Below are 57671 nucleotides of genomic sequence, written 5' to 3' on the forward strand. Positions count from 1 at the left end.
CGGCATTGATCGGCCAGTTGAGGTCGTACGGGCTGTAGTTGTGGGTGGTCATGTCGTAGATGCGCTTGCTGGCGCCCACCACCAGTTCATGGGTACGGCCGAACGCCTCGAATGGGCCGCTGGCAAAGGCGTCGAGCCCGGCCTGGTTTTCATCGTAGCTGGCCTGGTACACCGTGCGGGCCAGGGTGCTTTTGGTCCAGCGCGATTGGTAGGAACCGGAGAACAAGGCGTTCTGTTCGGCATAGTTGGCGTTGACCTGCAGGCTCCAGTCGTTGGCCAGGCGCTGGCGCAGCTCAGCGAACAGGGTGTTGATTTCCTGGTCCTTGTTCTCCCAATCGGTGCCTGGGTTATAGGAGCGCGACAGGTCCAGGTGGCGGCCATCCAGGCCGACCATCGAAGCGCCCCAGAAGTAGTTGGTCTTGTCCTTCTGGTTCGAGTAACCGAGGGTCAGGGTGGTGTCTTCGCTCAGGTCGGCTTCGGTGACGGCATAGAAAAGGCCATGATCCTGCTCGGCCTTGTCGATAAAACTGTTGGCATCGCGGTAAGAGGTGACGACACGGCCACGCCAGGTGCCACGGAGGTTGCTAGAGCGATAGTGATTGCCATCAGACTGGGTGTAAAAACGTTGCCGCCGCGTTGTTGCACAGACATGAAAGTAGGGCTCCCCAAGTGCCGTCCGTGGCGAATAGTAAATCTGTTGATAATTATTCGCATCAGTTTGGCAGATTGAGTCTGTCGGTAAAAGCCCCAACGCTGTAGGAGCGAGCTCGCTCGCGAAAGACTCACAGGCGCCGCGTTTATTCAGGAAGCCCACTTATCGTTGAGGTTTTTCGCGAGCAAGCTCGCTCCTACAGGGTTGCTTTCAGGTGAACAGGATTTCGTAGGGCTCGCGCATGCGTTCCAGCAATATTTGCGCGAGCATCGGTGGTAAGCCGATCTGCGGGTCGCCCACCAATTGGCTGGCGTAGGCATGGGCGGCGTGCAGTTTGCGCGCGACGGTCCAGGTGTCCAGGCGGACCTTGCGCGCACGTTGCCAGGGCATTACCGCGCTTTCCCGTGCGGGCCAGTGCCAGGCCCAGACCGGCAGTTCATACAGTTGCGCACCCACCAAACTACATGCCTTGGCACTCGCGCGGCCGACGGCATCGTGGTCGTCATTGCCGTCGTTGCGCCAGGTGGTAAACACCACGTCGCCGGGTTGCAGGTAGCGCGCGATGAACTGGCTCATCGGCTGTTCACGGGCGGCCAGGGCGTCATCACAAAACCCGCCACGAATCCATTTCAGGCTGTGCAAGGGCATGCCCAATCGGCGCAGGGCTTCGGCGCTTTCCTGGGGGCGCACCACGCTCAAGCGGCTGGCCGGCCATACCTGAGAGCCGGGATGGCTGGCGCTGCCGTCGGTGATGGAGATCAGTTGCAGGGGATGCTCCTGGGTGCTGAGCAGTTGCAGCAAACCGCCGCACGCCAGCACTTCATCGCCCGGGTGCGGGGCGATCACCACCACGCGAGCGCCGCGCGGTACCAGGGTGTTCAGGGAGATGATGGGGATTTGCGCCAACTGCGGCGCACTGTTCCAGATTTGCGCGGGGCCGCGGCGGCCTTCGCTTAAGGAGGCAGGCTTCATGGGTGTCACATCCTTGTCGGTTGATACCGGGTCGTACCCCGTTGACGGGACGACGCTCTTGTCTTCACCCCAGGCTCCGCTGGGGTGAGTGCTGTGCGAGGCGTTAGGAGCATAGACAGGCATGGGTGTCCGCACAACTTTGGATGCGATGCCGCATAACCGTCGACGATTAGCCTGCCGCCCCACGATCCAACTATGGGAGCGGGCTTGCTCGCGAAAGCGGTCGGTCAGTCACCATCAATGTTGGCTGGGCCGACATCTTCGCAGGCAAGCCAGCTCCCACATAGGTCATGGGTTGCCCAAAAAATTAGCGCCTGGCACACAACCCTGTGGGAGCTGGCTTGCCTGCGATGACGGCGCTCCAGCCCCCTGCTGTTAAACGCTTTTTCGTTTTCACCCAGCCTGCATCAAGCTCTTCAAATAGTCCCCAAACCCACCCTCAGCCCGGCAATCCAGGCGCGCACTGGTCACCACTTGCGGTGCATGGCTCCAGGCGATGGAGGCGCCGCAACGCTCCAGATCACGCACCAGCTGTACATCTTCGTGGCATTCCAGCGGTTCAAACCCTCCGGCCTCTACATAGGCGCGGGCACTCACGCCCAGGTTGGCACCGTGGATATGCCGATGCCCGTCGCGGGCCTGGTAGGCCTGGTGATAGCGGATCTGCGCAGCCGGGTCGAAGCCTTCGCTCCAGGCGTCTACGGTGACTGTGCCGCACACCGCGTCACAGTCTTGGGCCAGTTGGGCCACCAGCCAGTCAGGGGCGACGCGGCTGTCGGCGTCGGTACAGGAAATCCACCGCGCGCCTTGCTCCAGCAAGTACCGCGCACCCACGCCACGGGCATGCCCCACATTGCGGGCCTGCACGTGCAGGCAGTGCACTTGGTGGGCCTGAGCTATCGCCGCGCTGGCATCGCTGCAGCTGTCGAGCACCACCAGGATGTGTACCGCTTCACCCAGCAAGCCCGGGTGGTCGGCGGCGATCCGCGCAGCCCTCAGGCAATCATCCAACCAGGCTTCTTCGTTATGTGCCGGGATCAGAATACCGATCATCGTAAGCCCTCGTGACGAGCGACTGAGGTGCCGTCGAGGCTCCACAGGTCGAGTAGGAAATCCGCGTCCTGATACTGCACCAACGGTGCTACACCCAGACGCTGTTGGAGCACGGCGTGCGCCTGTTCGGCGGTTTGCGGGCAACCGTCAATGGGTGGTCGCCAATGGCAGGCCAGCAGTTGACCGTCAGCGGTCAAGGCGGCGAGGGCGTAATCGATCAGACGTTTCAAATCATCTGCATCCAGGTAGTAACAAAGCTCACTCAATACGATCAGTTCGAACTGCCCGCTGGGCCATTGCTCCGGCAGGCGGCGCTGCTCCACGCGGGCATGAGCAAAACGCTCCAGCCGCGCCTGTGCCAGTCGCACCGCAGCGCTGGCGGTGTCGCAGCACAGCAGGCGGTCGCAACGTGGCGCCAGCTCGGCACTCAGTTCGCCATTGGCACAGCCCGGCTCGAATATCGACGCATAGCGCGGCCGCGTCAGCATGGCCAAGGTCAGGGCGCGCTTGCGTTGTTCATACCAGCGCTGGCGAAAAGCCCAAGGGTCGTCATTGCCGGCAAACAATTGGTCGAAGTAGGGGGTTGCCACACTCATACGAATACCATTTCAAAAGGTTGCAGCAAGCGTTCCACCACATAGGGCGCCAGCACCGGAGGCAGGCCGATTTGCGGGTCGCCCTCCAACTGGCTGGCAAAGGCATGGATCGCATGGCGTTTGCGTGCCACTTGCTCGGCGGTCAGCGGGATCTTGCGCGCCCGATGCCAGGGCACCTTGTGGTCTTCGGCAGTGGCCCAGTGCCAGGTCCATACCGGCAGTTCACACAACGCTGCGCCGACGGCCTTGGCTGCGTTGGCGCTGGCGCGGCCCACGGCTTCATGGTCGCAATGCCCATCCTCGCACCACGTGGCAAACACCACGTCGTTGGGCTTGAGGTGGCGCTGGATAAACTCGCACAGCTGGGTTTCGCGCTCGGCCACATGGCTGTCGGCGAACCCGCCGCGCAGCCATTTCAAACTGTGCAGCGGCAAGCCAAGGCGGTGCAGGGCCTGGGCTGATTCCTGCGGGCGCACCACGCTCAGGCGCTCCACCGGCCAGCGCCTGGAGCCAGGGTGGCTGGCGCTGCCATCGGTGACGGAGATCAACTGGATGGGGCGATCCAGCGCCGCCAACCCTTGCAGCAAGCCGCCGCTGCCCAGCACTTCATCATCCGGGTGCGGGGCGACGATTACCGCTCGATGCCCTGGCGGCACCAACTGCGCCACGCTGATGTGTGGCAACTCGGCCAGCCGTTCAGAGTTTTGCCAGTGGCTCAACGGCGTGCCCTGGCCAACAATCGGGTTGGGCTTCATAGCACCCATCTCCCTGAGGGCTCACCAGCGACGTGTTCGCCCAAAGCGGCCAAGTCGCGTTCGGCATGGCTTTGCCGCACATACACCGGCAAATCCGCCATCAACTGGGCAAAGTGCGGATCCTTGCAATACGGCCCGGCGCCGACTGCACGGCCCACATGGTGGATCACTTGCTCGACCGTCTCCTCGATACACGCGCGCGTCTGTTGCGCCAGCTGCCGCGCATCGGCACGTGGCTGGCGGTCGATCTGCGCGGCGCTGGCGCGTAACACGCAGGCGGCGCTGTTCAGGGCACTGTCGACCGCGCCGAGGTGGGCCAGTGCATGGGGCTCCGCACGCGTGGCACATTGGGCGCGCAGCACTTCACCCAGGCGTTGCGCCGCGCCGTACCAGCACGCGGCGATGCCGATGCCGCCGTGCCAGAAGCCCGGGCGGGACAGATAGTCGCCCGGGCCACCCACGGCAATCCCCCTGGCGGCACTGAACAGGATGTCGACACTACCGGTCGCCGCCATGCCCACCGCCTTCCACCCTTCATCTGTCACCGTGATGCCGGGCTGATCCATCGCCACCGCCACCAGTTGCTGGCGGTCCTCTTCGTCCCAGGCCGTCAGCAAGCCATGGCTGACCACCGCCGCACCGGAACACCAGGCTTTGCGCCCCTCGACCAGCAATCGCTGGCCGTCGTGGCGCACGCGCACCTTGGCGGCCGGCGGCTCGGCCGCCCACATGCCCCAGGTGCTGCCCAGCGGCGGCAAGGGGCTGTCGAGTTCGGCAATGATCGCCAGCGCATCGGTATGGCCTTCGAACAACTTGCACAGGCGCAGGTCATGCCCGGCCACCTGAGCCAATTGGCTCAAGCGGGCCAGGGTATCGCCGCTGCCCGGCAACGGCAGTTGGTCAAGGCCTTCCTCTTGAAGGGCCCTCAGCGCATTGCCCAGGGCTTGCGTGTCGGCATAGCCCCGGTAGCCCTGAAGGAAACCGTGCAACGCCATTTCACACCTCGCCTTCGTGCTGCAGTTCAAACAGCAGCAGCGAGCGGCCGGTGACCGCGTACTCATGCTCGAAATCAAAGCGTTCCTGGCCACGCACAGCCGGGTCGTTGGTGTCGAGCAGGCAGGTCCAGAACTCACCCTCCGGCACCGGCGGCAGGCGGAAATTGACCATGTCGTGATGGGCGTTGACCACCAGCAGCAGCGTGGCATCGGCCCCGGCGCGGCGAATCCCGGTTTCCTGGGCGCGGCCATCCATTAACATGCCCAGGCAGCGGCCCTGGCTGTCTTCCCATTGCTCGGTGGTCATCTCGTTGCCATCCGGCGCCAGCCAAGTGACGTCCTTCACGCCGATGTCTTCGTTGTAGTCGCCCACCAGGAAACGCCCGCGCCGCAGGATCGGGTAAGCCAGGCGCAACTTGATCAGACGCTTGACGAACTTGAGCAGGGCCTTGCCGTCATCGTCCAGGTCCCAGTTGACCCAGCCGATCTCGCTGTCCTGGCAATAGGCGTTGTTGTTGCCGTGCTGAGTGCGAGCGAACTCGTCCCCGGCGACGATCATTGGCGTGCCCTGGGCCAGCAGCAAAGTGGCGAAGAAGTTGCGCATCTGGCGCAGGCGCAGCGCGTTGATCTCCGGGTCGTCGGTAGGGCCTTCGACACCGTGGTTCCAGGACAGGTTGTTATTGCTGCCGTCCTGGTTGTTCTCGTCGTTGGCCTCGTTGTGTTTGTCGTTGTACGACACCAGGTCGTGCAGGGTGAAGCCGTCGTGGGCGGTGATGAAGTTCACCGAGCTGTACGGCCTGCGCCCACGGTGGTTGAACATCTCGCCCGAGGCGGTCATGCGCCCGGCGAAGTCTGCGAGTTGGCCGTCGTCGCCTTTCCAGAACGCACGCACGGTGTCGCGGAAGCGGTCGTTCCATTCCACCCAGCCCGGCGGGAAGTTGCCCACCTGGTAGCCACCGGGGCCGCAGTCCCAGGGTTCGGCGATGAGTTTCAACTGGCGCAGGATCGGGTCCTGGCGGCACGCCACGAGGAAACTGTGGCGCTCATCGAAGCCGTCGCGGTAGCGCCCGAGGATGGTCGCCAGGTCGAAGCGGAAGCCGTCCACATGCATCTCGGTGGCCCAGTAACGCAGGGAGTCGGTGACCATCTGCAGCACGCACGGGTGGCTCAAATCCAGGGTGTTGCCGGTGCCGGAATCGTTGATGTAGAAACGTTTGTCGTCGGGCATCAGCCGGTAGTAAGAGGCATTGTCGATGCCACGCATGGACAGGGTCGGGCCGCGCTCGTTGCCTTCGGCGGTGTGGTTGTAGACCACGTCCAGAATCACTTCCAGCTTCTGCTCATGCAGGTGCGCGACCATCTCCTTGAACTCGGCGATCTTGCCGCTGGCCAGGTAGCGCGGGTCGGGGGCGAAGAACGCAATGCTGTTATAGCCCCAGTAGTTGGTCATGCCTTTTTCCAGCAGATGCTGGTCGTTGACGAAGGCGTGCACCGGCAGCAACTCGACCGAGGAGATACCCAACTGACGGATATGCTTGAGCACGTCATCTTCCATCAAGCCGGCGCAGGTGCCCCGCACCGACTCGCCCACCGAAGGGTGACGCATGCTGATGCCACGCAGGTGGGTTTCATAGATGATCGTACGGTCCCACGGCACCCGTACCGGTTGGTCGTTGCCCCAGGTGTGCGCCGGGTCGATGACCTTGCACTTGGGCACGAAGGGCGCACTGTCGCGTTCATCGAAACTGAGGTCGTCGTCCGGGTGGCCGATGGTGTAGCCAAACAGCGCTTCGGACCATTTGAGTTCGCCCACCAGTTGCTTGGCGTAGGGGTCGATCAGCAGCTTGTTGTGGTTGAAACGGTGACCATTGGCCGGGTCATAGGGGCCGTATACGCGATAACCGTAAATCAGCCCGGGGTGAGCATCGGGCAGGTAGCCATGAAAGATTTCGTCGGTGTATTCGGGCAGTTCGATGCGTTCCAGCTCAACCTCGCCGGTATCGTCGAACAGGCACAGCTCCACCTTGGTGGCGTTGGCGGAAAACAGCGCAAAGTTCACACCCAGGCCATCCCAGGTGGCGCCGAGGGGGAAGGGCAAACCTTCACGGATCCGCGACGGCTCATGATCCGGCGTCGCTGTGGTGTTGTCGGGTTTGCTCATCGAGTTGCTCCTGCAAGGGGTCTTTTTTCGGGCCGAACGCCGCCGTACTGACGGTGCTTCAGCGCATGGCATGGACGGAAAAGGGCCTGCAACGCGCATTGCGTGCTGCAGGCCCGAGAAATCATGGGGCGGGCGGTTTGGGCTTCTTCGGGGCGGCGGGTTTCTTTGCCGCGGGCTTGGCGGCGGCAGGCGCAGCCGGCTTGGGCTTGGCCGCAGCCTTGGGCGCGGTTTTTGGCTTGGCGGCCGGTTTAGGCTTGCTTGGCGTCAGCGCCTCGGCTTCGGCCAGCTTGCGCGCCATCTCCCAGTGGCGATCATGGGCGCCATCGGGCTTGCCTTCAGACTCCCAGATCTGATGCGCCAGTTCGCGAATGCGTTTGTCTTCTTTACTCATCACAAACTCCTCACAGAAAATTTTCAGCTTTCTTGATTATCAGGATTGATAAAGACATTGACCGGGAGATCCCCCAGGGCAGCGCTGATCAACAGCTCCTTGTTGGGTGTGACTACGCCCGTTTGAAAAAGTCCCTTCCAGTTTTGTGCAGGGGCGGCGAACGGTAATTTCACCCGCGTATCGCCCCAAACCTGCGCATTGATCTGGGGAAACATCCCGTTTTCAAGCAGAGGATAAGACCAGCGCGGCACCACCACCAGCAACTGCCTGCCCTGATGTTCACGGTAGAACGCAACGACGCGTTCCGCGTGCTGGCCCAGCACTTCCAGCGGTGTGTAGCTGCCATGGCGCAGCAGTTCGGGGCAGGCTTTACGCAGGCCCAGCACCTGGGCGATCACTGCCTGTTTGATACGCCCGTCGCGCCAGTTGAACAACAGTTCGCCGATGTCCGGTGGTGCCTGCAATGCACGTTGCCGCGCAGCGAAGTCCACCGGGCGACGGTTGTCCGGGTCGACCAGGCTGAAGTCCCAGAACTCATCGCCCTGGTAAATATCCGGCACACCCGGCACGGTCAGATGAAGCAAGGTTTGCGCCAGCCCATTCAGGGCGCCGGCGGGGGCGATGGCCTGGGCCGCGCTGTCCAGGGCACTGCGCAGCGGCGCACCGGCCTCACTGAGCAGCAGGCGCTTGAGGAACCCGTCCACCGCCTGTTCATACGCGTCGTTGGGCGCGCTCCAACTGCTCTGCAACTTGGCCTCGCGCAGGGCTTTTTGCTGCCACTGCCAGAGGCGTTGTTGGTACGCCTCCAGATCGGGGTTGGGTTCCAGCGGCCAACTGCCCAGCAGCACCTGATAAAGAATCAGCTCATCACCCGCCGAGGGGCTCTCTGCGCTCTCGCGCAAAGGCTCGGCCAGGCGGCGCCAGTGCTCGACCTGTTCGGCATACCAGGGTGCGCACTCGCTGAGCACCGCCAGGCGCGCACGGGTGTCTTCGCCGCGTTTGTGGTCATGGGTGGCAGTGGCCAGCAGGTTACCGGGGAAGGTCTTCAGGCGTTGTTGGTTAGCCGCATGGAAATCTGCCAACGGCGCACTGAATTGCTCGGCGCTGAAACCCACATCGTTACGCGACAACAACACCGCCGAGCGGTAGAACGCGGTGTCTTCCACGGCCTTGGCGGCGGCGGGCGAGGTCAGTTGCTGGAAGCGCACGCAGGCATGCTTGAGCATCTTGCGCGCGCGGCCCACCGGACGATTGCGCCAGGGCTGGCCACCGAGCCATTGCTCCAGGTGGTCGAGCACCGGCCAGTCGCCTTCGTTGAGGGTGCTGCGCGCACCCTCCATGGCCTGCTGGAACACCTTGTCGTCGGCCGCGCTGCGGCCCATGGCGCTGATGTAGGTGCGGTACACCGGGAAGTGCACGATCAGTTCCTGCAAGGCACGGCGAATGGCGCCCAGGGTCAGGTCGCGGGTCATCACATCATCGCGGGCCACTTGCAGCAGCGCCTGGGCCACGCTTTCGAAGTCGCCGCCCAACGAACCATTGAGGATCTGCTGGCGCGCCAGCCGCGCTTCTTCGCCGAAGGCTGAAGGCCGTTCGCTGTAACGCGTCCACATCTCGGCCAGCGGCGCGAAACCTTCGGGTTGGTGTTGCAGCAATGACAACTGGTTCATGAACTCGTAGCCAGTGGTGCCATCCACCTGCCAGTCTTCGCGCAGGGTTTCGCCTTCGCCAAGGATCTTTTCGACAAAGATCGGCAAGTGGCGCTGGGGTGACAGCGCATCCACCCGCCGACGCAATTTGCGGCAATAGCCACGCGGGTCGGCGAGGCCGTCGATATGGTCGATGCGCAGCCCGTCGACCAGCCCCGCGCTGATCAGCTCGAAAATCTTGCCATGGGTGGCTTCGAACACCGCTGCACGCTCGACCCGCAGGCCGCCCAATTCATTGACGTCGAAGAAGCGCCGCCAGTTGATGTCGTCCGCGGCGGTGCGCCAACTGGCCAGGCGATAAGTCTGTTGTTCCAGCAGGTGATGCAGGCGCTCGAAGCCCTCGGGCTGGCGACTGTCGAATGCAGCCAGGCGTTGTTCGATGGCTGGCAGCAGCTCGCTGGCGCGTTCGGCCAGGGCTTGTTTGAGCGTGGCGGCTTCGGCGTAGGCGTCGTGCTGGTAGGCGAGGGCGGCGAAACGTTCGGCCAGCGGTTTGAGTAACTCATCGTTGCCCAGGATCAGGCCGTAGTCCCTGGGGCAAATCGGAAAACGGTGTTCGTAATGCTCGACGTAGAAACTCCCCTGTTCGGCATCGAACTTGAGCGGCAAGGTGCCATTCTGCAAGGCTTCGCCGTAATCGCTGCCGAGAAAGGGCATCAGCAACTGGCCCTTGAGCAACGGGTCGGGGGAATGCCACTGGATGTCGAAGAACTCGCTGTAGGGGCTCAGGCGGCCCCACTCCAGCAGGTCCAGCCACCAAGGGTTGTCCGCGCCGCCCACGGCCATATGGTTGGAGACGATATCGAGGATCAAGCCCATGTTGTGCTCACGCAGCGCGGCGACCAGGCGACGCAACGCCGCTTCGCCCCCCAGCTCCGGGTTGACGCGGGTCGGGTCGACCACATCGTAGCCGTGCATGGAGCCGGCGCGGGCGCTTAACAGCGGTGAGGCATACAGATGGCTGATGCCCAGTTGGGCGAAATACGGCACCAGCGGCACCGCGTCATCGAGGGTAAAGCCTTTATGAAATTGCAGGCGCTGGGTGGCGCGCAGGGGCAGTGCGTTCATCGGTCACGCTCATAGGCTTGGTTGCGCGCTACGGCCAGCAGTTCGAGGCGACGCGCGGCGCTGTCATTGTCGAGCAGGCTGGCGGCTTCGCCGGGCAAGCGGCGGCGCCAATTGGGGTGGGTGTCGAGGGTGCCCGGCAGGTTGGCTTGCTCCTGGATGCCCAAAGCATCTTCCAGGGGCAACAACACGAGGGGCGCGCGGGTATGGCCCAGGTAGCGCACGCTGGCGTCGATCATATGGTCGGTGTCGTTGCGGATTTCATCGATGAAGTTCTGCGGGTCCTGGCTCAAGGCTTGGCGCAGTGCCTGGCGTTCGCGCAGGCGGTGTTCGCTCCATTGGTCCACAGTAGGCGCGTCGATCAGGCCCAGCTGGATGTTCCATTCGATATCGCGGCTGTGCCACCAGCCATTAAGGGTGGGCAAGTCGTGGGTACTGGTGGTGGCCAAGGCGTTGTCGGGCCAATCGAGTATGGGCTTGAACTGGCCGTCATGGTGCTGTTCGAACAGCAGCACACGCATGCCCAGGATCGAGCGGGCACTGAGCTTTTCGCGCAGGCCGTCGGGCACGGTGCCCAGGTCTTCACCGAGGACGATGGCCTGGTGGCGGTGCGATTCCAGGGCGAGCAAACGCAGCAGGTCGTCCACCGGGTAATACAAGTAGGCCCCTTCGCGGGGTGATGCGCCCAGGGGGATCACCCACAGGCGTTGCAAGCCCATCACGTGGTCGATGCGCAAGCCGCCGGCATGGGCGAAGTTGGCCCGCAGCATTTCGATAAAGGCGCGAAAGCCATTGCGCCTGAGGCCCTCTGGGGAAAAGGCAGAGATCCCCCAACCTTGGCCTGCGCGGTTGAGAATGTCCGGTGGCGCGCCCACGGTCAGGTCGGCCAGCAGTTCGTCTTGACGGCTCCAGGCCTGGCTACCGCCGCCATCGGCACCCACCGCCAGGTCGGCGATCAGGCCGATGCCCATGCCGCTGCCACGGGCGGCTTGTTGCGCGCGCTCAAGGCTACGGGCGATCAGCCATTGGGTGAAGGCGAAATAGCCGATTTCGTCGCGGTTTTCCTCGGCGAACTGCGCCAGGGCCGGGCTTTGCGGCGTGCGCCAGGCTTCGGGCCATTGGCGCCAGTCCAGGTCCTCACCGGCGGCAGCACGCTGGGCCTGTATGGCTTCGAAGCGGCAGTGGTTTTCCAGGGCTTCGCCGCCGGTCTGGCGGAAGCTTTGGAAGTCGGCATGCTGGGGATGCGCGCCGTGGCGGAAGTCTTCATACAGTGTGCGCAGCAGGCGTTGCTTGGCCTTGGCGGCGGCCGGCCAGTCGATCAGCGGGAGCTGTTCCAGGGCATGCAACTCGTCAGCCAACCCGGCAGCTTCGATGGCGTTGCGCACCTCACGTTCACCGAGGATGCACGCCGGCGAAGCATACAGGCTGTTGAGAAACAGGCGGCTGGAGGGTGAATAAGGGCTGAAACGCTCGGTGTCGGCGCTGAACATCGCGTGCATCGGGCTGATCGCCACAGCGTCGGCGCCGCGCTCGGCGGCGGAACGCACCAGGTGCTCCAGAGCCAGGGTGTCGCCAAAACCGCCATCGCCGAGGCGGCGCAAGGCATAGAGTTGGGCGCTGAGGCCCCAGGCACGAGCGGGTTGGCTGTCGACCGCGTCGGCCACGCTGTAGCAGTGGCTGGGAGCGACGGCCAGGGTGAAGGTTTGCCCGTCGATATGCACCTGGTGGTAGCCCAGGGCGATCACGCCGGGCAGCACAGCCTCGCCGTCCAGGCGCAGTTCCAGGGTTTCGCCGCCTTCCAGGCTGACGCGACACGGGGTATCGGGGGCGAAATAACGCGCCAGGTCCAGGCCCGCGCCACTGTCGGTGGTCATCAACGGCGGCAGGTGGGTGTCTTGCTGCGCCTGCTCAAGTTGCTGCAGGCTGGCGTCGATCTCGGCATCGCTGTCGGCCGGGTGCCCAAGGCCTTTGAGCACGGCGCGCAGGGCGTCAGGCTTTACATGCTGCGGGCGACCGTTGGCATCGATCCAATCGACGGCCAGGCCTGCGCGGCTGGCGAGAATTTCCAGGTTCGCTTCGCTCAAAGAATGTCTCCAACAGGGGATAAGCAAACGCGTGCGCTCAAGGGCGGTAAGTGCGCACCTTGCTGGGCAGGCGTTTGGAAAATAATCGGGTGGGGTGCCGGATGATCCAGGGGCTGTTCACTCAGGTTCAGGTCGATCTGCAGCACACGGCCGTTGCCCAGACGCCAGCGCGCGGTGACGGCATGGTCAGCCAGCACCTGCGCGCCGAGGGCGACCGTGCCGGGCAAGTGCGGCACCACGTGTGTGTGACGCAGGCTCAGCAGGTGGCGGTAGAGCTGGGTGTGGTCGTTCTCGACGAAGGAGGGCGTCGACTGTAAAAAGGTTTGCAGCGCGTTGGGGTCGGGGATGCGCTGGCGTTGCTCGGGGTCGTGAAACGCCGCGAAGTCGGCAAACTCATTGCGCCGGCCTTCACGCACGGCCTCGGCCAGCTCGCCATGATGGTCGGTGAAAAACAGGAAGGGCTCGGCGGCACTTACCTCGTCGCCCATGAACAGCATCGGGATCATGGGGCACAGCAACAGCAGGGCCGTCGCCGCTTTCAGCGCCTCGGGCGAACACAGCTGGTGCAGGCGTTCGCCCAGGGCGCGGTTGCCGACCTGGTCGTGGTTTTGCAGGAACGCCACGAAGGCGCTGGGGGGCAAATCCGCACTGGGCTCGCCGCGGGCATGCCCATGGCGTGTGGTCTCGCCCTGGTAGATGAACCCCTCGGCCAGGCAGCGCGCCAGCTTGGCGGTGGGCTGTTCGGCAAAGTCGCTGTAGTAGGCGTCGGTTTCACCGGTGAGCAGCACGTGTAGCACATTATGAAAGTCGTCATTCCATTGCGCGTCGAAATCGTGCTGCAACAGGCTGGCCTGGTTCAGTTCGTTTTCCAGCATCAGCCACACGTGGCGCCCGCCGTCCACCTGCTGGCGTACCCGTTGTGCCAGTTCCTGCAGAAACCCAGGGTTGTCGATGGCGTGCACGGCATCCAGGCGAAGGCCGTCGAAGCGGTATTCGAGCAGCCACATCAAGGCGTTATCGAGGAAGAAATCCCGCACCTCGCGGCGCTCGAAATCAATGCCGGCGCCCCAGGGCGTGTGCACGTCTTCCTGGAAGAAACCCTGGGCGTACTGGCCCAGGTAATTGCCATCGGGGCCGAAGTGGTTGTAGACCACATCGAGGATCACCGCCAAGCCGTGACCATGGGCACTGTCGATCAGTTGCTTGAGTTGCTCGGGCGTGCCGTAGGTGGCGTGGGGCGCGTAGGGCAGTACGCCGTCATAGCCCCAATTGCGTTCGCCGGGAAATTGCGCCAGAGGCATTAACTCAATGGCGGTGACGCCCAGTTCGGCCAGGCGTGGCAGGTGTTTCTCGACGCCAGCGTAGCCGCCCATGGCGCCAACGTGAAGCTCGTAGATCACCGCCGTGTGCCAGGGGCGGCCTTGCCACTGGCTGTGGCGCCATTCATAGGCGAGGGGGTCGACTACTCGGCTCCAGCCATGCACATCCAGCGCCTGGGCCCTGGCGGCGGGGTCAGGCACCGTGTTTTCGCCATCGATATTAAAGCGGTAAAGCGTGCCGGCAGGGCACGCGACTTCGACTTCGAACCAACCACCGGCCTGGGGCAGCATGACGATGGTTTTACCCTGTTCCAATTCAACGCTGACATAAAATGCGTCTGGCGCCCATAACGCAAAGCGCGTGCGGTGCGCGTCCAGCATGATTGCGCCGTGGGGCCAGGTTTCCAGAGTCCGTAACGGCATCTATGAAGACCTCCCTTGTTGTTCCAATCGCTATTTGTTCGATTTCCCCAGGGCCTTGGCCACCAGTTGTTCGTAGAGTTCGGCGTAGGGTTCCACCGCCTGGCACCAGTTGAACGGCTGGGTCATGGCACGGCTGCGCATGGCATTGAGCAGACCGGGGAAGGCGAACACCTTGAAGGCGCGGCGCAGCGCCTCTTCGTAGCTTTGCACCGTTGACTCATTGAACAGGAACCCGGTGACGCCATCCTCAATGGTGTCCGCCAGCCCGCCGGTGTTACGCGCCACCGGCAACGAGCCGAAGCGTTGCGCATACATCTGGCTCAGACCGCAGGGCTCATAGCGTGACGGCATCAGCAGAAAATCGCTGCCGGCGAACATGCGGCGTGCATCGGTCTCGTTGAAGCCGATGCGCACGCCCACCTGGCCAGGGAAGCGCAGTGCCAATTCGCGCATGGCCTGTTCTTCTTCAGGCTCGCCACGGCCGATGATCGCAATCTGGCCGCCGTTCTCGACGATGAAACTGGCGACGGCTTCGGTGAGGTCCAGGCCTTTCTGGTAGACCAGGCGCGAGACCACCGCGAACAGCGGGCCACTGGATGGCTGCAGCTCAAACAGCTCGCGCACATGGGCGGCGTTGATGGCCTTGCCTTCCCAGTCGCCGATATTGAAGTTGTGGATCAGGTGCGTGTCGGTAGAGGTTTCCCAGCTTTCGTCGATACCGTTGGGAATGCCGCTGAGCAGACCTTGCTGGGTCTTGCTGGCGAGGAAGCCATCCAGGCCACACCCGAATTCCGGTGTGGTGATCTCCTGGGCGTAGGTGGCGCTCACGGTGGTGATATGGCTGGAATACGCCATCCCCGCCTTGAGAAACGACATCTTGCCGTAGAACTCCATGCCTTCTTGCTGCAAGGCGTGGGGCGGAATGCCCAGCTCAGGCGTCGAGGCCAGGCTGACCACGCCCTGGTAGGCCAAGTTATGAATGGTGAACAGGGTGGGCGTACGTGACCCACGCCAGTGCATATACGCCGGAGCCAGGCCCGCAGGCCAGTCATGGGCGTGCACCAGGTCTGGGCACCAGTGGATTTGCGCGAGGTTGGCGGCCATGTCGGCGGCGGCAAGGCCCAGGCGGGCGAAGCGAATATGGTTGTCCGGCCAGTCGCGGCCGTTGTTGGCGCCGTAGGGCGTGCCTTCGCGCTCATACAGTTCGGGGCAGATCAGCACGTAGATGACCAGGCCGTCCTTGAGGTCCATGCGCCCGATCTTGCACGGCGGCAACGCGGCATGGCCGCCCAGTTCACCGACGATATGAATCGGGTTGTCGCTTTCCATCACCTGCGGGTAACCCGGAATCAGCACCCGTACATCATGCAGGTGGGCCATGGCGCGGGGCAGGGCAGCGGAGACGTCGCCCAGGCCACCGGTTTTCACCAGGTCCGCGAACTCGGAGGTGACAAACAAAACTTTCTTTCGATTCGGATTCTGACTCACGACCGGCCGCACAGTGTTGGGCAGGTCGGCCAAAGACTTTGGCCCTCCTGCCGGCTGACTAAAACGCTCTCCCTGAGTATCTACTGCGGCACTGATCATAATGCACTCCCATCTGTTGGTTGGCTAATGGCCCGCTGCCATCAGCTCCGAGTGACCGCATCCTGCGGCCAGACACACAAGCGCTATACAAGCTGGCAAGGCGTATGCCAGTTGTAACGTCGGCTTAAAAAGATTGGATGAGCGGGCATTCGGCCTGAAGCGCGCGTGCTCGCCCTTACCTAAAACTTGACCAGCGGCAGGTTTCGAAAGTTTAGATTTTTTGCGGGGTTTTTGTTTTGGAACGGACCCATCGGTCATGAGTCTAGGACAGATCCCAGCGCCTGCTGGGTTTTCATGCAGATTTTGTAGGACAAAAAACTTTTAACGATATACCGCCCTGCCTCTGTAGGAGCGAGCTTGCTCGCGAAAAACCAAAGGCCGCCGAGTAAAACCAGAATGACCGCGTTATCGTTGGCGTTTTTCGCGAGCAAGCTCGCTCCTACCTGAATACAGGGTGAAATAACGCACTAAAGTGGTGCGTCAGGCGAGCCCGCGAATGGGCACACCCTCGGCCCAGGCTTGGATATCTTCGATCATCTGCTGATAGAACTGCCGGTAATTCTGCTCGCTCACATACCCCACGTGTGGCGTAGCCAGCACATTGGGCAGGCTGCGAAACGGATGGTCAGCCGGCAGCGGTTCCTCGGCATACACGTCCAGCGCCGCCCCGGCCAGGCGACCGCGGCTCAAGGCTTGCACCAGTGCCTGCTCATCCACAATCGGCCCGCGTGCGGTGTTCACCAGCCGCGCGCTGGGTTTCATCCAACCCAAGGCTTGCGCATCCACCAGGCCACGGCTGCGCTCGCTGAGCACCAGATGGATGGTCAGGATATCCGCCTGCTCAAACAGCTCGCGCTTGCTGACCCAGGTCACCCCTGATTCCGCCGCACGCTCGGGTGTGAGGTTTTCACTCCAGGCAATCACCCGCATGCCAAACACCTGGGCGAACCTTGCGACTTTCTGGCCAATGCTGCCCAGCCCCAGGATGCCCAAGGTCTTGCCATGCAGATCGCCGCCCAGGCCAACCTGCCATCCACCTGCGCGCAGCGAGTTGGCTTCGGCGAGCAGGTTGCGCGTAGAGGCCATGATCAAGGCCCAGGTGAGTTCCGGTGCGGCGTGTTTATAGCTGTCGGTGCCGCACACCTGGATGCCCAGGGCCTTGGCGGCGGGAATGTCGATGGCGGCATTGCGCATGCCGCCGGTCACCAGCAATTTGAGCTGGGGCAGCCCTTGCAGCAGGGCTTTGTCAAAGGTTGAGCGTTCGCGCATCAGGCAAATCACCTCGAACCCTTTCAAGCGCTCGACCATGGTGGCGGTATCGGCGGGGTAGTCGTGGAGAAAATGCACCTTGCCTACGCTGTCCAGCGTCGACCAATCCACCACCTCGCTGGCCACGTTTTGCCAATCATCCAACACTGCGATCTGTATCGACATGCACGCGGGCCTCGAAAAGTTGGAATTAAAGGGCCTTCAACCCCTGCAACAGGGCTTTATGAAACTGTTCAGGTTCTTCCATTTGGGGCGCATGCCCCAGGCCTGGAAACTCCACTAGCGTAGCGCGGGGAATCAGCTTGGCCACCTGCTTGCCCAGTACCTCGTAATGACCGATTTTGGCCTTGACCGCCGGCGGCGCCACATCTTTGCCGATAGCGGTGGTGTCGCTGGTGCCGATCAGCAGCAGGGTAGGTACCTGCAAGTCCTTGAACTCGTAGTACACCGGCTGGGTGAAGATCATGTCGTAAATCAACGCCGAGTTCCAGGCAACCTGCAGATGCCCCGGGCCTTTGTTCAGGCCGGCGAGCATGTCTACCCAGCGCTCGTACTCGGGTTTCCAGCGCCCAACGTAATAGGTGTTTCGCTCATAGTTGCGTACACCTTCGGCGCTCAGCTTCAGCTCGCGCTGGTACCACTGGTCGACGCTCTGGTAAGGCACGCCGAGGGCTTTCCAGTCTTCCAGGCCGATGGGGTTCACGAGGCCAAGCTGTTCGGTTTGCTGGGGGTACATCAGCGCATAGCGCGTGGCGAGCATGCCGCCGGTGGAATGGCCGATCACCGTGGCCTTTTGAATGCCGAGCTTTTCCAGCAGTTGGTGGGTGTTGGTCGCCAGTTGCTGGAAGCTGTACTGGTAATGGTCGGGCTTGCTGGAGGTGCAAAAACCTATCTGGTCCGGGGCGATGACGCGGTAACCGGCGTCACTCAGCGCCTTGATCGAGCCTTCCCAGGTGGCGCCGCAGAAGTTCTTGCCGTGCATCAGCACCACGCTGCGACCGTTGGGGGTGCCTGTTGCGGGGACGTCCATGTAGCCCATTTGCAGGGATTTGCCTTGGGATTGGAAGGCGAAATGATTCAAGGGGTAGGGGTACTCAAAGCCCTGCAATTCAGGGCCATAGTTAGCAGCTAACACGGGCGCGGCGCTGGCCGACAACAGGCCGGCTACGCACAATGTACGGATGAAAGGCATGGGTTTTGGCTCCGAGACAGATGCCCGGATGCTCTTTGCCAGAGATTAACGGGGGATTAAAGCCATTGCAGCGTCAGCGCGGCGAGTACGCCATAACGCAGGCTTTTTGCCAGGGTCACCAGCAGCAAAAACCGCCACCACGGCTCACGCATCACCCCAGCCACCAATGTCAGCGGATCACCGATGATCGGCACCCAACTGAGCAGCAACGTCCAATGCCCCCAACGCGCGTAATGGCCGCGAGCCTTGTCCAATTGCCGGGCGCTGACCGGGAACCAGCGTCGCTCTTTGAAGCGCTCGACCGAGCGCCCCAGCAGCCAATTGACCACCGAGCCCAGCACGTTACCCAGGGTAGCGATGGCCAGCAGCAGCCATAGGTTGTAATGCCCGCTGAGCAGCAGGCCGACCAACACGGCTTCCGATTGCAGGGGCAATAACGTCGCGGCGCCAAATGCCGCGGCGAACAGCCCCAGATAACCCATCAACACCGGTCAGTGAGCCGGGTAGTCCGCTACCACCACGTCTTTGCCCTCTCGGGTCAGGCCAATGATTTGATAGGCCTCGCTGCGTCCGTCCATTTCCATGCCTGGCGAACCCAAGGGCATACCCGGTGCGGCAAGGCCCAGCAGGTCGTTGCGCTTGCGCAGAGCCAGGACCTGCTCGGCGGGCACGTGGCCCTCGACGAATTTGCCGTCGATGACGGCGGTGTGGCAGGAGCCAAGGCGTGGCGCGACGCCCAGGCGTTGTTTCACCGCGCTCATGTCGGCTTCAACGTGGTCGCTGACCTTGAATCCGTTGCTTTCCAAATGGCTGATCCACTTTTTACAGCAGCCACAGTTGGCGTCGCGGTGTACGTCGATGGGGATCAGTTCGGCGGCCTGGGCCAGGGTGGTGGTGAACAGGGCACTGAGCAGGGCCAGTCGCAATGGGGTTTTCATCGTGTGTCTCACTGAAGGCGCGGCAATAAGCCGGGCATTCTCCCTGCTTTTGCAGGCATGTTTGCAATGTGACGTCGTTGTAATGTTTCTAAATTATACGAAGCCCTGGTTTTCCAGCCGCTGTTTGAGCCGGTCCAGCGCAATTGACGACAACGCGACCATGCGTTCATGCAAAGACGCCAGTTGCAGTTCAGTCTCATAAGTCAGCACCCGCGTGAACAGCGTGCCGCCCTGATGAGCGCGCAAGTAGTAATGAATCGAGCCATCAACCGCCAGGGAGGTGAAGACGGTCTTGAACTCGCTGGAGCGGCGGGCGATTTGTACGCGGTAACTCATGGGGACGCGTATGCCCAGCAGGTCGATGATTTCGGTAAAACGCGTGCCGACCGGTAATGAGCCGGTGGTGCCGGTGTCGGCGCTGAGGGAGGTGGGGTGCCACTCGTGCCAGCGGTCGGGTTGGGTGACATAGTCGTAAACCGCGTCGATCGGCGCCTGGATGAAGCGCTCCTGACTGATCTGCTCCAAGCGGACCGAATGCTCAGTCGCGTGCATGACACACCTCCTGTGTGGCGGTTTTTACACTAGGAGCTGTGAGCGTAGCCGGACTCCCGCGCTTTGCACGGGAGTCGGCAGGCCGTTCATCAATCCCTCTGAGAACGGCCCGGACGAGGGGGGCCAGCCGGAGCTAGATATCTAGCATGGCCAGCACTTCCTTGGGGTAGCGCAGGCCTGCGGCTGCATCGGCCGGGAAGATCGCATCCAGCCCAGCTAGTTCGTCCTTGCTGAGAGTGATCGATACCGCCGCGACATTCTCTTGCAGATACGCACGCCGCTTGGTCCCGGGGATAGGAATGATGTAGTCACCCTGGGCCAATACCCAGGCCAGTGCCAGTTGCCCGGCCGTCACACCTTTTTCTGCCGCCAGGGCCTGCACCTGTTCTACCAGCCGCAGGTTTTTTGCAAAGTTTTCACCCTGAAAGCGCGGGCTGTGGCGCCTGTAGTCGTCTGCGCCGAAATCATCCGGGCTTTTCAAGGCACCGGTGAGAAAACCTCGGCCCAACGGGCTGTACGGCACAAACGCGATGCCCAGGCGCTGGCAGGCAGCGAGGCAGCCGTTGTCTTGCTGGTCACGGCTCCACAGCGAATATTCACTTTGCAGGGCGCTGATGGGATGGACCTTATGCGCACGCTCCAGGGTAGCGGCGGATGCCTCGCTCAGGCCCAGATAGCGCACCTTGCCCTGTTTCACCAGGTCGGCCATGGCGCCGACGGTTTCTTCGATGGCCACGTCGGGGTCGATGCGGTGCTGGTAGTACAGGTCCAGCGTATCCACCCCCAGGCGTTGCAAGGTGCCGTCGATGGCATTGCGGATATAGTCGGGCCGGCCATTCACCCCGCGCACTACGGGGTTGGCAGGGTCGCGCACGATCCCGAATTTGCTGGCCAGGAACACCTGGTCGCGCTTGCCGGCAATGGCCTTGCCGATCAGTTGCTCATTGGTGTGCGGGCCGTACATGTCAGCGGTATCGAGAAAGTTGACGCCCAGCTCCAGGGCGCGGTGCAAGGTTGCGGTGGCTTCGGTGGTATCGGCGACGGGCGTGTAGAAATCGGTCATGCCCATGCAGCCAAGGCCAATGGCAGACACATGCGGGCCGTTTTTACCGAGTTGTCGAGTGTGCATAGGGAAGCTCCTTGTGATGAGGGGCCCATTGTTACCCTTGAAAAAATGCGGATAAACCCGCTAAAAGTGCTATCACTGTTCGTAATATCTTAACAATCTCCCATAGGAGCATTCTCTTGGACCGTTTTAACGCCATGCGCGTGTTCACTCGGATTGTTGAATTGGGCGGGTTTGCCAAGGCCGCCGACAGCCTGCAATTGCCACGCGCCTCCGTGACAATTCTGATCAAGCAACTGGAGGCCCATCTCGGCGTGCAACTGCTGCAGCGCACCACGCGCCACGTCAGCCCGACCCTGGATGGCGCGGCGTACTACCAACGTTGCGTGCAATTGCTGACTGATCTTGAGGAAACCGAGGCGGTGTTCTCCACGCGGCGCCAGAACCCCCGTGGCACATTGAGCATCGATATGCCCTCAGGCATTGGGAGCTTGATTGTGATTCCGGCTTTGCCAACGTTCACCGCGTTGTACCCACAGATCGAGTTGGAGATCGGCCTCAATGATCGGCCAGTGGATTTGATTCGCGAAGGCGTCGATTGTGTGTTGCGCGGTGGTCCGGCCTTGGATGAATCGCTGGTGGCACGACCCTTGGCAATGATGGAACAACTGACGCTGGCCAGCCCCGCGTACCTTGAACGCATGGGCACGCCCAGCAGCCTGGAACAGCTGGCTGGTCACCAAATGGTCGAGTACATTTCCAGTGCCAGCGGCAAACGGTTTGGCCTGGAATTTGTGCTGGGCAGCGAGTTGCGCCCGGTCAACCTGTCGAAGGTGGTTGCCGTGAACAGTTCCGCCGGTTACTTCGCTGCGTGCGAAGCCGGATATGGGCTGATCCAGGCGCCTCGATATCACGCCCTGCGTCAACTGGCCGAGGGCACGCTAGTGCAGGTACTGGCCGATGTGGCAGTGCCGGAAATGGCGCTGACCGCGTTATACCCACCCCATCGGCAGTTGTCGCAGCGGGTGCGGGTGTTCGTCGATTGGCTGGTGCAATTATGCGCGCGGCCCGGCACGGGTTTACAACGCTAGGCTTGCGCCCTGCGATAGGCCCCTGGCTGTTGGCCGGTGACCTTGTGGAAGGCTCGGGTAAACGCCGCCACCGATTGATACCCGGCTGCGAGGGACACCTCGGCCACGGTCTGGTCCGCCTTGAGCAGTTCACAGGCGTGACGCATACGGATCATCAGCAGCACTTGCCCAGGTGACTGCCCGCACAATTCACTGAACCGTTTAAAAAATGCCGAGCGCGACAGCCCGGTACGGGCCGCCATGCTTTCCAGGCTCCAGGGCTCGGCCGGGTGTGCGATCAATTGCTCCAGCAAAGGCGCGAACGCCGGTGCCCGACCCAATGCGGCCAGGCCGCCAAGCTCGGTATTGTCGATCACTTGCTGGCGCAACACGTATAGGAACAACAGGTGGCAAAGGCGTTCAAGCAGCGCGGAAGAGGGCGCTGGCGTACGTGCGCATTCTTGCAGGATCAACTCGAAAAGATTGCGTGCAGCCGCAAGCGACGGGTCGCCAGCGCGCAGGATGATCCAGCTGGGCAGGGTGTCGACAATCAGCGTCGACAAGCCGGATTGGAAGTGAAAGAAACCGCAGACTAATCCCACACCGTCCGTGGCCGTGCTGTCGAGGGACAGCATCTGCCGGCGTGGGCACTCTTGGGCGCCTGCCGCCGTGGCGTGCCCGGACAGCCGAAAGGCAAAATCACGCAGCAGAAACACCGCGTCACCATTATTCAGGTGTTGGGGCGTTGGATCGCCGTCGATATGCAGCCAGCATTCGCCCTGCACGATCAAGTGGAAGCTCGCCTGTGCCAGGCCATGGGTGCTCGCGTGCCAGTCACCGCAATAGCGGCCGACGTGAAACAAACTGGTGTTGAGTTCGAGGCTATCTAATAACCAATCGACAAGAACATCGGACGAATTCATCTAATGGAAAGACTCAAGAGCAAGTAATCGCTACTTTAGCCTATTGAGCGCTTTTTTTAGAACCAACAGACTGGGGCATTCAAACCCAACAGGAGACCACTCCATGTCCCGTGTACCGTTGCTCACGCCTGAAACCGCCCCGCAAGCGGCCAAACCCTTCCTGGAAAACGCGCTCAAAGGCTCGGGTTTTATTCCTAACCTGCTGGGGGTACTGGCCAACGCACCCGCCGCGCTGGAAACCTACATCACCGTCTCCGGCTTGAATGCCAAGGCAGAACTGAGCCTGGCCGACCGTGAAGTGGTGCAATTGATTGCCGCCACCAGCCACGGGTGTGATTTCTGCGTCGCCGGCCACACGGCGGTTGCCCGCAATAAAGCCAAGTTGCCAGAGGAGGTGATCGAGGCCTTGCGCCGCCGCGGTGAGTTGCCCGACGCGCGCTATGAGACACTCGCTGCCTTTACCCGTGAAGTGATTGCCACCCGTGGGGATGTGAGTGACGCGGGCTTTGAGGCATTCCGCGCTGCCGGCTACACCGACGGCCACGCGCTGGAAGTCATCCTGGGTGTCAGCCTGGCAACCCTGTGCAACTTCGCTAACGTGTTTGCCCGCACCCCGCTGAACCCGGAACTGGCGCAATACCGTTGGGAAAAACCGGTCAACTGATTCGGCGTTGGCCCACCTGCTGTAAAAGGAGAGACATGAATGCTTGACCCAATCTTGAGCCGTTGGCTCGATGTTCAAGCGCAGGCCCTGGACGTGGGCAGTTGCGATCCACAGGAAGTGCTGCCGCGGCTGGCAGAAGCCAATATTCTGAAAATCGGTGTGCCCACTCAATTGGGCGGCCTGGGCGGTGATGTGGCGGGGGCGGTCGAGGCCATCGCCAATGTGGCCAGCCATTCCCTGGCGGCGGCGTTTGTGTGCTGGGGCCAGCGCTCGTTTATCGAGTACTTGCTGCAGAGCCCCAATCAGCGCCTGCGCGAGCAACTGATGCCAGACCTGCTCAGCGGCAAGTTGGCCGGCGCCACCGGGCTGTCGAATGCGATGAAGTTTCTGTCGGGTATCGAGACGTTGCAGATCAGCGCCGAGCCCAACGACCACGGTTGGACACTTAACGGTCGCCTGCATTGGGTGACCAACTTGCGCAAGAATGGCTTTGTCGCTGCAGCGGCCATCGAGCATGCGGGCGGCGGCGCGCCGTTTATCCTGGCGATTCCGGATTCGGTGGCCGGGTTACAGCGTTCACGCGACCTGGAGCTGCTCGGGCTGCAATCGAGCAACACCGCAGCGCTTGGCCTGGAAGGCGTGGAGCTGAGTCGCGAGTGGTTGCTGCACGAGGATGCGCGCAAGTTTTTACCGGCGGTACGCCCGGCGTTCCTGGGCTTGCAGTGCGGCATGTCGATTGGCTTGGCCCGGCGTTCGCTAGCCGAAGTGGCTCACCATTTGGGTGCCAGTCGCACTGTGCTGCGCGAAGAGTTGGAAGCCCTGCGCGTGACCCTGGATCATCTGGTCAGCGAGCTTAAAAACGGGCTGTTGGCCGGGCGTTTTACCGCCGAGCCCATACCGCTGTTCAAGCTGCGCATCGCCTTGGCTGAAACCGCCGCCAGCGCCGTGCAGCTTGAACTGCAAGCCAGCGGTGGCAAGGCCTATTTGACCGCCCATGGCAGCGGCTTTGCCCGGCGCTGGCGCGAGTCGGCCTTTGTGCCGATCGTAACACCCAGCCTGGTGCAACTGCGTACCGAGCTGCATCGCCAGGCCAATCTATGAGCCAGCCGGTATTGACGGCCCAGGGTATTTGCCTGGGGTATGGCAGCGGGCCGGTGCTGCAAGGCTTCGACTTGCACTTGCAACCGGGTGAAGTGGTGTCGATCCTGGGCCCCAGCGGCGTGGGCAAATCCAGCCTGCTGCGGGTGCTGGCCGGCTTGCAGGCACCTCAGGCTGGCCGCGTGCAGGTGTTGGGCGAACCATTGAGCGGCCCGCATCCGCGCGTGGTGGTGGCCTTTCAAGACCCGAGCCTGCTGCCTTGGCTGACCCTGGAAAAGAACGTTGCCTTCGGCCTGGATTTCGCCCGCCAACCGCACTTGAGTGTTGAAGAGCGCCGCCGGCGTGTCGACCACGCCATTGCGGCGGTAGGGCTGGAACCTGCGCGCCAGCAGTTCCCGGCGCAATTGTCCGGTGGTATGGCCCAGCGCACGGCATTGGCTCGCTGCCTGGCGCGTCAGCCGCAAGTGTTGCTGCTCGACGAACCCTTCGGCGCGCTGGATGAAGTGACTCGCGCCGATATGCAGCACCTGTTGCTCAAGGTCAATCGTGAGCAAGGCTCGGCGGCCGTATTGATCACCCACGACATCGACGAAGCACTGCTGCTGTCGGATCGCATCCTGCTACTGGGTAACCGCCCGGCGCGGACGTTGGGTGAGTGGGTTATCGACTTGCCACACCCTCGGGAAGAACAGGTCGAGGCCATCGGCGCACTGCGTATCGATATTCTGAAAACCTTACGGCAGGCGAGCCGCCCTCAACCCAACCCCCTTGAACAACAGGAGATTAACTATGTGTCTGGATGACTTGACCCACTCGCGCCGTGATTTTCTCAAGCTGTCGGCGGTGCTCAGTGCCGCCGGCGCCTTGCCGTTGTTGAGCAGCCTGCAAGCCCGTGCCGCCAACGAGCCCGATGCGCCGGTACGCATCGGCTATTTGCCTATCACTGACGCCACGCCACTGCTGGTGGCCCACAACAACGGCCTGTTCGAAGCCGAAGGCATCAAGGCCGAGCGCCCGGTGTTGTTGCGCAGCTGGGCCCAGGTGATCGAGGCGTTTATCTCCGGCCAGGTCAACGTGATACACCTGCTGTCACCCATGACCGTATGGGCGCGCTACGGCAGTAAGGTGCCGGCTAAAGTCGTGGCGTGGAACCATGTGGGCGGTTCGGGCTTGACCGTATCCCCAGGCATTACCGACGTGAAGCAACTGGGCGGCAAGTCAGTGGCGATTCCGTTCTGGTACTCGATCCATAACGTGGTGGTGCAGCAACTGTTTCGTGACAACGGCCTCACGCCTGTCACCCGTGCCACCGGCAGTTCGATTGCCGCCAATGAGGTCAACCTGATCGTGTTGCCGCCCTCGGACATGCCTCCGGCCCTGGCCAGCAAACGCATCGACGGCTACATCGTCGCCGAACCGTTCAACGCCTTGGCAGAAAACCTCAAGGTCGGTCGCGTGCAGCGCTTTACCGGCGACGTGTGGCGCAACCATGCCTGCTGCGTGGTGTTCATGCACGAACACGACCTGACCAACCGTCCGCAGTGGTCGCAAAAGGTAGTGAACGCCATCGTCAAGGCCCAGGTGTGGACCCGCGACAACCGCGAAGAGGCGGTAAAGCTGCTGTCCAAGGATGGCCCGAACCGCTACACGCCCCATGCCGAGCCGGTGTTGAGCAAAGTCCTGGCGCCTGCGGCCAGCGACCGCGCCGGCTATGTTGCCGACGGCGCAATCCAGCACGCCAACTGGGACGAGCATCGCATCGACTTCCAACCGTACCCGTTCCCCAGCTACACCGAAGAACTGGTGCGGCGCTTGAAGGACACCTTGATCGAAGGCGATAAAAAGTTTCTCGCAGACCTGGACCCAGCCTTCGTCGCCAAGGACCTGGTGGACGACCGTTTCGTGCGCAAGGCGATCGAAGCCGTGGGCGGCATGCAGACCTTCGGTTTGCCGGACGGCTATGAGCGGCACGAGGAGATCGGCGTTTGAACAACAGCAGAATCCCCGGCTGGTGGCTGGGGCTGAGTGGCTTGGCGGGGTTGTTGGTGCTGTGGTGGCTGGGCGTGAAAGTCTTTGGCGAGGCCGATGGCCTGTCGGCGCGCTTTTCCCTGGCGGCCACCGCGAGCAGCCTGTGGGAATTGCTCGGACGCAGTGAGTTGTACCTGCACATCGCCGTCAGCTTGAAGCGTATTTTTGTCGGGTTGTTTCTCGCGTTGTTAGTGGGAGTACCCCTCGGGTTGCTGGTGGGCAGTTCGCGTAACCTGGAGGCGGCGACAACGCCGGCGTTCCAGTTTCTGCGGATGATTTCGCCACTGTCGTGGATGCCTATCGTGGTGATGCTCATGGGCGTGGGCGACCAGCCTATCTACTTCCTGCTGGCCTTCGCGGCTGTCTGGCCGATCATGCTCAACACCGCAGCCGGCGTGCGTCAGCTCGACCCGCGCTGGTTGCAACTGAGCAAGAGCTTGAGCGCCACGCGTTGGGAAACATTGCGTCGGGTGGTCATTCCTGGCGTGGTGGGGCATGTGCTGACCGGCGTGCGCCTGGCCATCGGTATTCTGTGGATCGTGCTGGTGCCCTGCGAAATGCTCGGGGTCAGCGCGGGCCTGGGGTATTACATCCTTGATACCCGCGATCGTCTGGCGTACTCGGAGTTGATGGCGATGGTAGTGGTCATCGGGTTGCTGGGGTTTGCACTGGATGCGTTTGCGCGTTGGGTGCACCAGCGGTGGGTGCATGGCGGCTGATGATTTTGATCGTTGCCTGCGTGCTGCGCAGGCAACTATTTAACGTGTTGTCAGGTTGCTGGCGAATAGATTTGCAGGTCTCCCGCCAGATCGTTGTCAGCGTTCAGGGTGCCCATCGGCCCCGGTTTAATATCCTTGGAGTTCGTGCCGTAGCCCACCTTCATGCCTGTTCGTTCGTAAACACCGATACCGATCCCTCCGGTCGCCTCAGCCAGGCCGGTGACGCCTTGAGTGGTGTTGATGTGCTGGCGTCCTACCAGGGCGACCACTTTGCCTTTGTGTTTGTGTTGTTCAATGACGCGTGCCGCGTAGTAGTTAAACTCCTTGAGTCTTTTCAGGTTTCGTTGGGTTGTGCTTAGCTTCGTGTAAGCATTCCGGTCATGTCGGTGACGCGTCAGATAAAAGTGATCGAGTGGTACGACTTCTATTCCGGCGTCTTGGAATTTTTTGATCAGCGTTTGCAGATTGTATTGAGGGTGAGCCGGTCTCAGGTTGGGGCCTGTATGGCCCATGCCATCGTCCTTGAGTAATCCACGGTTGTCATAGACGACACCCTCAATGCCGACCACCTTCACATTTTTGCGTTTGAACAGCTCTATGCTCGCGTCAATTTCGCGGAACATGGCCAGATGCTGGTGGCTCTCCCCAAATATCACCACATCCGAATTGTCCAAGGCTTTTTCAATCAGGTCGGGCACTTTCTCGTAGGGTTTCGTTTCCGGAATCGTGGGGCGGTTCGGTGGGTCTAAAGGGTCCAGTTTTTGATGGAAGTCATTCATTTCTGCTTCGAATCGTTGTTCTGTCGGTTTCCTCCGGCTCGGTGTGAAATGGCCTTCGTTGGGACGGCCTTTAATGTGTACGACGTATTCTTCTTTGATGGAGTCCAGATGATCGGTTTTGTTTACGATCACTGGTGTTGTTGGCGTTCTTGCATCGATGTTCGGCGTTTTTTCGATGGGTTTTTTGTAGGGGTGAAATCGGCTGTTTTGACGAGCGCTCACTTGCCCACGGGGGGAGAAGTCCGCGCGGGGTGAGGGTGGCATCAGTGTATGCACCGGATCGAAATCCTGAGGTGCACCGAAAGCTTTCTGTTTATGCGCATCGTATGCATACCAACGCCCATCCCGCTTGACCGCCATGCCCTCGACACTGTTCCCGCTGACTTTAAAAGTGCCCGTTGCGGCCGCCTCATAGCGGCTTGCGGCGCTGATCAGCGCTTCGCGGTTTGCGGTACCCTTGAGGGAGCCCACCAGGCCGGCTATCGCTTCTGTGCCTTCGTAAATGGTTTTGCCCGCGCCTTTTAGCAGATCGCCCACGCCGTTTAACGGGTTCAGCTCCTTGAGCAGAGACGGCACCATGATTTTCGTGACCTTGAGCGCCTTGCTGACCGCAGATCCAGCAGTACCCAGCACTTTGCCAATCTTGGCCGCCATGCCTACGCCAGCAGTGACAAAACCGAAAACGTCAAAGGCGACGTCCGTGATGCCTTCCCCATAGTTGCCCTCCATGAAGTTGACGATTGCAGAACGGAAGGGAATAAGGTTGAGGAAAAACTCTGTGACGTGGGTCAGTATTTCTTGGTTGCTCTCAAAGGTCGTGGTTCCCGCGGCGGCTTTCTTGATGGCTGGGTTATCCAGTTCCAATGCCTTGATCACCGAGTCGGCAATATGATGACTGCGCGGGTTGATGAGCATATAAGGCTGCTCAGCGGTGGAGGGCTGTTCGCGATCAAGTTCACTTTCCTTGAAATCACTGAGGTCGATTCGCGAAACCGGCACGGGTTTGTTCGGGAGAAAATCGAGCAGTGTTTGCCAGCCGTCAACGCGTTTGGCATTGGCTCTGTCTGGATAGAATGGCTCCTCCCTGATCAACTCATTGGCAAACGCTTCGGGGGCTTTCGGTGTTTTTCTCTTGCCCAGACTTCGGACAACGCCGTTTACGGTGTCGAACTCATAGGTGGTTGTTTGCCCGTTGTGTTGCGCGGTCACCAGTATGGTCGGGCTGGTATGAAACAAGGTTTCCCCTTTGAAGGGCATCCAGCTGACCCTGTAGCTTTTTTCTTGAAAGTAATTGAGTTTGCCTTGGGTGAGGTTTTTTCTATCTTCGGGCGGCAGATTGCTGAGTGCGTTGAGGATGGACGTTTTCTTGACGGTCTTATGGTTGTCCAAGGCGGTTGAAAAGGCATCCTCAAACGCGCGCTGAATATTGAATGACGCACCTTTGGTGAAGGCAATTATCGCATTGAGATCCACACCGGTATTTTCTTTGGTGAGTTCCCAGCGACCGTCCATGACCCGTTCTTCCATGACGATTTCCAGCAGTGATCGCGGATTGGAGGGTGTATCGCCATTGTATTTGGAAAAAATCTTGAGCTCGAAGTCCATGCCGGGGCCGAATGTCTTCAGCAGCAGGTCCAGCGCCATCTGTTTACGGCTTGGGAAACTCCCGCCGATTAGCGACGAGGCTTCCATCAGTTTATCGAGTTGAGCTTTGAACAACGTCTGGGCTTTATCCAGGTCGGCTGGCTGGTACAGCGCATCGTCCTTGGCCGGGAGAATGTCATTGGCCACTGCCCAGTCCAACATCGTTGCGGCTTGCGCAGAGGCGGGGGCGGCGCCTGCTGTGTCGGCGGTGATCATCACTTCGGCAAACGACATAGTGGCCACCCGGCCTGGGGTTTTGGCTTCAATGGCTGCCGTCGCCATGCACAGGTTTGCCCACGCGGTGCTGCCGTACACCACGGAGTCAGGGATGTTCTTGACCAGCAAATGCGGGGCTGCGCGGCTGAGTAACAGGTGTGCAGCCGCCCCTGCCAATTCCGGTGATTCGCGCCCTGTATCAATCAGGTGTTGGCGCAGGCTGTAGACGATAGTCGACAGCCGTTGGCCCCAATGTTTTTTGTCTGCCAGGTCGAAACCCGCCACATGGTTTCGTTGGGGCGCTGTCAAGGATTCGGGGTCTAGCAGCAATTGAATTGCCGCCAGTGCGTAGTCGTTTGCGCTGGAGTCCGTGGCAATGCCATTCATTTTGGTTTGCATGGCCTGGCCCAGCGCCTGGCCATCCTTGGAGCTGATCAGGGTTTCGAGCACCTTGACCGGGTCCTCCAGTGTCTGCTCGGAGAGATGCAGGTTTCTGCCCAGATGTTCCAGTACGCCGCGCTTGGGGATCTCCTGTGGTAACTCAGGATCGCTGTGCACATGCTCGACGGCGGCCATGCGCAGCGTCTGTTGTTGGCCGGCGTCCAGCGGGATCGGCCAGGACAAGCCTCCACTGAAATTGCCCAAGGGGTGTTGCTGTGCTCGCGCTTTTGCGGTTTGCGCCAATGCCAGCAGTTCATCCCTGGTCTTGGGCAATGGCAAGCCATGTTCAGTGATGAAGGCTTCAAGGCTTACGGACAGGCCAGGTACCCTTATATAGGCTTGGTAATGGGCGGAGTCTGGCGCGATATTCATCGGTGTTTTTTTCAGAATGGCCGACACGTCGCGCTCTGTGGGGGTTTCTGACAAGGCCTGGGCGGACTCGTTGAGTTTTTGCGCCAGGTAGCGCCAGTTTTTTTGATTCCCCAGGTTTTGATCCAGCGCCTGGCGTGCGTCAATGCTGCGTGATGGGCTGTCCAGCCATTGCTCACGAGCCTCCAGAGCGCTGCTGCCGTCGAAATGCGGCCCCAGGTCAGCGGCGTGATGCACGTCCGCCTCAGTCAATAGGTGTCGCCAGGGGTCGACCAGTTCCGGTTCGACGCTTTGCCGGTCATACAGCGCTTGCAGTGCGTTGACCACCTGTTGGCGCTGGCGCGCCAGCAACTGCGGCACGCCTGCGGCGATAACGTCGGCCTCTACCGGGGAGAGGTTCTGGCTCAATTGATTTTTCCAGTCACCCCTCAGGCCTTGTTGAACCTCTATTGGCAGGCTCAGTAACAATTGCTCTGCGGCATCGGGATCGTCGTTGATACGTTGACGCAGCGCCGCAAGTGCCTTGGCCGGGCTTTCGAATGTTTCATAGCCATCGCGGGGGGTGTAGAGCACTGTCAGCCCGTGCTGTTGGCCAGGTGACAAGGTGCGGTCGGTTTGCGCACTATCGAATGGGCGTGCCGCTGACGCCCCGTCGCTGCTGGTGATCAGGAAGGCGCCCGCCAGCAGGCTGCCGGCGGGGCTTGGTACCTCGAGCTTGAGCGGGTACACACCAGGCCGTTCTCCATCTCTCATCGCGCTTTCCCGAGCCTCCAGGGTCGGATACTCGAGCGTCTTGTCGATCAACGATTTGGCGGCAGGCGTCAAAGCGCCGTCCTCCACTCCCAAGGCTGCCAGGGTGGAAAGCATCTCGCGGTGGATACCCAACAACTCGTTTTGGGGTGACTCAGGGTTGGGTTCGCCCGTGCGTGGCTCGGTCCAGAATCGGGCGAGGCTCAGGGGCAGTTCTTTTTCGATGGCTTGTGCAATTGAAAGCAGGGTGTCGCGAGTCTGCAATTGCTGGGGGCTTTCGCTTGGCGAGTCGCTGCGGTAAAAGCCGACTTCCATGCCGACGATACTGGTCGAGGGCTCAGCGTCCGGAGATGTCTTGAGTTGGCGCAACGCATTGAATAGCGCCTCGGTGATGCCTTCTACCGAGACCAACTTGCGCTGGCCCTGCTCATCGGTGTGATAGCGGTGTACATACAGCGACGAGACGTCCACGGGCGGCGCAATGCCTAAACTGCGGGCGAGTTGCTGCTCGATAACGCTGCTGAGCGTCGGCTGGCGTAGCAGCAGTGCCTGGATGTCCTGATTGAGTTTCTGGTATTGATTGAGCAACAGGCGTTGATCAGTTATTTGCAGGCCCTTGATCAGGTCAGAGCGATTCGCGCTGACTGGTGCAATGGCCTCCACCTCAGGAAGGGAAGGGCCGTGGACCTCAGATGCATGAGCAGTTTCTTCGGTGGAGACGTCACGACGCGGGCGAGGGTGAGTGATACCTATAATCAAGTGGGCTAGTCCAATGGCTTTGGCCCACGCGTCCTGATGATAGTTCGAGGGATGATTCTTCCTTAGTTGGGCCTCGAATAATTGGTTTGAAGGTGTCGGAAGGTTCCGAATCCAGCCCGAGCGATGCTGTAAATGAATATGTACGACCGATGTCGCAGGACAAGCCAAAAATTTTCATCGCCTGTAACATACGATGCTGCCGACCTCGCGCCATCCCCGTACGCGGGTATGTGCCTGGCCTGTACGGCGATACACCGTGGTTACATTCTTAAGGTTCAGGAACTTGTCATGACCCAAAAGCAACGCTTGAAATATTCGCTTCTGATTGCCCTGGCGGTACTGGGCGCGATGTTTGGCCTGTCTTATCTGCAAAACATAGGCGTGATCAGCGAAAAAACCTTCCAGTACCTGGCGATCGCGATTGCCGTGGTCGTCGTGGTGATCAACGGCATCATGCGCCGCAAGGTCAAGCCTAACTTCTGACGGGCATCAGTCAGGCACGGCTTTCAAGGACCTTGGCAGCCTCTTCATGGAGGCTGTAGCTCTTGTCAGCGTTCAGGGTGATCACGCCCTCGCTGCACAGACGCTTGAGCACCTCGCGCACGCTGAGAAACGACAACGGAATGCCCAGTTCCAGCAAGTGGCTGTGCACGCCGCGGACCCCTAGGGTGCGCTGGTTGTCGGCGGCGGTGAGGAGGGCGTCGATGACCTTCAGCCGGATGAGGCTGGTGCGCAAACCGAAACACTTGAGCAAATGGCGGATGCGCTGGTTGCCCTGCTGTTCGGGCGCGTTGCCGAACGCCTGTGTGCCTTTGCCAAAGTGAGTATCTGTGGCCTTTGAATGTCCATCCGTGGGCACTTGAGGGTTATACATGCAAAAACTCCTTTTCAGAGCCTGATCAGGAAAAAGATGGTGCTCTTGAGTAATAAGACGAACGAGTGACGCAAATCATGAAACGGCGGATGTAGAAAATTTGTCGGTATCGGGTTTGTCACTTTTCAAGCGCTGACGATATACAGCCGTGTGCGGCTAAATTATTCCGGTCGATGTGCGTTCTTACGGTGGGGTAACCATCCCTTGTGAGGGTGTTCAATTTGACTGTGGAGTCGGCGTGATTATTTCCAACGGGTTGTCCAGAGTGGGCGTGGCAGGGCTGTTGCTGGGGCTGAGCCTGGCCGCATCGGCACGGGAACAAATGACGCAGGCGTCGGCGGATATCCGCCGTACCAGTTATGGCGTGCCGCATATTCGCGCCGTTGATGAGCGTGGCCTGGGGGTGGGTATGGGCTACGCCTATGCCCAGGACAACCTGTGCCTGTTGGCCAATGAGGTGATCACGGTCAATGGTCAGCGCGCCAGGTTTTTCGGGCCGGACCAAGCGACCCTGGAGGAGCGCAACAACCTCGCCAGCGATGTGTTCTTCAACTGGCTGAATACACCCGAGGCCGTGGCGGCCTTCTGGAAAGCCCAGACGCCAGCGATGCAGCAGCGCATCGAAGGGTACGTGGCTGGCTACAATCGTTATCTAAAGGAGCAGGGCGCCCCCGCGCAGTGCCAGGCCGCGTGGGTACGGCCCTTGGTGAAGGAAGACCTGGTCAAGTTGACCCGTAGGCTATTGGTGGAAGGGGGCGTCGGCCAATTCGCCGAAGCCTTGGCCGGGGCAGCACCACCCCAAGCCACCGCCGGCATGCAATCCAGCGCCAAAGCCTTTGCACTGGCCGCAGCCAACCAGCAACGCTTTACCCTGGACCGAGGCAGCAATGCCGTTGCCGTGGGCCGTGACCGCTCCTTCAATGGCCGTGGCATGCTGCTGGCCAACCCGCATTTCCCTTGGGTGGGCGGCATGCGTTTTTACCAGATGCACCTGACCATCCCTGGCCAGTTGGATGTAATGGGCGCCGCACTGCCAGGGTTGCCCGTGGTGAACATCGGCTTCAACCAGCATGTGGCGTGGACCCATACCGTGGACACGTCCAAACATTTCACCCTGTACCGCCTGACCCTCGACCCCAAGGACGCCACCCGTTACCTGCTGGACGGCAAGTCCATCCCCCTGGATAAAACGGCGGTAACGGTACAGGTCAAGCAAGCCGACGGCAGCCTCAAGGCCGTGACCCACACCGTCTACAGTTCACAGTTCGGCCCCGTGGTGCAATGGCCCGGCAAGCTCGACTGGGACAGCCGCTACGCCTTCAGCCTGCGCGACGCCAACCTGGGCAACGACCGGGTGCTGCAACAGTGGTACGCCATGAACCGCGCCGGCAGCCTCAAGGAATTGCAAACCTCGGTGCACACCCTGCAAGGCATCCCCTGGGTCAACACCCTGGCCGCCGATGACCAGGGCCAGAGCCTGTACATGAACCTGTCGGTGGTGCCCAACGTCAGTGCCGCCAAGCTGGCAACCTGCAGCGACCCACGGGCCGGGTTGCAAATGATCGTGCTCGACGGCGCCCATAGCGCCTGCGCCTGGGACATCGACCCGCGCGCGGCCCAGCCCGGTATCTTTCCGGCCGACCAGTTGCCCCAACTGCAACGCACCGACTACGTGCAGCACTCCAACGACTCGGCATGGATGGCCAACCCCAAGGCGCCCCTGAGCGGCTTCTCGCCGGTGATCAGCCAGGACAACATCGGCCTCGGCCCGCGTGCGCGCTTCGCGCTCCAGCGCCTGCAAACCCTTGAGAAACAGCCGATCAGCGTCACCGACCTGCAAAACATGGTCATGGACAACGAGGTGTACCTGGCGGGCCAAGTCATGCCCGATCTGCTGACGTTCTGCGCCAAACACCTCGGGGCCGACGCCGCTGCACTGCAACCACTTTGCACCAGCCTGAAAAACTGGGACCAGCGCGCCAACCTCGACAGCGGCGTGGGCCTGGTGCACTTCATCAACCTGATGCAACACCTGCAGCAAATCCCCGACGCCTGGCGCGTGGCCTTCGACCCGGCCCACCCCCTGACCACCCCAAGTGGCCTCGCCATCGACCGTGCCCCGGTCGCCAAAGCCCTGCGCGAAGCCATGCTGGCCTCCAGCGCAGAGGTCGGCAAACTGGGCCAGACCCGCTGGGGCGACATCCAAGTTTCCGGCCAAACCCCCATCCACGGCGGCCCGCAAGAGCTCGGCATCTACAACGCCATGCAAACCGTGCCCCGCGCCGACGGCAAACGCGAAGTCGTCAGCGGCACCAGCTACCTGCAAATCGTCACCTTCGACGACAAAGGCCCCAACGCAGTCGGCGTACTCGCTTTCTCCGAGTCCAGCAACCCGGCGTCCGCCTACTCAAAGGACCAGACCCAAGCCTTCTCCGAGAAAAAACTGCGCCCATTGCCCTTCACCGAGGCCCAGATCAAGGCCGACCCGCACTACCAAATCCACACGGTGAAGGAGTAGGGCAGACGCGCAACCCATTGATGCCAAGGCAGAATATTTTTTGAAATCAAGGGGTTGCAGGCCTAGGCAAATGAGTACATAATGGCGCCCATCGAACGCAACGAAGCATTAAAAACTTCAATGTATTCAATGAGTTAGAGTAGAGGCACGCTTCACATAGCCCACTCAAGTTTGTATGCGGTGAATGTCAGCAACAAGGGCATTGATCGTTTGAGGCCGAGTAGCAAAATGGTTATGCAGCGGATTGCAAATCCGCCTACGCCGGTTCGATTCCGACCTCGGCCTCCACTCTTAGAAACCCCGTAGGTTAACGTCTACGGGGTTTTTTATTGCCTGGGATTTAGCAATACCGCCACCGACCTCATTGCGTGAAACTGATCGAAGCAAATGATGTCCGATTGCTATCGGCCAAGGACGAGGTCCGCCAAGCGCGCATTGGGTCTACGCTCATTAAAGCCTCAAACGACCTCCTCACGCCGTTTTAGCCGCGCGCTTATCCTGCCAGCGCAGAATAACGCCCGCACTCATCAAAGCTGACAGAGTGAACCATGAAACAAAAAATTCTTCTTGTAGCCGTGTGTGCTGCACTCATCCAAGGCTGTGCCGCCCCTTCCAAAAGCCATGAAGAATCACCTTCGATGCCAACTACCTCAGCCGTTGTAGCCCAGCCAACCTTATCTGCTTACGACTGGAACCTGGTCTCGGCAACGGATGCGTCGGGCAAGCCTCTCGTGGCGATGAACAAAGGCATCGAGCGCAAGTTGCGTGTTGCCTTTGGTGACAACAACCTGAGCATCAGCGGCGGCTGCAATCGTCAGTTCGGCGGCTATCACTATCATGACGGGGTTCTGAAGGTTCAGCCACTGGCCTCTACGCTGATGGCCTGTGACAAGAGCCTGATGGACCTTGACGCCCAGGTAGGGCGGCTGTTCAAGGGCGATCTGCGCGCTGTGATCACCGGCGATAACAGGGCGCCGATGCTGCAACTGACGACAGCAGACGGCTCGGTGCTCAAGTTGCAAGGCGAGGCCACCCCGCAGACCCGCTATGGCAGCGAGGGTGAGGTCAAGTTTCTGGAAGTGGCGGCCAAGACGGTCAAGTGCAGCCACCCTTTGATCCCGAACTATCAATGCCTGCAAGTGCGCGAGCGCCGCTATGACGACGCGGGCCTGCAACTGGCTACCCAAGACACCTGGCATCCGCTGTACCAGCCTATCGAAGGCTTTGTGCATCATGACGGCGTGCGCACTGTGTTGCGGGTCAAGCAGTACGAATGGAAGAATCCGCCAGCGGATGCCCCTTCGACTGTCTACGTGCTGGATATGGTGGTCGAGCAGGACGCTTCTGGCAGCAAGTAAGCTCGCGCAAACCCCGTAGATTAGCGTCTACGGGGTTTTTTATTGGCTGTGATTTACCCGTTTTTCGACGAGTGACAGGTCTAGATCAAGGGTTCTAGGTCGAACGGGGGTTGTCACGTGCGGATTTGCCGACTACCCTGAAAATGTTTGAATTATTACAAACAATTTCGGTGTGACTGTTTTTTAGGTCACACGGCTTCAGGACGAGGAACGAAAAATGTTTTCACATGAAGGTACTGCACTAGAGCTGTTGGTCTTGGTTTTTGGCGTCACTGGGGTGTTGTTGGTCGCCTGGTTTATTCACCATCAATACGAGTTCAGGTCGCGCAAGCATGTAAAAAAACAACATGCCTCTGGCCAGCAGCGTGAAGCTCAAAGCCGCTAACCGTCCCTTCACCTGTGCCAGCCTTTACGGCTGGCCTCAGAATCCGGCTTTCAAAGGTCTGCAAGGTTTTCCCGAGCCCACTGCTCGGCAGTGGTGACCGGAATCGACTGTTGCTCGTTGAAGGTGGCCGCCTTAGGCCAGGCCACACCTTTGCCTTGTGCGAATACGGCACGGTACTTCTTGATGTGGTGTGTGGGGTCTTGCTCCAGTGCCTGCATGAGGTAGTCAACCGTCCACACGTTGCGCTTGAACGAACGATCCAGAACACGCTCCAGCATGCTCGCAACCTGCCCATACGTCACGGTGTCGCCGGCCAGGTAGACAATCTGATTGCGCAGGCGCGGTTCGAAGAACACGATTTGCGCTGTCAGCGTGCCGATGTCGTCTGGCGTGGTGAGCGTCACGCTATTCTCCAGACTGCCCAGGGCGTTGACTGTGTTGTTGTCGAAGTCGACGACCTCGAACACCGGCTCGAACAGGAAGCTGGTGAACATGCCTGTCGAGATGATGACCCATTCAGTGTTGTCCTGGGCGCGCAGCAACTCGCGCACATCGAGCTGAGCATCGAACAGATCCTGGGGGCTGCCCCGGCCAATCACTTCGAAATCCACGCCGAACTGCCACGGGAAGTAGCGCTTCACGCCGGACTTGAGCGCGGCGGTCGCCAGCTTCATCGGGGTTTCGCGGCCCGCGACCATGCCCGCGCAGCCGATCACGGTATCGAAGCGTGCGAAGACCTTGGCAAGTTGATCGATTGAGTCGTTCACCAGGTCTGCGGCGACCATCTGAATGCCCAGGCCGCGCAGCTCATCGATCTCTACCTTTTTTTCGGGCACTTGCGTGTTGATGGTCGACTCCCTTAGCAACACGCTGAGGGTGGAGCCGGGCGCGCGTTTGGCCTCACGCGCCAGATTGCGCAAAACCGGCAGGCCGAGCTCGCCGGCGCCTAGAACAAGGATCGATTGAGAGGGAAGTGGGGTCATTTCAGGCATGATTTCTCCGCAGACCTGTTGGCGATAAGATGAGTTCATGCTGGCACGATTCGGCAGCGCTCATAAGAAGGCACACGGGTGATACCAGGGGTAGAAATGACCGATCATGAAACGCTCAGCCAGGCAGAAGTTATCTGCCAGTCGCTCAGGGAAGAAGACGATGGCGTCAGGCGTGAAGTCCTGGCTCACGCCGGTAGCCGCTGGTCACTGGGCATTTTGCATGCCTTGGGTGTGTACGGTGCGATGCGTCATGCCGAGATAAAACGGCAGATGACAGGTGTGACTCAGCGCATGTTGACCAAAACTCTACGCGCCATGGAGCGCGATGGTTTGTTGGTTCGGCGCGAGTTCGGTGAGATTCCGCCCCGCGTCGAGTACGAGCTGACGCCCCTGGGCCGAGAGCTTTTGATTCGCATGTCGCCTATCTGGACCTGGGTGGTGGAAAACGTGGAGGACTTTCGCAAGGCTCGGCGTATTTTCGACAGTCAGGAGGGCAAAAAACCGGCGTGGCAGGTTCCCACACCGATTCCCGATGCGCCTCGGTAAGCGCAACTTCTCGATGAAGGCTGTGCAAGTGTATGCCTCGATCCACCCCTAGCTGTACGGGGCGCAGCGCGCCATAACCCACTACTGTCGCAGGCACATCACCACCGCTTGGATGCCGCGCCATGATCATGTCTACCAGCCTGTTATCAGCCTTCGTGCTGTTCGCTTTTGTTTCTTCGATCACCCCAGGGCCCAACAACACCATGTTGCTGGCCTCAGGCGTGAATTTCGGCTTTCGCCGTTCGATGCCCCATGCGCTGGGAATCAGCATCGGCTTTATGCTGTTGGTGATCTGTGTGGGGCTGGGCTTGGGCGAGGTGTTCAAGGTGTTCCCGTGGGCCTACACGCTGTTGCGGTATGTCGGCGCTGCGTATTTGTTGTATCTGGCGTGGAAGATTGCCAATGCGGGCGGCATGTCTGACAACCCGGATGAACACGGCAAGCCGATGACCTTCCTCGGTGCGGCGGCCTTCCAGTGGGTCAACCCCAAGGCGTGGATCATGGCGCTGGGGGCGATCACTACCTACACGCCGGCCGAGGGTTATGTGACTAATGTACTGGTGATCGCCCTGGTATTTGCAGTGGTCAACCTGCCGAGTGTGTGCGTGTGGGTGGGGTGTGGCAGCGGCTTGCGCAACTTGCTGCGTGAGCCGCGCTGGTTGCGGATGTTCAACTGGTCCATGGCCGGGCTGTTGGTGCTGTCGCTGTATCCGATGCTGTTTGTGGGCTGAGGTGGCATAGGTAACCACGATGCGAAGCGAGTCGCTCTTGATCTTGCTCTGCTTGTGATCTTGATCTCAGGCGCCCCGTTAAACCCCGCTGGCCGGAATTCGACAGGGATTTGGGGGGTAAACCGGCAGGGATGCCGGTTTAGCCGCCCCGCGCCATGGATGGCGCGTGGCGGCGGCCCCCCAAATCACTGGCGGATTACGGGCACACCGAGCCCAAGCGAGGTGCCGAGTGGTGGGGCAAGAGCCCTTTGGTTACTTTGGGCTGGGCCGGCATTCCGGCTTTTCCAAAGTGACCCGCTGTCAGAGCGGAACCCCAAGTAGCCGTTACCGCTGGAATGGATATGTACTCGGTATAACAGTGTCGCCTGCCAGGCCGCCTTCGCGAGCAAGCCAGCTCCCACAGTTGGATCGTGGGGCGTCAGGTAGATAAGCGTCGGGTATGAGGCCGTCATGGGAGCAAGCTCCCTCGCCACAGGGGAAGTAGCGCGGGCTTAGACCGGTGAGATGGTCGCCAACATACCGATACCAATGGTCAACACCAAAAAGCCAAACAGGAAAATCGCCATCTTGGTCATAAGGCCTCCGAGGGGAAGGGGACGACAGGAATGTCGGGATGGGGCTATTGTCCGCCTCAAGCGGTTTTCAATACAGGCGCAGATCGAAAAGAAAAAACCGTATCAGATCACCGCGCAGCGCCTGGGCCGTGGCTTTTCAAGCAAACAGTTTTTATCAAGATCAGCGCCATGGCCGCTACCCGCCCTGAGCGTCACCTGAGACAGCCACTGCATTTGCCCCTAAGATAGCGCCCACTGCACAACAATAAGCGTGGGCCGACCCTCGATGGAAAGACGCCAGTTCAGCGGTGGCATGCAAGGCAAGAACCTGCGCTACCTCAGTGATAACCCCCAGCAATCAACCTCGGTCACCCGTGTCGGTTTCCTGCTGCTCGAACACTTTTCGCTTCCGGCCTTTACCCAGACCCTCGATACGCTGGTGACCGCCAACCTGTTGCGCCCCGATCTGTTCGCTACGCGCACCTTCGGTTGGGGTGAGGGCGAAGTCATCAGCGACCTGGGCCTGGTCATTCGCCCGGATGCGAACCTGATGCTGGCGACGTTGCAGGACTTGGACCTGTTGGTGATCTGCGGTGGTTTTCGCACCGAACTCAAGGCCAGCGAGCCATTTATCCAATGGCTGCGCAGCGCGGGTGAAGCGGGCGTGCGCCTCGCCGGTTTGTGGAACGGCTCGTGGTTCCTCGGGCGTGCGGGGCTGTTGCAGGGTTACCGCTGTGCCATCCACCCCGAACATCGCCCGGCGCTGGCCGAAGTGTCCAAGGCGGCGCAGGTCACCAGCGAACCCTATGTGATCGACCGCGACCGCCTCACTGCGTCCAGCCCCTCGGGGGCTTTCCACATGGCACTGGACTGGATCAAGAGCTTGCATGGCAAAGCCTTGGTCGAAGGCATCGAAGATATCCTGGCGTTCGAAGAGTCGCGCTACCGCCGTATCAAACCCACCGAAAATATGTGTGTCAGCGCGCCGCTGCGCGAGGTGGTGAAGCTGATGGACGCCAACCTCGAAGAGCCCCTGGAACTCGATCAACTCGCCGTCTACGCCGGCCGTTCCCGCCGCCAGTTGGAGCGCCTGTTTAAAGAACAGCTGGGCACCACGCCGCAGCGCTACTACATGGAACTGCGCGTCACTGAAGCGCGACGCCTGTTGCAGCACACCGAGTTATCCCAGGTGGATGTGCTGGTGGCGTGCGGGTTTGTCTCGCCGAGCCATTTCAGCAAATGCTACAGCGCTTATTTCGGCTATCGCCCCTCCAAGGAGAAGCGGTTGGTCAAGTAGCCCACATTTGGTTTTCGGTGTTTTCAGAAACGATCCAGCCGATAAGGCTGTAGTTCTGGCACCCGCTCACCCGCCGCAAGCTGCCCAACCCGCTCGGCTGTCACCGCTGCTTGTGTCAGCCCCAGATGCTGGTGACCGAACGCAAGCAGTACCTTGCCGTTGCACACCCGATCAATAATCGGCAGCGAGTCGGGCAGGGAAGGGCGAAACCCCATCCAGGGTGTGGCTTCGCTGTCGTTCAAGTCATGTCGCAACAGCCCTTTGCTCAACCGGTGTAACTGCCAGGCCCGTTGCATATTGGCCGGGCGGTCGAGGCCGGCGAATTCGACCGTGCCGGCCAGGCGCAGGCCACCGGTCATGGGCGTCATGATGAATTTGCGCTCCAGCGAAGTGACCGCGAATGGCAGGCGCTGTTGTTCGTGGGGCAGCATCAGGTGGTAACCGCGTTCGGTGTCCAGTGGCACCTGTTTGCCGGTGAGTGCGGCGGTGAGTTTGGCCGAATGGGCGCCGCAGGCGATCAGCACGTGCGGTGCTGTCAGTACGCCTTGGTCGGTCATCAGGGAAACGCCGCTGCCCTCCAGGCGCGCATCCAGAACCCGCTGCTGAAGAAATTGCACCCCCTCGGCCTTGGCTGCGTTCACCAGTTCGCCAACCACCATGTACGGGTCCAGAAAGTGTCCGGTAGCCGGGAAGAACAAACCGCCTTGTATGGCGTCGCTCAGTTGCGGCGCAGCCTTGCGCACCGCATCGCCGCTCCAGGACTCCACGGCGACGCCTTGCTGCCTCATGCGTTGCTGCACTGCATCCAGTGCAGCGCGGGATTCGGCGCGCTCAAACACCAATAGCGAACCGTCTTCACGCAGCAATTGAGCTTGTCCAATCGATTGCAGCAAGCGTTGCCACGCGCCCAGGCTGCCTTCGTTCAGCGCGCGAAGGCCGGCCACGGTGCGCTGATAACGCGCTGGCCGCAGGTTCAACAGCAGGCGGATAAACCAGGGCAGGGCGCGGGGCAGGTAGGCCCAGTCCAGGCGCAGTGGGCCCATGGGGTCCAGGAGCATGGCGGGCAAGCGCTTGAGGATTGACAAGTCGGCGATGGGGAAGACTTGCTCCGTCGCCAGGTGGCCCGCGTTGCCGTAGGAGGCGCCCATGCCGGGTGCCTGCGCGTCGAGCACGACGACTCGCCGGCCTTGGCGTGCCAACTGCAAGGCGCAGGCGACGCCGATAATGCCGGCGCCGACTACTACGATGTCTGCTTGATTGGGATCGGCCATGGTTATGCTTCTCGTTGGCCGTCGAGCAGGCGCCGCAACCGCAGCGGGTTGTCGTGCTGTAGGGCGGCGGGCAGCAAGGCGTCCGGGAAATCCTGATAACACACCGGGCGCAGGAACCGCAGGATCGCCGCCGTGCCCACCGAGGTGCTGCGTGCGTCCGAAGTCGCCGGAAAGGGACCGCCATGCACCATGGCGTCGCACACTTCTACACCAGTCGGCCAGCCGTTCACCAGCAGACGCCCAGCCTTGCGCTCCAGCACCGGCAGCAGTGCCCGTGCGTGTGGCAGGTCTGAGTCATTCATCTGCAGGGTGGCGGTGAGTTGGCCTTCCAGGTGTTCGGACACCTGGCGCATGTGCTCGACATCGCGGCATGCCACCACCAGCGAGGCGGCGCCGAATACTTCGGATTGCAGCTGTTCGTTGTTCAGGAACGCCTCGGCCTGGGTCACGAACAGATGGGCCTGGCCCAGGTTCGGCCCGGTCGCTGGCATGCCCTTGGCGGCGATGTTGGCGTGCTGGGCCAGGGCCTTCACGCCGGTTTCATAGGCGCTGAAAATACCCGGTGTGAGCATGGTCTGGGACGGGCAACGCGAGAGCCGCTCACTGGCGGACTGGATAAAATGGTCCAGAGCGGCGCCTTGCAGGGCGATCACCAGGCCAGGGTTGGTGCAGAACTGGCCGGCGCCTTGGGTCAGCGACGCCACGAACCCTTCGGCCAAGGCTTCGCACCTAGTTTCAAGTGCAGCAGGAAACAGGTATACCGGGTTGATCGAGCTCATTTCCGCGTACACCGGGATCGGCTCCGCGCGTGCCTGCGCCGCTTGGCAGAGGGCAATGCCGCCACTGCGCGAACCGGTAAAGCCCACAGCCTTGATGCGCGGGTCGCTCACCAGTGCGATACCCACCTCGTTACCCGCACCATAGAGCAGTGAAAACACACCCTCCGGCAAACCGCAGTGTTTCACCGCCTGGGCGATGGCGCGGCCCACCAGTTCGCTGGTGCCGGGGTGGGCGTTATGCGCCTTGACGATCACCGGGCAACCGGCGGCAAGGGCCGACGCGGTATCGCCGCCCGCCACGGAGAAGGCCAGAGGGAAGTTGCTGGCACCGAACACCGCCACCGGGCCCAGAGCGATATGGCGCTGGCGCAGGTCGGCGCGGGGCAGAGGTAGGCGCTGGGGCTGTGCGGTATCGACGCGCACGTCGAGCCATTCGCCCAGGCGCACGGTGCGCGCAAAAGCGCGCAGTTGCCCGCAGGTACGGCCGCGTTCACCTTCAATGCGTGCGCGAGGCAAGCCGGTTTCGGCGCAGGCGCGTTCGACCAGCTCATCACCCAAGGCTTCGATGTGGGTGGCGATCGTTTCAAGCAACGTGGCGCGATCTGCCAAGGGGGTTTCGCGGTAAGCGTCAAACGCGGCCCACGCGAGTGCGCAGGCCTGTTCTACGTGCTGCTCATCCCCGCCAGCGTAGGCGGGTTCCAGTGGGGCGTTGGTGGCGGGATTGATCGCGCGGATCGCATCGCGATGGCCGGATATGGATTGCTGACCGATCAGCAGCTTGCCTGTCAGAGTCATGGTGAAATCCTGGAAAACAAAAGAGGTGTTGTAGGAGCGAGCTTGCTCGCGAAAAACGTGCCTACAACGCGTTCGTTCAGGGTGAGCGCGTTATCGTTAACGTTCTTCGCGAGCAAGCTCGCTCCTACAAAGAATCAAGCGGCGTTCTGTTCTGCCGACCAGTTGGCATACCACTGGCGGAACAGCGCGTATTGCTGCTCGGCATAGCGGCGCTGGGCCGCGCTGAGCGCGTCGGTTTCGTTGAAGTGCAGGGCGTAACCCTGGTCGCCGTTGAGCACCATCAAATGCTTGTAATACAGCACCAGGTCGCAGCCCTCGTCGAACGATGACAACACCGCTAGCGCAGCTTCCAATTCGCGGGCCTGGCGACGCGCCTTGGCATCGCCCTTGGCGGCCTTTTTGCTCAGGGCTACCAGTTGCAGCACTTCGCGTGGTAGTGCATTGCCGATGCCGGTAATGGCGCCGGTGGCGTTGCAGTTGACGAAGCCGTGGACCACTTGGGTATCGACGCCGACCATCAGGGTCACATCATCATCCTGGGAGGTGATGTTTTCCGCGGCGTAGCGCAGGTCGGCGGCGCCGCCGAACTCCTTGAAGCCGATCAGGTTCGGGTGTTCGCGACGCAGTTCGAAGAACAGGTCGGCGCGGGTGGCGAAACCGTAGTAGGGGCTGTTGTAGATCACCGCCGGCAGGTTGGGGGCGGCGTTGAGGATCGCTGCAAAGTGGGCCTTTTGCGCAGTGACCGAAGCACCTCGGGACAGCACGCGGGGAATCACCATCAAACCATGGGCGCCGACTTTGGCGGCATGGGCTGCGTGGGATACGGCTTCACGGCTGTTCACCGCACCGGTGCCGACGATGGTTGGCACACCCGCCGCCACCAGGCGCGCCACGCCTTCCTGGCGCTGGGCCTCGGTGAGTAGCGGCCAGTCGCCCATGGAACCGCAATACACCACGGCACTCATGCCGATGTCGATCAGCTCGCGGCCCTTGGCGACGAGGGCGTCGAAGTCTGGTTGGCGCTCGGCGGTGCAAGGGGTCATCAGGGCGGGCATGCAGCCGGTGAAGATGTTGTCGCTCATGGTGCTAACTCCGGTTTCAGTTGAATTGATCAAGGGCTCAGATGCCCCAGGCAAACGGGTCTTGTTCGTCGATCAGCAGGGTGCCGTCGGCGGTCATGTAGGCGCGGCCGGTGATGAAGGGGCGTACGCGTTCGCCGTCCCACTCATAGCGGCCGAGGAATTGGCTGCCGGTGATGCTGGCTTGTACCCAGGGTTCTCCTGCGGCCAGTTTTGCGTCGGCGGCCAGGCAGGCGAGCTTGGCGCTGGTGCCGGTGCCGCAGGGGGAGCGGTCATAGGCTTTGCCAGGGCACATCACAAAGTTGCGGCTGTCGGCGTGGGCGTCGTCGGCGAACAGTTCGATATGGTCGATCAGCGCACCGTCTGCGCCACGGATGCCTTGGGCTTCGAGGGCCTTGAGCATCGCCCAGGTGTAGTCGGTCAGGGCCTCCACGTTATCCATCTGCAACTCATGGCCGTGGTCCGACACCAGGAAGAACCAGTTGCCGCCCCAAGCGATGTCGCCCAGCACCACGCCGTGCCCAGGCACCTCAACCGGCACCTGTTTGCGATAGCGGTAAGCGGGCACATTGCGCAGGGTCACGCTGCCGTCGTCGTGCAAGGTGGCCGCGACCGGGCCGACCGGCGTATCGAGGCTGTGCACGCCCGGTTGGATCAGCCCCAGGTGGTGCAGCGAGGCAACCAGGCCGATGGTGCCGTGGCCGCACATGCCCAGGTAGCCGGCGTTGTTGAAGAAGATCACCCCGCAGGTCGCCCCCGGCGTGACGGGCGCGCAGTACAGCGCGCCCACCAGTACATCGTTGCCCCGTGGCTCCAGCAGGCAGGCGCGGCGCCATTGATCGTGGTGGATGCGCAGGTGTTCCAGTTGGCCGGCGATCGTGTCGCCAACCAGCGCGGGGAAACCGCTCATGACCAGGCGCGTAGGTTCACCGCCGGTGTGCGAGTCAATCACGTGCAGCCGTTTCATAAGGCGCTCCATCAGTGGGTGGTCGGGGACAGTGGGGCGCTGTAGTGCGCGTCGCTGACGGCTTCGCTTTCATCCTCTTCCTGCTCCAGGCGCACCAAATGGGCGGGCACGCCGGTGGCGGCGCCCCAGTAGTAGATGCCCAGGGCGCAGGCCGCCACCACCAGGGTGTCAAACGGGTGGCTGATCACACCGATGCCGCCAAAGCTGCCGAGTTTGGAGAGCAGGATGGTCACGGCGTAGAAGCCGATCAGCCAGGCCGAAGAGCGCACTTGTTGCTTGAGGTTCAGGTGCGCGGTCGGCACCCAGCGTGCACACAACAGGTACACCACAAACATCAGGATTTGCAGGCCCAGCAGCCAGGACACCGTGCTCCAGCCCGACCAGTACACGATCAGCGCAGCGATGATGAAGGACAGCGGGCCCAGCACCGCCATGCCCTTGACCCGAAACGGGCGCGCCATGTCGGGTGCATTGCGGCGCAGGGCGGCGACCGTCACCGGGGCCACGGCATAACTGAGGATTAGGGCTGCGGACACCACGTTGATCAGCGCTTCCCAGGACGGGAACGGCAAGGTCCAGAACACCGACAGCCCAAAGGTCAGCCACAGCGCCGGGCGCGGGATGCCGGACTTTTCATCGATGCGCGTGAAGACCTTGAAGAAGGTGCCGGTCTGCGCCCAGCCATACACCACGCGCGGGGTGGCGTTCATGTAGATATTGCCGCAGCCGCTGGGGGAGATCACCGCATCGGCCACCACCAGGTAGGCCAGCCAGCCCACGCCCAGCGCCAGGGCGATATCGCGATAGGGCAGGGCCAGTTCCTTGCTGATGCCGGCCCAGCCATTGGCGAGCATTTCGGTAGGCACGCCGCCGAGGAACGCGGTTTGCAGCAGCACATAAATGGCGGTCGACAGCAGGACCGAGAGGATCAGGGCGATGGGGATGGTGCGCTGTGGATTTTTCACTTCGCTGGCCACCGAAATGATCGGCGTGAGCCCCAGATAGGCAAAGATCACCCCGCCTGCGGACACGGCCATCTCGATGCCCGACAAGCCGAACGGTGCAAAGCCATGCACCTGGAAGTTCGCAGGCTTGAAGAAGGTGAACAGCACGCCGATCACCAGCAACGGCACGATGAACTTGAACACGCTCACCAGGTTATTGGCGATGGCAAAGGTCTTCACGCTGCGGTAATTGAGCACAAAGAACAGGCACAGCAAGGCAAATTGCACCAGCCAGCCCAGGGTGGTCGGGTCGCTGGAGCCGGCCTTGGTCAGCTGGGGAAACCAGGCTGCCGCATACTGGCGCGAGGCGACCACTTCAATCGCCACCAGGCTGGAAAACGCGATCAGCGTGATAAAGCCCATCAGGTAGCCCAGCAGCGGGCCATGGGAGTACACCGGGTAGCGCACCACGCCACCGGCGCGGGGCAGGGCGGCGCCGAGTTCGCAGTAGACAATGCCCAGCAGCAGCACGGCGAAACCACCGAGCAACCAGGAAAAAATCCCCGCCGGGCCTGCGATGGCAGACACGTGGCTGGCGGCGAACAACCAACCCGAACCGAAGATGGCCCCCAACCCGATAAAGGTGAGGTCCATCAGTGACAGCTGTTTCTTGAACTTGCCTTGGCCTGACATAGCGGCGCCTTCTTGTGAGTTATTGGATAGGCATGCAGTGGCGCTATCCTGAACCCACAGGCCTGGCTGAGGATTGATGTTTTATGCGGCGATGGATGACGAATTCAGCACAATTTGCCGCGCTCGACAGCGCTCGCCCCATGGCGCAATCTGCTGGCTGTCGACGAATAAAAGGGCAGATAAAGTCATGTTGCAGAGCGCGTTCGCGAGCCTTTTCCAGGGCAGCCGACCCCACAGCATCGAGCAGTTATTGAGCGGGGTAGAGCAGTTGCTGCCGATGCTTGATGTACTGCCCAATGCCGCGATTTTCATCAAGGACATCGACGCCCGCTACGTGCTCGCCAACCGTACCCTGGTGCAACGCTGCGGCCTCAAGCAGCTGCAACCGCTGCTGGGCAAGACCAGCGCCGAAGTGTTTCCCGCGCAATTGGGCCCCGGCTATACCGAACAAGACCGTCGTGTGCTGAGGCAGGGCCTGGTGTTGGAAGACCAACTCGAATTGCACCTCTACGGCACCCGCGAACCCGGCTGGTGCCTGACCCACAAGTGGCCGCTGTACAACCGGCTCGGCGCGATCATCGGCCTGGCCGGGATCTCGGTAGACCTGCAATCAGCCAGCGAAACCCACCCGGCCTATCAGCGCCTGGCGGCGGTGGACGAACACATCCGCAGCCACTTCAACCGCCGCGTCACCCTGGGTGAATTGACCCGCATCGCCGGGATTTCCGTGGCGCAACTGGAACGCTACTGCAAGCGCGTGTTCCACCTCACGCCCCGGCAAATGATCCAGAAAGTCCGGCTGGAACATGCCCGGCGGTTGTTGCATACCGAGTTGCCGATTACCGAGGTGGCGCTGCAATGCGGGTATACCGACCACAGTGCGTTTACCCGGCAGTTCAAGTCTTCTACCGGGTTCACCCCGAGGCAGTACCGGCAAGCCACGCAAGGCGGCAGCGCAGGTGAATGTCTTCTGTAGGAGCGAGCTTGCTCGCGAAAAACCTCAACGATAACGCGGGCGTCCTGAATCAACGCGGCGCCTGTGGGTTTTTCGCGAGCAAGCTCGCTCCTACAGGGTAAGCGTTCTATTGCGATGCAACGAATGGCGCCCACGCCCCTCATATGCTTACACCGACCCTTTTCACCACGACAGGTACCGAGCTTATGACCGCGGCGAATAACGATCATGTGAACTGGCTGGTGCAACATTCCATGCTCCACGCAGCGCGGCAGCGGGCCAAGCTCTATTCGGGGCAAGGGCGCTTGTGGCAGCAGCCCTATGCACAGACCCGGCCGCGTGACGCTTCAGCCTTGTCGTCCGTGTGGTTCACTGCCTACCCCGCGTCGATTATCACCCGCGAAGGCGGCACCGTGCTGGAAGCGTTGGGGGACGAAACCCTGTGGCATACCCTGTCCAAAATCGGTATCCAGGGCATTCACAACGGCCCGTTGAAGAAGTCCGGTGGCTTGTCTGGTACCGAGCACACGCCGACCATCGACGGCAATTTCGACCGCATCAGCTTCGACATCGACCCGCAACTGGGCACCGAGGCGCAGTTACAGGCATTGACGCGCATGGCCGCCGCGCACAATGCGGTGATCATCGACGACGTGATCCCGTCCCATACCGGCAAGGGCGCGGACTTTCGCCTGGCTGAGATGGCCTATGAGGACTATCCGGGGCTCTACCATATGGTGGAAATCCGTGAGGAAGACTGGTCGTTGCTGCCGGATGTCGCCGAAGGCCGCGATGCACAGAACCTCAGCCCGCAACAGGTGGATGCGCTGCGCGACAAGCACTACATCGTCGGCCAGTTGCAGCGGGTGATCTTCTTCGAGCCGGGGGTAAAGGAAACTGACTGGAGCGCCACGCCGCAAGTGGTCGGCGTAGACGGCAAACCACGGCGTTGGGTGTACCTGCATTACTTCAAGGAAGGCCAGCCGTCGCTCAATTGGCTGGATCCCTCGTTCGCGGCTCAGCAGATGATCATCGGCGACGCGCTGCACGCCATTGATGTGATGGGCGCGAAGATCCTGCGCCTGGACGCCAACGGGTTTCTCGGTGTAGAGCGCAAGTTGGACGGTACGGCCTGGTCGGAAAGCCACCCGCTGTCGATCACCGGCAACCAGTTGCTCGGCGGGGCGATTCGCAAGGCCGGTGGTTTCAGTTTCCAGGAACTCAACCTGACTGTGGACGACATCGCCTCCATGTCCCATGGCGGCGCCGACCTGTCCTATGATTTCATCACCCGGCCTGCCTACCAGCACGCGTTGTTGATGGGCGACACAGAATTTCTGCGCCTGATGCTGCGCCAGATGCACACGCTGGGTATCGACCCAGGATCGCTGATCCACGCGCTACAGAACCACGATGAACTGACCCTGGAACTGGTGCACTTCTGGACGCTGCACGCCCACGACAGCTTCATGTTCCAGGGGCAGACCTTCCCCGGCAACATCCTGCGCGAGCATATCCGCGAGCAGATGTACGAACGCCTGACCGGCGAACATGCGCCGTATAACCTCAAGTTCGTGACCAACGGCGTGTCCTGCACCACCGCCAGTATCATCACCGCAGCCCTGGGTATTCGTGACCTGGAGGCGATCACCCCGGCGGATATCCAGCAGATTCGCCAGATCCACTTGCTGCTGGTGATGTACAACGCCATGCAACCTGGGGTGTTTGCCTTGTCCGGCTGGGACCTGGTGGGCGCACTGCCGTTGGCGGCCGAAGACGTGGCGCACCTGATGGCCGATGGCGACACGCGCTGGATCCACCGTGGCGCCTATGATCTGGTGGACCTGAACCCCGACGCCGAGCTGTCGGCGGGGCAAATGCCGCGCTCCAAAAGCCTGTATGGCAGCCTGAACAGCCAACTGCAGGATCCAGAGTCCTTTGCCTCCCAACTGCAAAAAATCCTCGCCGTGCGCCGCGCCTACGACATCGCCGCGAGCCGCCAGATCCTGGTGCCAGATGTCGAGCACCCAGGCTTGTTGATCATGGTTCACGAACTGCCGGCGGGTAAGGGCACGCAAATCACTGCGTTGAACTTCGGTGCCACGCCGATCACCGAAACCTTGCACCTGCCCAACATCGCACCGGGGCCGGTGGTAGATATCATCAATGAGCGGGTGGAGGGAGATTTGACCGAGGAGGGCGCGTTCACGATCACGCTGGACGCTTATGAAGGGCTGGCGTTGCGGGTGGTGAGCAGCACGCCGATGTAAAGGGATATTGGCCCGGCGTAGGAGCGAGCTTGCTCGCGAAAAACGTCAACGATAACGCGTGCTTCCTGAATAAACGCGGCGTCTGTGAGTTTTTCGCGAGCAAGCTCGCTCCTACAGGGTAAACCAGAGGATCAGTGGTGCTTGTTCTTGTGCTTATGCTTGTTGCCTTTATGCTTGCCACCACTTGAGCGATGACCGCTCTCGTCATCGGCCAGGTTGTTACCCAACGCGCCGCCGGCTGCGCCGCCCACGCCCGCGCCAATGGTCGACCCGGTGCTACCGCCCAGGCGATTACCAATCAGCGAGCCGCCCGCCGAGCCCAAACCGCCGCCAATCGCCGCTTCGGTTTTATTACCTTTTTGCGCACCCACCGCACTCCCGGCTGCGCCACCTACGCCTGCACCGATGGCTGCACCGGTCGAGCCACCGAGCTGTTGGCCGACCACATTGCCCAACACGCCGCCTACACCGCCGCCCAGCGCGGCGGTACCATCTCCAGCGGCCAGGGCGCCTTGGGAGATCAGGATGCCCAATGCCAGGGCCGGGAATGTCATTTTCATTTTTTTGTACCTCAAGGGCTGTCTCAGGCGCTCACGGGGTAAAGCACGCCTGGCAATGTGATTAGAGCACAGGCCGCCGCACTAGGGTTTCGGTGTTCGCCCCTTGCGCAAGAAAATTTTTATCAACCCTCTTGAATTCCTTTTGCGCGTCCATAAATTTTTGATCACGCGATGCCGAATCCGGGTCGCGTACTAAATCACTTGGAGAAACTCAGGAGATTTTAAAATGGCTACTACCCTGTCGTTGGCCCCACTGTTCCGTCAATCGGTGGGCTTTGATCGCTTCAATGACCTGTTCGAGTCGGCGCTGCGCAGCGAGGCTCCGAATTCCTATCCACCTCACAATGTGGAAAAGCACGGTGACGACGCGTACCGCATTGTCATCGCCGTGGCTGGCCTGACCGAGGAGGATCTGGATATCCAGGTCGAGAGGGGTGTATTGACGGTTTCTGGCGGTAAACGCGAAACCGACGATAAGGTCGCTTACCTGCACCAGGGCATTGCCCAACGTGCGTTCCGGTTGTCGTTCCGCTTGGCGGACCATATCGAAGTACGTGGCGCATCCCTGACCAACGGTTTGCTCAACATCGACCTGCTGCGTGAAGTGCCTGAAGAGGCCAAGCCAAAACGCATCATGATTGGTGGCGAGGCCAAACCTGAACTGCGTCAGGTCAGCTTGCAGTAAAACAATCGGCGGTAAAAAAGGCGCTCTGCGGAGCGCCTTTTTTGTGTGCGCTGCAAACCCAGGCCCGCTAAGCCTGGGTATTGGGCGCAAACAACTGCCTGGCCTCGGCAAAGCATTTTTCTGCGATGGCCGAGCGCGGTTCGGTCTTGCGCATCACCATGCCCAGGGGGGCAAGGACGCTGGCATCCGGCAGGTGGATAAACGCCAGGTTCTCAATCGGGCTTTCCAGGCCACTGTCCAACGGCATGATCGCGCAGCAGAAGCCTTCGTGAATGGCCTGGAACAGTTGATAGGTGGAGTCGCTTTCCAGAATCGGCTGGGGATCGAGACCGCGGCTGCGGAAACTCAGGTCGATGGATTTTCGGTAGTGCATGCCATTGCTGATCATCCCCAGAGGCAGTTCGGCGGCTTCTTCCCAGCTCATCTGGGTGCCTTCGAAGTGGAAGTGGCGGGTGTCGTACAGCAGGCCGACACGGGTTTCGCCTAGTTCGAAAAACTCCAGGTAGTTGGGGCTGACGTGGTCCAGGTAGCACACGCCGAGGTCCAACTGGTTGGTGCCCAGGGCTTCGATGATTTTGTCCGAACTCATGGAGGTGAGGCTGAACTTGAGTTCCGGGAAGCTGTGGGACAAGCCCTGGATGAAGCTGATCGGGTTGAAGCCGCTCAGGGGCACCAGGCCCAGGCGCAGGTTACCGACTAACTGGCCGCGACACGCAGCGGCTTCGGCGAACAGGCCGTCGTGGGCGGCGAGTAAAGTCCTGGCCCAGGCAAGCACGCGTTCGCCGGCCTGGGTGAAGCCTTCGAAGCGTTGGCCGCGGGTCACCAGTTCCAGGCCCAGTTCTTCCTCCAGGTTGCGCAGGCGCATCGACAGGGTGGGCTGGGTGATGTTGCAGCGGGCGGCGGCCTGGCCGAAATGGCGGGTCTGCTCCAGCGCGATCAGGAATTTAAGTTGTTTGATGTCCATGAAGGCACCTGCCTGGAAATAAGTGAACGGTCATGATTGGCGCAAGTGCCTGAAATCCACGGGATGGAGCCGATGATCGCATTGTAACGACCGGCACGTCCAAGTGCCCTTGCCACCGTGCGGCTGCATTGTTCCATTTTTGAGATGGAGCGGCCCGTTTCAGCCACTACCTAACCCTGAACGCGATGATTAAGGTGGTTCCACTGTTTTTTTGGGTGGGCCTGCTGACACACGTCCAGGTCGTTGCCCAAGCGTGTCTGTACAGGAAGTGCAGGCACGGCCGGGCGCAGTTCCGGCGCACACGCCAGGGAGGTATCGCCAAGCAAGAGGAAATGCAAATGACTGCATCAGGTAACGCTGCAAACTTCAATGGTCAAAAGCCGACGATTGACCCCGCTGACACCGCCATGTTGCTGATCGACCACCAGAGTGGTCTGTTCCAGATCGTCAAGGACATTGATGTTCCTCAATTGCGCGCCAACGCCATCGCGCTGGCCAAGGCCGCAACCCTGCTGAAAATACCGGTTATCACCACCGCTTCGGTGCCGCAAGGACCCAACGGCCCGTTGATCCCGGAAATCCACGAAGCCGCGCCGCACGCCCAGTACGTGGCCCGCCGTGGCGAAATCAACGCGTGGGACAACCCGGAGTTTCATGCCGCCGTCAAAGCCACCGGCAAGAAGACCCTGGTGATCGCCGGCACCCTGACCAGCGTGTGCCTGGCGTTCCCATCGATTGCGGCGGTGCATGAAGGCTACAAGGTGTTCGCGGTGGTCGATGCCTCGGGCAACCACTCCAGGCTGGCCACCGACCTGACCGTTGCACGCCTGGCCCAGGCCGGCGTGGTGCCGATCGACATCATGGGCACGCTGTCGGAGTTGCAAGGCTCCTGGAACCGCCCGGATGCCCAGGAGTGGGCCAACGTCTACACCCAGGCCATGCCGCACTACCAGCTTCTCATCGAGAGCTACGTCAAGGCTCAGGAAGTGGCAAACAACCACGAAGTACTAGACTCACAGCGCAAGTAAACACGCTGGGTTCTTTACGGGGCGCCCACTCGGGGCGTCACCTTCTTTATCAGGAGTACCACGATGTCTACACCTTACGTTCGCTTGGACAAAGACAACGCCGCTGTGCTGTTGGTCGACCATCAGGCCGGCTTGCTGTCACTAGTCCGTGACATCGACCCGGACAAATTCAAGAACAACGTGCTGGCCCTGGCTGACTTGGCCAAGTACTTCAAGCTGCCGACCATCCTCACCACCAGTTTCGAAACCGGCCCCAATGGCCCGCTGGTGCCCGAGCTCAAGGCACTGTTCCCGGATGCGCCGTACATTGCGCGCCCAGGCCAGATCAACGCCTGGGACAACGAAGACTTCGTCAAGGCCATCAAGGCCACCGGCAAGAAACAATTGATCATTGCCGGCGTCGTGACCGAAGTGTGCGTGGCGTTCCCGGCGCTGTCGGCCCTGGCCGAAGGCTTTGAAGTGTTCGTGGTCACCGACGCCTCCGGCACTTTCAACGAACTGACCCAGCAGTCCGCCTGGGCCCGCATGTCGGCCAACGGCGCGCAACTGATGACCTGGTTTGGCCTGGCCTGTGAGCTGCACCGCGACTGGCGCAACGACATCGAGGGCTTGGGGACGTTGTTCTCCAACCACATTCCGGACTACCGCAACCTGTTCACCAGCTACAACGCCTTGACTGAAGGCAAGTAAGCCCGAGCATGGGGGCTGTGCTGCGACAGGCAGTCCTCATTTCAACCTAGCACCAGGTGCGTTCAGATGAGCATGAACCGGTTTCCAGCTAACGACCTGTTATGAATTGGGCGCAGCTTTTGACCAAAGGTTGTGTCTCGGTCCGCAGGCCTTGGCAGCCCGCTTGAGCCGTTTATGCAGCCCCTGATCAACTATTTCAAAGTGGTGTTCAATCCAGGTATGGGCGCGCTGCTATTTGCGTTGCGCACCGTTGCAGCTGGATTGTTGACCTTGTACCTGGCCTTCATCTTCGACCTAGACCAGCCAAAATGGTCAGTGATGGCGGTGATTATCGTCAGCCAACCCTTGGGTGGCATGGCGTTGCAGCGTAGTTTCTCACAGATTATCGGCACCCTGGTCGGCGCGGCAGTGGCGGTGCTGATCATGGGCGTTTTCCCCCAGGCACCGGTCCCATTCATTGTTACCTTGTCGCTGTGGCTGGCGTTCTGCACGGCGGGTGGCACGTTGCTGCGCTACACCAGTTCCCACGCCTTTGTGCTCAGCGGGTTCACGGCGGTCGTCGTTGGGCTGCTTGCTGTACCGGAGCAGGATAATACCTTGATGCTGGCGATCACCCGACTCACTGAGACGCTGTTGGCGGTTGCCTGTGTCGGCGTGGTCAGCCTGTTGACGGCGCGCCCGGAAGCGGTCGCCCGGGGGTACTTTGCCAAAGTAGATCAAGTCCTGAAATTGATGGCGGCCCATGCGGCGGCGGTGATTCGTACCGAGGAGAGCGAGGCCGATTTCCGTAAGCGCCAGATGCAGTTACTCGGAGAAATCAACGCACTGGAAGGCCTGCGCCGGCATTTGTATTTCGATGCGCCACGGTTGCGCAGTGCCAACGGCCTGGTGCAACTGCTGGGTAATCAATTGGTATTGCTGACTTCACGTCTGACAGTGCTGCGTCGTCAACGCACGCTGATCGATGAGCGTTGGCAAGGTGAGCTTCCCGAAGACATTCAACAGCTGCGCGCTGACGAACTCGCGTTCCTGGATGAGTTGGCAGTGGCGGGGCGTTCATTATCGACGCAGGCGCGCCAGCGCTTTAGCGTGTTGCAGCAGCGCTTTGACCAGCAGGCCAATAAGGTTGAGCAACGTGATGAGCCCATAACAGGTACGTTACGCGCGCTGGCGTGGGCCTTGCGTTGGGAGCAGGCCAGGCTGTTGCAACAACTGGAAGAGATCCTGCAACTGAGTGATGCCATTCAGGAGGGCCGTCCGGCCAACTGCCTGCACCGCCAGAGCCGGAGTAATCCGCTGTACCTGGACTGGCGCCTGGCGGGAATGAACGCTGCCCGTGCGTTTATTGCCTTGCTTGTGTGTGGATTGATCTGGATCGAAACGGCTTGGGATGGCGCCCGGGCAGGGATGATCCTGGTGGGAATTCTGTGCTCATTGATGGCGACCTTTCCACGGCCCTTGGCGGCAAGCCAGAACTACGCACGTGGGTTTGGCCTGTCGCTGGTGATTTCAGCGGTCTATCAGTTCATGCTGGTGCCCGCCATTGGCGACGTCGAAATGCTGCTGTTGATTCTGGCGCCGTTGCTCTATGTGATTGCTGTGGGCCTGGCCAGCCCACTGACTGCGGGGATAGGCATGGGCCTGGGGCTTTCGACCTTCCTGATGGTGGGCCCGCAGAATATCGGGGCCTGGCAAAACACCGCGAGTCAGTGGTTCGAATTTGCCGGTGCCTATATCGGAGCTTGCACCTTGTCGTTACTGGTGTACTCCTGGGTGTTTCCATTCAATCCGGCCCGGCGCATTCACCGTCTGTTCGATGAGAGCCGGGAGCAGGTCTACGTATTGCTCAAGACCTCAGCGACGGATCAGCAGCAGTTCGCCTTTGAAAGCCGGATGATGGATCGCCTGACCATGATGCTGGGTTTGTTGCCCTCGACCAAAGACCCGCGAGCCCATGCGCTGTTCGAGGTCACTCTGGCCTGCATGGCCCTGGGCGTGGCGTTGAACCAGCTCAAGCAACAAGGGCAGAACAATACATTGCTGACGGCGCAAACCCAGGCCCGTTTGCAGTCGGTTCTGGACCAGTCAGGCCGTTATGTGGCGGGAAGGCCCACCGTCGTCTGGCAGGCATTGACCGATGCATTGCGGCACCTGGGCGATGACCTGGACCAACTGCATGCCGCTGAGCTTTCGTCCGGGCATGAACAGCTCTGGTCGGTGTTTCGCATTCGCGTGGCACTGCTGATCGTTGCCTCGTTTATTGAGCGCTACCGCGAATTTCTTGAGCTCGATGAAAAAGGAGTGTCGTCTCTTGCACATTGATTTTGAGGTAGGTGGCGTCTACCTGCCGCCCATTGCGCAGGCTTTGTTGCTGGCGCTGCCGATTTTCATGGTGCTGGGCTGGTCCTTGCGTCGGCTGGGCGTGCTGCGGTTCGTGTGGCATGAGGCGCTGTTCGAAGGCGCGCTCTATGTCTGCGTGTGTGCTGTTGTGATTCTAGTA

General features: G+C 61.0%; 48 protein-coding genes, 1 tRNA gene and 1 pseudogene (2 of these 50 only partly in view). 21 read left to right on the forward strand and 29 right to left on the reverse strand.

Features of this window, described 5'->3' with window-relative positions; genetic code table 11:
• From QK296_RS12890 to QK296_RS12975, 18 genes and pseudogenes are all read right to left on the reverse strand, one after another.
• Positions 1 to 682: pseudogene (locus QK296_RS12890) on the reverse strand (TonB-dependent siderophore receptor) (its annotated part extends 932 nt beyond the left edge of the window); the annotation flags it as partial.
• A 180-nt stretch (positions 683 to 862) separates the two neighbouring features.
• On the reverse strand, positions 863 to 1624 hold the full coding sequence (locus QK296_RS12895; protein ID WP_034135723.1) for a PIG-L family deacetylase: 762 nt from the start codon (positions 1622 to 1624) through the stop codon (positions 863 to 865).
• 393 nt (positions 1625 to 2017) lie between these two features.
• Complete coding sequence (locus tag QK296_RS12900; protein WP_034135724.1) at positions 2018 to 2677, reverse strand: glycosyltransferase; 660 nt, start codon at positions 2675 to 2677, stop codon at positions 2018 to 2020.
• On the reverse strand, positions 2674 to 3273 hold the full coding sequence (locus tag QK296_RS12905; protein WP_034135725.1) for an SAM-dependent methyltransferase: 600 nt from the start codon (positions 3271 to 3273) through the stop codon (positions 2674 to 2676). The genes QK296_RS12900 and QK296_RS12905 overlap by 4 nt, the downstream gene beginning before the upstream one ends.
• Positions 3270 to 4028, reverse strand: coding sequence for a PIG-L family deacetylase (locus QK296_RS12910; protein WP_003191600.1), 759 nt, complete (start codon positions 4026 to 4028; stop codon positions 3270 to 3272). The genes QK296_RS12905 and QK296_RS12910 overlap by 4 nt, the downstream gene beginning before the upstream one ends.
• A complete protein-coding gene (locus QK296_RS12915; protein WP_034135726.1) occupies positions 4025 to 5023 on the reverse strand; it encodes an acyl-CoA dehydrogenase family protein in 999 nt (332 codons plus the stop codon). The genes QK296_RS12910 and QK296_RS12915 overlap by 4 nt, the downstream gene beginning before the upstream one ends.
• A gap of 1 nt (position 5024) precedes the next feature.
• Positions 5025 to 7184: a glycogen debranching protein GlgX gene (glgX, locus tag QK296_RS12920; RefSeq protein ID WP_056783568.1), complete on the reverse strand. Its 2160-nt coding sequence runs from the start codon at positions 7182 to 7184 to the stop codon at positions 5025 to 5027.
• A 121-nt stretch (positions 7185 to 7305) separates the two neighbouring features.
• The gene (locus QK296_RS12925) at positions 7306 to 7575 is read right to left on the reverse strand and encodes a DUF2934 domain-containing protein (protein WP_003191595.1); all 270 of its coding nucleotides are present in this window, start codon (positions 7573 to 7575) and stop codon (positions 7306 to 7308) included.
• A gap of 23 nt (positions 7576 to 7598) precedes the next feature.
• Positions 7599 to 10349 (reverse strand): malto-oligosyltrehalose synthase, encoded by a 2751-nt coding sequence (locus QK296_RS12930; protein ID WP_282391009.1) that lies wholly within the window; start codon positions 10347 to 10349, stop codon positions 7599 to 7601.
• A complete protein-coding gene (gene malQ, locus QK296_RS12935) occupies positions 10346 to 12430 on the reverse strand; it encodes a 4-alpha-glucanotransferase (RefSeq protein WP_282391010.1) in 2085 nt (694 codons plus the stop codon). The genes QK296_RS12930 and malQ overlap by 4 nt, the downstream gene beginning before the upstream one ends.
• Complete coding sequence (treZ, locus tag QK296_RS12940; protein WP_282391011.1) at positions 12427 to 14172, reverse strand: malto-oligosyltrehalose trehalohydrolase; 1746 nt, start codon at positions 14170 to 14172, stop codon at positions 12427 to 12429. Before treZ ends, malQ begins: the two co-directional genes overlap by 4 nt.
• 30 nt (positions 14173 to 14202) lie before the next feature.
• Complete coding sequence (gene glgA / locus QK296_RS12945; protein WP_003191588.1) at positions 14203 to 15759, reverse strand: glycogen synthase GlgA; 1557 nt, start codon at positions 15757 to 15759, stop codon at positions 14203 to 14205.
• Positions 15760 to 16239: 480 nt separating this feature from the next.
• Complete coding sequence (locus tag QK296_RS12950) at positions 16240 to 17193, reverse strand: D-2-hydroxyacid dehydrogenase family protein (RefSeq protein ID WP_034135731.1); 954 nt, start codon at positions 17191 to 17193, stop codon at positions 16240 to 16242.
• Positions 17194 to 17218: 25 nt separating this feature from the next.
• Positions 17219 to 18220 (reverse strand): alpha/beta hydrolase, encoded by a 1002-nt coding sequence (locus QK296_RS12955; RefSeq protein ID WP_282391012.1) that lies wholly within the window; start codon positions 18218 to 18220, stop codon positions 17219 to 17221.
• A gap of 56 nt (positions 18221 to 18276) precedes the next feature.
• Complete coding sequence (locus tag QK296_RS12960) at positions 18277 to 18708, reverse strand: YqaA family protein (RefSeq protein WP_032900682.1); 432 nt, start codon at positions 18706 to 18708, stop codon at positions 18277 to 18279.
• A gap of 3 nt (positions 18709 to 18711) precedes the next feature.
• Positions 18712 to 19158, reverse strand: a complete 447-nt coding sequence (locus tag QK296_RS12965) for a DUF411 domain-containing protein (RefSeq protein WP_003191584.1) — start codon at positions 19156 to 19158, stop codon at positions 18712 to 18714.
• Positions 19159 to 19251: 93 nt separating this feature from the next.
• Complete coding sequence (locus QK296_RS12970) at positions 19252 to 19710, reverse strand: SRPBCC family protein (RefSeq protein ID WP_003191583.1); 459 nt, start codon at positions 19708 to 19710, stop codon at positions 19252 to 19254.
• Positions 19711 to 19843: 133 nt separating this feature from the next.
• Positions 19844 to 20839 (reverse strand): aldo/keto reductase, encoded by a 996-nt coding sequence (locus QK296_RS12975; RefSeq protein ID WP_282391013.1) that lies wholly within the window; start codon positions 20837 to 20839, stop codon positions 19844 to 19846.
• Between the two features lie 116 nt (positions 20840 to 20955).
• On the opposite strand from QK296_RS12975, the gene QK296_RS12980 reads away from it, so the two are divergent.
• Positions 20956 to 21867, forward strand: a complete 912-nt coding sequence (locus QK296_RS12980; protein WP_003191581.1) for a LysR family transcriptional regulator — start codon at positions 20956 to 20958, stop codon at positions 21865 to 21867.
• Here the strand turns inward: QK296_RS12980 and QK296_RS12985 are convergent.
• Complete coding sequence (locus QK296_RS12985) at positions 21864 to 22769, reverse strand: AraC family transcriptional regulator (RefSeq protein WP_282391014.1); 906 nt, start codon at positions 22767 to 22769, stop codon at positions 21864 to 21866. The two genes, QK296_RS12980 and QK296_RS12985, sit on opposite strands and share 4 nt — an antisense overlap.
• 103 nt (positions 22770 to 22872) lie before the next feature.
• On the opposite strand from QK296_RS12985, the gene QK296_RS12990 reads away from it, so the two are divergent.
• From QK296_RS12990 to QK296_RS13010, 5 genes are read left to right on the forward strand one after another with little or no spacing between them, the layout of a single operon-like run.
• Positions 22873 to 23433, forward strand: a complete 561-nt coding sequence (locus QK296_RS12990; protein ID WP_057711816.1) for a carboxymuconolactone decarboxylase family protein — start codon at positions 22873 to 22875, stop codon at positions 23431 to 23433.
• Positions 23434 to 23472: 39 nt separating this feature from the next.
• Positions 23473 to 24534 carry an acyl-CoA dehydrogenase family protein gene (locus QK296_RS12995; RefSeq protein ID WP_003191576.1) on the forward strand — a complete coding sequence of 354 codons (1062 nt, stop codon included), beginning with the start codon at positions 23473 to 23475 and terminating at the stop codon, positions 24532 to 24534.
• Positions 24531 to 25334 carry an ABC transporter ATP-binding protein gene (locus tag QK296_RS13000; protein WP_003191574.1) on the forward strand — a complete coding sequence of 268 codons (804 nt, stop codon included), beginning with the start codon at positions 24531 to 24533 and terminating at the stop codon, positions 25332 to 25334. Before QK296_RS12995 ends, QK296_RS13000 begins: the two co-directional genes overlap by 4 nt.
• On the forward strand, positions 25321 to 26520 hold the full coding sequence (locus QK296_RS13005) for an ABC transporter substrate-binding protein (RefSeq protein ID WP_003191572.1): 1200 nt from the start codon (positions 25321 to 25323) through the stop codon (positions 26518 to 26520). Before QK296_RS13000 ends, QK296_RS13005 begins: the two co-directional genes overlap by 14 nt.
• Positions 26517 to 27278 carry an ABC transporter permease gene (locus tag QK296_RS13010; RefSeq protein WP_003191571.1) on the forward strand — a complete coding sequence of 254 codons (762 nt, stop codon included), beginning with the start codon at positions 26517 to 26519 and terminating at the stop codon, positions 27276 to 27278. Before QK296_RS13005 ends, QK296_RS13010 begins: the two co-directional genes overlap by 4 nt.
• A 50-nt stretch (positions 27279 to 27328) precedes the next feature.
• Here the strand turns inward: QK296_RS13010 and QK296_RS13015 are convergent, their stop codons facing one another.
• The gene (locus QK296_RS13015) at positions 27329 to 32236 is read right to left on the reverse strand and encodes a membrane-targeted effector domain-containing toxin (RefSeq protein WP_282391015.1); all 4908 of its coding nucleotides are present in this window, start codon (positions 32234 to 32236) and stop codon (positions 27329 to 27331) included.
• A 288-nt stretch (positions 32237 to 32524) separates the two neighbouring features.
• Here QK296_RS13015 and QK296_RS13020 point away from each other — a divergent pair, with 288 nt between their 5' ends.
• On the forward strand, positions 32525 to 32719 hold the full coding sequence (locus QK296_RS13020) for a hypothetical protein (RefSeq protein ID WP_003191569.1): 195 nt from the start codon (positions 32525 to 32527) through the stop codon (positions 32717 to 32719).
• Between the two features lie 10 nt (positions 32720 to 32729).
• Here the strand turns inward: QK296_RS13020 and QK296_RS13025 are convergent, their stop codons facing one another.
• Entirely contained in the window at positions 32730 to 33110 is a 381-nt protein-coding gene (locus tag QK296_RS13025; protein WP_003191568.1) for a hypothetical protein, read from the reverse strand.
• A 238-nt stretch (positions 33111 to 33348) separates the two neighbouring features.
• Here QK296_RS13025 and QK296_RS13030 point away from each other — a divergent pair, with 238 nt between their 5' ends.
• The 4 genes from QK296_RS13030 to QK296_RS13045 all read left to right on the forward strand — a co-directional run bounded on the left by QK296_RS13030 (position 33349) and on the right by QK296_RS13045 (position 37371).
• Positions 33349 to 35628, forward strand: a complete 2280-nt coding sequence (locus QK296_RS13030; RefSeq protein ID WP_282391016.1) for an acylase — start codon at positions 33349 to 33351, stop codon at positions 35626 to 35628.
• A 214-nt stretch (positions 35629 to 35842) separates the two neighbouring features.
• Positions 35843 to 35916 (forward strand) — tRNA-Cys (locus tag QK296_RS13035).
• Positions 35917 to 36266: 350 nt separating this feature from the next.
• On the forward strand, positions 36267 to 36986 hold the full coding sequence (locus tag QK296_RS13040; RefSeq protein ID WP_282391017.1) for an META and DUF4377 domain-containing protein: 720 nt from the start codon (positions 36267 to 36269) through the stop codon (positions 36984 to 36986).
• A gap of 217 nt (positions 36987 to 37203) precedes the next feature.
• Positions 37204 to 37371 carry a hypothetical protein gene (locus tag QK296_RS13045; protein ID WP_199520599.1) on the forward strand — a complete coding sequence of 56 codons (168 nt, stop codon included), beginning with the start codon at positions 37204 to 37206 and terminating at the stop codon, positions 37369 to 37371.
• A 50-nt stretch (positions 37372 to 37421) separates the two neighbouring features.
• Here the strand turns inward: QK296_RS13045 and QK296_RS13050 are convergent, their stop codons facing one another.
• Complete coding sequence (locus QK296_RS13050; RefSeq protein WP_034135740.1) at positions 37422 to 38363, reverse strand: aromatic alcohol reductase; 942 nt, start codon at positions 38361 to 38363, stop codon at positions 37422 to 37424.
• Positions 38364 to 38459: 96 nt separating this feature from the next.
• Here QK296_RS13050 and QK296_RS13055 point away from each other — a divergent pair, with 96 nt between their 5' ends.
• The 3 genes from QK296_RS13055 (at position 38460) to QK296_RS13065 (ending at position 41491) form a co-directional block, all read left to right on the forward strand.
• The gene (locus QK296_RS13055) at positions 38460 to 38909 is read left to right on the forward strand and encodes a helix-turn-helix domain-containing protein (RefSeq protein WP_003191562.1); all 450 of its coding nucleotides are present in this window, start codon (positions 38460 to 38462) and stop codon (positions 38907 to 38909) included.
• 122 nt (positions 38910 to 39031) lie between these two features.
• Positions 39032 to 39640, forward strand: a complete 609-nt coding sequence (locus QK296_RS13060) for a LysE family translocator (RefSeq protein WP_169855868.1) — start codon at positions 39032 to 39034, stop codon at positions 39638 to 39640.
• A gap of 867 nt (positions 39641 to 40507) precedes the next feature.
• Positions 40508 to 41491: a GlxA family transcriptional regulator gene (locus tag QK296_RS13065; protein ID WP_044274164.1), complete on the forward strand. Its 984-nt coding sequence runs from the start codon at positions 40508 to 40510 to the stop codon at positions 41489 to 41491.
• Positions 41492 to 41514: 23 nt separating this feature from the next.
• Here QK296_RS13065 and QK296_RS13070 read toward each other — a convergent pair whose 3' ends face one another.
• The 5 genes from QK296_RS13070 to QK296_RS13090 form a co-directional block, all read right to left on the reverse strand.
• Positions 41515 to 42762, reverse strand: a complete 1248-nt coding sequence (locus QK296_RS13070; protein WP_282391018.1) for an FAD-dependent oxidoreductase — start codon at positions 42760 to 42762, stop codon at positions 41515 to 41517.
• A 2-nt stretch (positions 42763 to 42764) separates the two neighbouring features.
• A complete protein-coding gene (locus QK296_RS13075; protein ID WP_282391019.1) occupies positions 42765 to 44336 on the reverse strand; it encodes an aldehyde dehydrogenase (NADP(+)) in 1572 nt (523 codons plus the stop codon).
• A 134-nt stretch (positions 44337 to 44470) separates the two neighbouring features.
• Complete coding sequence (locus QK296_RS13080) at positions 44471 to 45418, reverse strand: dihydrodipicolinate synthase family protein (RefSeq protein ID WP_003191556.1); 948 nt, start codon at positions 45416 to 45418, stop codon at positions 44471 to 44473.
• Between the two features lie 37 nt (positions 45419 to 45455).
• The gene (locus QK296_RS13085; RefSeq protein ID WP_282391020.1) at positions 45456 to 46382 is read right to left on the reverse strand and encodes a 4-hydroxyproline epimerase; all 927 of its coding nucleotides are present in this window, start codon (positions 46380 to 46382) and stop codon (positions 45456 to 45458) included.
• A gap of 11 nt (positions 46383 to 46393) precedes the next feature.
• Entirely contained in the window at positions 46394 to 48019 is a 1626-nt protein-coding gene (locus QK296_RS13090) for an APC family permease (protein WP_003191553.1), read from the reverse strand.
• A gap of 187 nt (positions 48020 to 48206) precedes the next feature.
• Here QK296_RS13090 and QK296_RS13095 point away from each other — a divergent pair, with 187 nt between their 5' ends.
• Both QK296_RS13095 and treS read left to right on the forward strand, forming a co-directional pair.
• Positions 48207 to 48995: an AraC family transcriptional regulator gene (locus QK296_RS13095; protein ID WP_003191551.1), complete on the forward strand. Its 789-nt coding sequence runs from the start codon at positions 48207 to 48209 to the stop codon at positions 48993 to 48995.
• A gap of 185 nt (positions 48996 to 49180) precedes the next feature.
• Positions 49181 to 51244 carry a maltose alpha-D-glucosyltransferase gene (treS, locus tag QK296_RS13100; protein WP_282391021.1) on the forward strand — a complete coding sequence of 688 codons (2064 nt, stop codon included), beginning with the start codon at positions 49181 to 49183 and terminating at the stop codon, positions 51242 to 51244.
• A gap of 131 nt (positions 51245 to 51375) precedes the next feature.
• Here the strand turns inward: treS and QK296_RS13105 are convergent, their stop codons facing one another.
• Positions 51376 to 51804, reverse strand: coding sequence for a glycine zipper domain-containing protein (locus QK296_RS13105; protein WP_003191547.1), 429 nt, complete (start codon positions 51802 to 51804; stop codon positions 51376 to 51378).
• A gap of 226 nt (positions 51805 to 52030) precedes the next feature.
• On the opposite strand from QK296_RS13105, the gene QK296_RS13110 reads away from it, so the two are divergent.
• Entirely contained in the window at positions 52031 to 52489 is a 459-nt protein-coding gene (locus QK296_RS13110) for an Hsp20 family protein (RefSeq protein WP_003191546.1), read from the forward strand.
• A gap of 67 nt (positions 52490 to 52556) precedes the next feature.
• On the opposite strand, the gene QK296_RS13115 is transcribed toward QK296_RS13110, so the two are convergent.
• A complete protein-coding gene (locus tag QK296_RS13115) occupies positions 52557 to 53453 on the reverse strand; it encodes a LysR family transcriptional regulator (RefSeq protein WP_003191544.1) in 897 nt (298 codons plus the stop codon).
• Positions 53454 to 53791: 338 nt separating this feature from the next.
• Between QK296_RS13115 and QK296_RS13120 the strand changes: the two genes are divergently transcribed.
• The 4 genes from QK296_RS13120 to QK296_RS13135 all read left to right on the forward strand — a co-directional run.
• Positions 53792 to 54481, forward strand: a complete 690-nt coding sequence (locus QK296_RS13120; RefSeq protein WP_003191543.1) for an isochorismatase family protein — start codon at positions 53792 to 53794, stop codon at positions 54479 to 54481.
• A gap of 63 nt (positions 54482 to 54544) precedes the next feature.
• The gene (gene ycaC / locus QK296_RS13125; protein WP_003191542.1) at positions 54545 to 55171 is read left to right on the forward strand and encodes an isochorismate family cysteine hydrolase YcaC; all 627 of its coding nucleotides are present in this window, start codon (positions 54545 to 54547) and stop codon (positions 55169 to 55171) included.
• Positions 55172 to 55345: 174 nt separating this feature from the next.
• The gene (locus QK296_RS13130) at positions 55346 to 57493 is read left to right on the forward strand and encodes an FUSC family protein (RefSeq protein WP_282391022.1); all 2148 of its coding nucleotides are present in this window, start codon (positions 55346 to 55348) and stop codon (positions 57491 to 57493) included.
• On the forward strand, positions 57483 to 57671 hold the 5' portion of the coding sequence (locus QK296_RS13135) for a DUF1656 domain-containing protein (RefSeq protein WP_003191536.1). 21 nt of this gene lie beyond the right edge of the window; only the first 189 of its 210 coding nucleotides appear in the window; its start codon is at positions 57483 to 57485; the stop codon falls past the right edge of the window. The genes QK296_RS13130 and QK296_RS13135 overlap by 11 nt, the downstream gene beginning before the upstream one ends.

This window comes from Pseudomonas sp. AL10 (assembly GCF_029960685.1).
In the GTDB taxonomy this organism is placed as follows: Bacteria; Pseudomonadota; Gammaproteobacteria; order Pseudomonadales; family Pseudomonadaceae; genus Aquipseudomonas; species Aquipseudomonas lactis.

What these genes read in the sequence shown, in the direction of transcription:
- QK296_RS12895 (WP_034135723.1), bottom strand. Translation starts at nt 1,624, where the DNA reads ATGAAGCCTGCCTCCTTAAGCGAAGGCCGCCGCGGCCCCGCGCAAATC.
- QK296_RS12900 (WP_034135724.1), bottom strand. Translation starts at nt 2,677, where the DNA reads ATGATCGGTATTCTGATCCCGGCACATAACGAAGAAGCCTGGTTGGAT.
- QK296_RS12905 (WP_034135725.1), bottom strand. Translation starts at nt 3,273, where the DNA reads ATGAGTGTGGCAACCCCCTACTTCGACCAATTGTTTGCCGGCAATGAC.
- QK296_RS12910 (WP_003191600.1), bottom strand. Translation starts at nt 4,028, where the DNA reads ATGAAGCCCAACCCGATTGTTGGCCAGGGCACGCCGTTGAGCCACTGG.
- QK296_RS12915 (WP_034135726.1), bottom strand. Translation starts at nt 5,023, where the DNA reads ATGGCGTTGCACGGTTTCCTTCAGGGCTACCGGGGCTATGCCGACACG.
- glgX (WP_056783568.1), bottom strand. Translation starts at nt 7,184, where the DNA reads ATGAGCAAACCCGACAACACCACAGCGACGCCGGATCATGAGCCGTCG.
- QK296_RS12925 (WP_003191595.1), bottom strand. Translation starts at nt 7,575, where the DNA reads ATGAGTAAAGAAGACAAACGCATTCGCGAACTGGCGCATCAGATCTGG.
- QK296_RS12930 (WP_282391009.1), bottom strand. Translation starts at nt 10,349, where the DNA reads ATGAACGCACTGCCCCTGCGCGCCACCCAGCGCCTGCAATTTCATAAA.
- treZ (WP_282391011.1), bottom strand. Translation starts at nt 14,172, where the DNA reads ATGCCGTTACGGACTCTGGAAACCTGGCCCCACGGCGCAATCATGCTG.
- glgA (WP_003191588.1), bottom strand. Translation starts at nt 15,759, where the DNA reads ATGATCAGTGCCGCAGTAGATACTCAGGGAGAGCGTTTTAGTCAGCCG.
- QK296_RS12950 (WP_034135731.1), bottom strand. Translation starts at nt 17,193, where the DNA reads ATGTCGATACAGATCGCAGTGTTGGATGATTGGCAAAACGTGGCCAGC.
- QK296_RS12955 (WP_282391012.1), bottom strand. Translation starts at nt 18,220, where the DNA reads ATGCCTTTCATCCGTACATTGTGCGTAGCCGGCCTGTTGTCGGCCAGC.
- QK296_RS12965 (WP_003191584.1), bottom strand. Translation starts at nt 19,158, where the DNA reads ATGAAAACCCCATTGCGACTGGCCCTGCTCAGTGCCCTGTTCACCACC.
- QK296_RS12970 (WP_003191583.1), bottom strand. Translation starts at nt 19,710, where the DNA reads ATGCACGCGACTGAGCATTCGGTCCGCTTGGAGCAGATCAGTCAGGAG.
- QK296_RS12975 (WP_282391013.1), bottom strand. Translation starts at nt 20,839, where the DNA reads ATGCACACTCGACAACTCGGTAAAAACGGCCCGCATGTGTCTGCCATT.
- QK296_RS12985 (WP_282391014.1), bottom strand. Translation starts at nt 22,769, where the DNA reads ATGAATTCGTCCGATGTTCTTGTCGATTGGTTATTAGATAGCCTCGAA.
- QK296_RS12990 (WP_057711816.1), top strand. Translation starts at nt 22,873, where the DNA reads ATGTCCCGTGTACCGTTGCTCACGCCTGAAACCGCCCCGCAAGCGGCC.
- QK296_RS12995 (WP_003191576.1), top strand. Translation starts at nt 23,473, where the DNA reads ATGCTTGACCCAATCTTGAGCCGTTGGCTCGATGTTCAAGCGCAGGCC.
- QK296_RS13000 (WP_003191574.1), top strand. Translation starts at nt 24,531, where the DNA reads ATGAGCCAGCCGGTATTGACGGCCCAGGGTATTTGCCTGGGGTATGGC.
- QK296_RS13005 (WP_003191572.1), top strand. Translation starts at nt 25,321, where the DNA reads ATGTGTCTGGATGACTTGACCCACTCGCGCCGTGATTTTCTCAAGCTG.
- QK296_RS13020 (WP_003191569.1), top strand. Translation starts at nt 32,525, where the DNA reads ATGACCCAAAAGCAACGCTTGAAATATTCGCTTCTGATTGCCCTGGCG.
- QK296_RS13025 (WP_003191568.1), bottom strand. Translation starts at nt 33,110, where the DNA reads ATGTATAACCCTCAAGTGCCCACGGATGGACATTCAAAGGCCACAGAT.
- QK296_RS13040 (WP_282391017.1), top strand. Translation starts at nt 36,267, where the DNA reads ATGCCAACTACCTCAGCCGTTGTAGCCCAGCCAACCTTATCTGCTTAC.
- QK296_RS13045 (WP_199520599.1), top strand. Translation starts at nt 37,204, where the DNA reads ATGTTTTCACATGAAGGTACTGCACTAGAGCTGTTGGTCTTGGTTTTT.
- QK296_RS13050 (WP_034135740.1), bottom strand. Translation starts at nt 38,363, where the DNA reads ATGCCTGAAATGACCCCACTTCCCTCTCAATCGATCCTTGTTCTAGGC.
- QK296_RS13055 (WP_003191562.1), top strand. Translation starts at nt 38,460, where the DNA reads ATGACCGATCATGAAACGCTCAGCCAGGCAGAAGTTATCTGCCAGTCG.
- QK296_RS13060 (WP_169855868.1), top strand. Translation starts at nt 39,032, where the DNA reads ATGATCATGTCTACCAGCCTGTTATCAGCCTTCGTGCTGTTCGCTTTT.
- QK296_RS13065 (WP_044274164.1), top strand. Translation starts at nt 40,508, where the DNA reads ATGCAAGGCAAGAACCTGCGCTACCTCAGTGATAACCCCCAGCAATCA.
- QK296_RS13070 (WP_282391018.1), bottom strand. Translation starts at nt 42,762, where the DNA reads ATGGCCGATCCCAATCAAGCAGACATCGTAGTAGTCGGCGCCGGCATT.
- QK296_RS13075 (WP_282391019.1), bottom strand. Translation starts at nt 44,336, where the DNA reads ATGACTCTGACAGGCAAGCTGCTGATCGGTCAGCAATCCATATCCGGC.
- QK296_RS13080 (WP_003191556.1), bottom strand. Translation starts at nt 45,418, where the DNA reads ATGAGCGACAACATCTTCACCGGCTGCATGCCCGCCCTGATGACCCCT.
- QK296_RS13085 (WP_282391020.1), bottom strand. Translation starts at nt 46,382, where the DNA reads ATGAAACGGCTGCACGTGATTGACTCGCACACCGGCGGTGAACCTACG.
- QK296_RS13090 (WP_003191553.1), bottom strand. Translation starts at nt 48,019, where the DNA reads ATGTCAGGCCAAGGCAAGTTCAAGAAACAGCTGTCACTGATGGACCTC.
- QK296_RS13095 (WP_003191551.1), top strand. Translation starts at nt 48,207, where the DNA reads ATGTTGCAGAGCGCGTTCGCGAGCCTTTTCCAGGGCAGCCGACCCCAC.
- treS (WP_282391021.1), top strand. Translation starts at nt 49,181, where the DNA reads ATGACCGCGGCGAATAACGATCATGTGAACTGGCTGGTGCAACATTCC.
- QK296_RS13105 (WP_003191547.1), bottom strand. Translation starts at nt 51,804, where the DNA reads ATGAAAATGACATTCCCGGCCCTGGCATTGGGCATCCTGATCTCCCAA.
- QK296_RS13110 (WP_003191546.1), top strand. Translation starts at nt 52,031, where the DNA reads ATGGCTACTACCCTGTCGTTGGCCCCACTGTTCCGTCAATCGGTGGGC.
- QK296_RS13115 (WP_003191544.1), bottom strand. Translation starts at nt 53,453, where the DNA reads ATGGACATCAAACAACTTAAATTCCTGATCGCGCTGGAGCAGACCCGC.
- QK296_RS13120 (WP_003191543.1), top strand. Translation starts at nt 53,792, where the DNA reads ATGACTGCATCAGGTAACGCTGCAAACTTCAATGGTCAAAAGCCGACG.
- ycaC (WP_003191542.1), top strand. Translation starts at nt 54,545, where the DNA reads ATGTCTACACCTTACGTTCGCTTGGACAAAGACAACGCCGCTGTGCTG.
- QK296_RS13130 (WP_282391022.1), top strand. Translation starts at nt 55,346, where the DNA reads ATGCAGCCCCTGATCAACTATTTCAAAGTGGTGTTCAATCCAGGTATG.